Origin of the sequence: Halorhabdus amylolytica (assembly GCF_004944975.1) — an archaeon.
In the GTDB taxonomy this organism is placed as follows: domain Archaea; phylum Halobacteriota; class Halobacteria; order Halobacteriales; family Haloarculaceae; genus Halorhabdus; species Halorhabdus amylolytica.
Window position 1 is genome coordinate 33,157 of the sequence record NZ_SPQG01000001.1, and the last position, 56,606, is coordinate 89,762.

Consider the following 56,606-nt stretch of genomic DNA (forward strand, 5'->3'; position numbering starts at 1 on the left):
GAAGCGCCGCACGCCCGGAACATCTCCATTCGGTTCAAATCCCTTCCGGCCTCTTTCGTCATCCGGTTCCTCCCGAGGCAACGGCCGTCTACAGTCACGGATCAGACGACCTCGACGTCAGTGAACTCGAAGCGGGCGCCGCCGGCTTCACTTTCGGAGACAGTGATATCCCAGCCGTGGGACTCGGCGATCTCGGCGACGATGGCAAGTCCGTAGCCGGTGCCGTCCTCGGTCGTCGTGTACCCCGATTCAAGCACATCATCGCGTTCCTCAGGAGGAATCCCGGAGCCGTCGTCCGCGACGTAGAAACCGTCTTCGAGGTCGCCAACAGTTACTGTTACAGCTGTATCTGCGTGTTCGAAAGCGTTCCTGACGAGATTCTCGAGAAGTTCCCTGAGCTGGCCGGGATCGGCACGGACGGTCCGATCGGTCTCGACCGAGAGCGTCGCGTCCCCCGTCTCGACGGTGTCCCAACAATCCCTGGCGGCAGCCGAAAGCGCGATCGGTTGGGGATCGGTCGCGGATTCACCTTCGTGAGCGAGCGTCAGCAAGTCGTCGATGAGTGTCTCCATCCGTTCGTGGGCCCCCGCCACGTCTTCGATGTGCTCGCTGTCGCATTCCTCGGCGACGAGACCGAATCGGGCGACTGCGACGTTCAGCGGGTTCCGGAGGTCGTGGGAGACGATGCTCGCGAACTCTTCGAGGCGGTCGTTCGTCGACTCCAATTCCTCGCGGGCGCGCTTTCGTTCGAGTTCGTAGCTGGCCCACTTGTTCATCAACCGGACGAGCGTCCGTTCGGCGGCAGTGAACGGACGGGTGCGTGGCTCCGACGCGGCGAAACACAGCGTCCCGTAGAGCTCGCCGTCGACGACGACTTTGCCACCGATGTAACTGCCGAGTTCGAAGACGTCGTATGCGTCGTCGTCTTCCCAGCCCGCGGTGATGGCGTCCTGGATGGCGAGCAAGCCGTCGGTTTCGATCGTCCGCCGACAATAGGCTTCCGACAGCGGACAGGACTCCCCGGGTTGTAGTAACTCGTGGTCTCCAGAAGACTGGACGATCGTCTGTGTCCCGGGATCTGGGGGGTCACCGGACTCGATCCGTGAGAGGAAGCCGTAGGGTAGATCGAGTTTCTCACAGCCGAGTTCGAGGAGACGGTCGATCTTGGTCCCGAATCTGAGCTCCGGGTCGGTCGTCACGTCGTAGATCCCCTGTAAGAGATCGACTGTAGCTTCCCGGTCGCGGCTCCGTCGTCGGCGTTCCGTGATGTCCTCTTGAAACCCGACAAAGTGCGTGACCGCACCCTCGTCGTCGGTGACTGGCGCTAACGTCACCCGATTCCAGAACGGCGAGCCGTCCTTTCGATAGTTGCGGAGTTCCACCGTCACGGGCTCCTCGTCGTCGACCGCCCGTTGCATCTCGTCGACAGCCGACGGATCGGTGTCCGGGCCCTGCAGGAATCGGCAGTTCCGGCCGAGCACGTCGGACTCGTCGTAGCCCGTCAACTCCTGGAAACGCTCGTTGGCATAGACGATCGGGTTGTCCGGCTGTCCGGGATCGGTGATGACGACGCCGACCGGCGCCGCGTCCATGGCTCGTGCGCGCGGACCGATCGGTCGCGTACGACTCCCCTCGTCCGTCACAGGCGCGAGACGGTGGCGATCCGACCTGTCAGAACGATCCACGCGATCCTCAACGGCAGCTTCGACGCGTTCGACGAGTCGCTCGACCCCGTCGCGCTTCGGGACGTACTCGGATACCCCTGCGGCGATGGCCCGGCTGGCGACCCGTTCGTCGCCCGCGACGCTGTACAGCACGATGGGGAGCTCCGGGCACGTCTCCCGAACCGTTTCGAGGAACTCGATGCCGTCTCCATCGGGCAGTTCGTCCGCTGTGACGATGGCGTCGATCGACTCCCTTCGGCATCGTTTTAGGGCCGTCTCGGGATCCGTGACGGAATCGACGTCGAGACTGTTGGCACTCGTCTCGAGCCCAGTCGCCACTGATCTGGGATTCGGACCGACGTAGAGAACTCGTCTCGTCCCTTCACTCATTGCTGATCGATTGTCGGAGGTTCGCCCCCCTCGATCATAAGGCCGTGGATGGTTCGGGTAGGGAAGACGAGTTCTTTCGTCCAGTCACGGGTTTGACGGACAGTCACGGCGACGAGCCGCTCAGTCCAGCCGGCGGACGCCGTGGCCGGGATAGTCACGTTCGAACCGGTCGGCGAGTTCGTCGTCGTCGACCTCGATGAGGACGGGGCGGCCGTGCGGACAGGCGTAGGGGTTCTCACACTCGTCGAGCCGTTCTAGCAGGTCGACGATTGAGCCCTCGGTCAGCGACGTATTGCCGGTGATCGAGGGGTAACACGCCAGGTCCGCCAGCAGGTCGTCTGCGGCGGCCTCGACGGTCGAACCCGGTTCAGTGTCCGTATCGACGAACGAGGCGAGGACGTCGCACAACAGTTCCGGATCAGCAGTGTCGGCCAGCAACGTAGGGACCGTCCGGACTGCGATCGTCCGATCGTCGACGCGTTCGGCCGCGAACCCGAGTCGCGAAAGCGCCGGTTGAAACGAATCGAACAGTTCGACTTCACGGGCGGTAAGCGTGAGTTCCACCGGCTCCGCGAGCGTCTGGGTCGTCGTCTGTCCATCGAATTCCGCCCGAAGCCGCTCGTAATTGATCCGTTCGTCGGCGGCGTGCTGGTCGATCACGATCAGTCCGGTGTCCGCTTCGGCGACGACGTACGTCTCCCGGAACTGTCCGAGGAGCCGCATCGCCGGGAGCGAGTCGAATTCCCGGTCCAGCGCCTCACCTTCCCCGAAAGTGACCTGCTGACCGCTGTCGACGACGCGACTGTCAGTCGGCGGCTTGCCGTCCGTCTCCCGATCCGTCACCGAGTCATCGGATCGATCGACCGATCCGGACTGCGTCTCTATGTCGTCACCGTCGTCTGGTGAGTCCTGAACGCTCGCGTCATCCGTCGTGCCACCTGGCCGTGTGTCGGCCGATGCACTGGCAGTTCGCTCGCCTGTAGTCTCCGGGTAAACTGTTTCGTCGTCGTTTGACGGGGCAGTATCGGACGGTCCGGACGAACCGCCAGTCCAGTCGGCCGACTCGGACGGGCGACCGTCTTCGGGAGAGGACTCAGGCGTCGTCGGACGGGCGTCTTCGCCAAAAGCGGTCTCTGTCGTCGTCGGACGGGTGTCTTCGTCGGGTTGACCGGACGGTTCGGACCCTTCGTCAGGGGCTTCCGATAAGTGAGGGTCGACGGTCGTCTGTTCGGGCGCGGACCGCCCGCGCGGCGCGCTCGACCGGAGCAACCCTTCCCGCAGGAGGGCGGACTCGACAGCAGTCTCGATCTGTTCGCGGAGCCCCGCCTCGTCGACGAATCGGACTTCCATCTTGCGGGGATGGACGTTCACGTCGACAGTGCCGGCAGGCAACGACAGGTTCAACACGGCGAACGGATAGCGATCGGCGGCAAGTTGCTTTCCGTACGCGGAGACGACGGCGTTACGGGCCGCCTTCGACCGGACGTAACGGCCGTTGACGAACATCGAGAGGTACTCTCGGCCGGCGCGGTTGGTCTCGGGATGGCTCACCAGTCCAGAGACGTCGGTCAGCGGGCCATCGGGGAGATCCCCGGAACCGAGTTCGATCATCGATTCGGCGACCTCGCGGCCATAGACCGCCATGGTAGCCTCTCTGAGTGATCCGTGCCCGCTCGTGGCGAAAATCTCCCGACCATCGTGTTCGAGTGCAACGGCGACGTCCGGGTTAGCCAGCGCGTAGTTCGTGACGATCGTGTTGACGTGGTCGAACTCCGTCGCGTCCTGGCTGAGATACTTCCGGCGGGCAGGAACGTTGTAGAAGAGATCGTCGACTTCGACAGTGGTCCCTTCAGGACAGCCGGCGGACTCGACGGTTGTGACTTCGCCGCCCTCGACGTGCAGGCGCGTTCCGCGATCGCCACCGCGGGGACGCGTTGTTATCGTCAGCCGCGAGACGGCCCCGATCGCGTGCAGCGCTTCCCCGCGAAATCCCAGCGTTGGGACCCCCGATTCCAGGTCGTCGATGTCGCTGATCTTGCTCGTCGTGTGCTCCCGGACAGCCGTCCGGACCTGTGACTCGGTCATGCCGACGCCGTCGTCGCTGACGCGGATCCCGTCGGTCCCGCCAGCTTCGATCGCCACCCGGGCGCGTGAGGCGTCGGCGTCGAGACTGTTCTCTAGGAGTTCCTTGACGACCGACGCCGGACGCTCGACGACCTCCCCGGCGGCGATGCGCTCGACGGTCGCCCCGTCGAGTTCCTTGATCTCCGTCACTTCTGTCATACGGGTGTCGATGCCCGATTGTGACGGCAGCGACTTGAGTCCCCCGCTCACCACGTGATACGGAACGTCCTATCATCTCGTCATAATGCTCTCTCCCATCAAAACGTCCCCAATCACGCCAAACAGTTACGGTACGTGCCCTCTTACCGTGACACATGGACCTCTCGGACGTCTTCGAGAACCTCCCCGATCCAGGGTCGTACTCGTTCCCCGACTACACCATCCCACAGGGTGAACCCGTCATGCCGATCGCGGTGACGGACGAGGAACTCGACGCCATGCTCAACCTCTACGAGACGTTCGCGGCGGTCGATCCGACGGGGATCGATTCGAACCCCTTTCTCGCGACCACCACGGAGTTCCTCCAGCAGACCTTCGGCGCGCCCGCGTATCGCCCGGACGAACAGCTCGACGACGACATCGCCGCGATGCTCAACGACTTCGCGGACGACCTCGGCGGTGCGGAGATGGGAGTCGTCGACGCCACGCCCAAACACCACCAGACGCTGTACTTCTTTTTGGTCAGTGCGAAGGGATACCACATGGCTCCCCACATTCGGTTCGATCCCGATCCCGACGCAGTCGAGACACTCTATCGTCTCTATCAGCGCGTCACCGAACAGGACTACTATCTCAAGCGTCCCTCGACAGTCTTGGAGTGACGGTAATCGCGCCCTCGGAACCACCAGCTTCCCGATGGCTGGACTTTTGGTGGCGGGGGACCAACCATTGTGGTATGCAGACTCGTACCCTGGGAGCCACTGGACAGCGGAGTACCGTCGTCGCGTTCGGAGCGATCGCGCTGAACTGGCTCGAACAGGAGGGCGCGAATCAGATGGTCGAACTCGTCCGTGAGCACGGCATCAATCACTTCGACGTCGCGCCGACTTACGGCGACGCCGAACTCAAACTCGGGCCGAAGCTCCGCCAGTACCGCGAGGACATCTTCCTGGGCTGTAAGACCCAGGAACGATCCTACGAGGCGGCCTGGAAGAAACTGGAGCGGTCGCTCGACAGACTGGGCGTCGACACGATCGACCTCTACCAGGTTCACGGCCTGGAGTACGAGGACGAACTGGAAACGATCACCGCCGAAGACGGCGCGTTGCGGGCGTTCCGAGAGGCACAGGAGCAGGGACTGATCGACCACATCGGGTTGACCAGCCACGGGAATCCGGACCTGATCCTGGACGCCATCGGGGAGATCGACGACATGGATTCGTTGATGTTCCCACTCAATCCCGTAGTGGATGCCAGGGACGACGCGGATCACGACTACGACGCGGTCCTGCAACGGGCCGATCAGGAGGACATCGGGACACTCGCGATCAAGACCTTCGCGAAGGGGCCCTGGCCGGACACCGACGAGTTGCCCGAACACGAGCGGCCCTACGCCAACTGGTACGAGCCGGTCGACGACCCGGAGACGATCCGCGAGCGGCTGAACTACACTCTTTCCCGTGGCGTGACGAGTGTCTTGACGCCGGGCGATCCCAAACTCGTGAAGATGGTGCTGGACGCCGGTGACCGCTTCGAGGAACTCGACGAGGCGGCACAGCGCGCCATCGTCGAGCAAGCCCGTCACGACGAGAGTCCGGTCCCGGAGCAACTCCACCACTGACATGGACGTCCCGGCGACGGTGAGGACGGCGCTCGCGGACCGTCCGGTCGAAGGGCGGCGCTGCCTGGAAGCCGGGGCGGGCGCGGGCAATGCCGCCGCCGGACTGCTCGACGCTGGAGCGGCGGACGTACTCGCGGTGACAAACGACCGTGAACACGCCAGAACCGTCCGGGAGCGTGTCGGGACGGATCACCCCGGCCGCGTGGGGGTCTTCGAGGCCGATCTCCGGTCGATTCCGCTTCCCGACGACTCCGTCGCGGTCGTCACCGCACACGCGCTGTTCAACGTCGTCCCGACGACGGACCTGGACGTGATCGCGAGTGAGATCACACGTGTCGCTGCACCGGGAGCACACCTGCTGGTCGACGATTACGCGCCGCTGCCGGACGGTGCGTCGATCCGCGACCTCTTCGCCCTGGAGAACGCAGCACGTGAACTCGCCGACGCCAGACCGGCACTGACGTTCTATCCCGGGGGCGTCCTCCGTGGCGTCTTCGAGACGCGGGGCTGGGAGTTCGACCGCCGGAAGACGCTGCTCGATCCCGTGCCCTGGACGGAAAGTCACGTCACCGCACACGCCGATACCGTCCGGGACGCGGCTGCCCGGATCGATGGCGACCTCCGTAATGTCTTGGTCAACCGGACGGACAGTCTCGTTACCGAGATCGGCTCGGAATCGGTCGGCGAGATGTACAGCCTGGCATTTCAGTTGCCGGAGTGATCTAGTGTCGATCAGCGTCCGTCCAATTCGTCCTGCAACTCCTGGACGCGGGCCATCAGTTCGACCGGCGGCGTCTCGTTGACGTCCAGCGACGACAGCTCCTCGAGGACATCCTCCGCACTATCGCCGAACCGGTCGGCGATTCGATCGCCGTCGCGACCACCCGAGTCAGCGTTCGCCGCCGGATCGCCGCCGTCCGCACTCCTGGCGCCGCTTGCAGTGAACGTCCCTGCAGAGAGGTCGAAAACGGCCTGTGTCGTTGCGCCGGATCCCCCTTTGGCTTCGATGGCCTTCTCCTCGCGCAGGCGATCGAGTACGTCCTGCGAGCGATCGACGACGGGATCGGGAACGCCCGCCAGATCGGCGACGTGGATGCCGTAGGAACGGTCGGTCGCGCCCTCACGGACGGTCCGGAGGAACGTTACCTCGCCGTCGTTTTCGTCTGTAGGGCGGGACGAACTCCCGCTCGAAGACGGCGATCGGGGTTCGCCGTCGACCGCGACGTGGACGTTCTCGACGCGGGGGAGATGCTCAGCCAGGCTCGTGAGTTCGTGGTAGTGAGTGGCAAAGAGGGTCTTCGCTCCCACCTCGTTGTGGAGGTACTCCGTCGCGGCCCACGCGATCGAGATGCCGTCGAACGTCGCGGTCCCTCGCCCCACCTCGTCGAGGATGACGAGGGATTCGTCGGTCGCCGAGTGGAGGATGTTCGAGAGTTCTTGCATCTCGACCATGAACGTCGAGCGGCCCTGTGCAAGTTCGTCTAAGGCACCGACACGGGTGTAGATACCGTCGACCAGGCCCACCCGGGCCGAGCGGGCTGGCACGAACGAACCGATCTGGGCCAGCAGGACGATCAGGGCGGCCTGGCGCATGTACGTCGATTTCCCGCTCATGTTCGGCCCCGTGACGACCAAGAATCGGCGGTCGTCGTCCATGTACAGGTCGTTCGGTACGAACTCTGTCGTCTTCTCGACGACCGGGTGGCGACCTGCCTCGATCTCTAAAGCGCCGGAGTCGTGCAGTTCGGGTCGCGTCCAGTCGTTGCGGACGGCGTGGGTCGCCAGTGCCGCGAGGACGTCCACTTCAGCCAGCGCGGCCCCCACGTCCTGAAGCAGTTCGGCTCGTGCTGCCACACGATCGCGCACCTCCTCGAACAGGCCCCGTTCAAGTTCGTGCCGTTGTTCCTCCAGTCGGAGGATTTCCCGCTCTCGCTCTTCGAGTTCGTCGGTCGTGTAGCGCTCGGCGTTTTTCAGCGTCTTGACGTTCTCGTAGCGGTCGGGAACCTTTTCGACCTCGCTCTTGCCGACCTGGATGTAGTAGCCGTCAGTCTTGTTGCGGTCGACAGAGAGGTGGGTGATGCCGTGTTCGCGGCTCTCACGGTCGGGCAACGTCTCGATCCATTCCAGAGCCGCTTCGTGCCGTTCGACGAGGTCGTCGAGTTCCTCGTCGTATCCCCGCCGAATGATCCCCCCTTCGGTGATCGTCCCCGGCGGGTCCTCGACGATCGCCGCGTCGAGTTCCCTGGCGAGGTCGTCGATCGCGGACCGATCGAGTTCGTCCAGGCGGTCGGCCAGCGGTGAATCGACGAGTTCGGGAGCGTCGGCGACGATTCCCCTGACAGACTCATAGAGCGTGAGCGTATCGGCGGCCGCACGCAAGTCGCGGGCGTCGGCGCTGCCGGAAGCGGCCTTGCTGGCCAGCCGCTGGAGGTCGTAGGCCTCACTCAGTTCCTCCCGGAGGCGCTCGCGGGCCATCGCGGCCGACGCGAGCACAGCGACGCCATCGTGCCGCCGCCGGAGATCCCCCTCGGATCGACGTGGGCGCTGGAGCCAGGCGCGCAGCGTCCGCGTACCAGCGCTCGTGACCGTGTGATCGATGGTGTCGAGCAACGATCCGGACTGGTCGCCCTGCATGGTCTCGGTGAGTTCGAGGTTGCGCTGGGTCGTCGCGTCGAGTTCGACGTGCTCACCGGCGCCGTATCGTTGCAGCCGCGTCATCGAGGCGAGGACACCCTGGCCGGTCTCTGCCACGTACGCGAGGACAGCACCCGCGGCGGCGATCGCGGCCTCGCTCTCGATCCCGACGCTTTCGATGGTCTCCGCGCCGAACTGTTCACGCAGGCGGTGACGCGCCCGGCCCGGGGCGAAGTCCTCTGTCGGATGAAGAGAGAGCGAAGCGTCGGTCCGCTCGCGGAGCCGATCGAGCGTCTCGTCGTCGGTCCTGACCGTGGGTCCGGGGAGGACCTCGGCGGGTTCGAAGCGGTATAGTTCGCTGAAGACAGCCTCCCTGTCGGGCGCGTTCGTGACGAAGAACTGCCCCGTCGTCACGTCGGCGAAGGCAACCCCCCATTCATCGTCGTCCTCCACGATAGCAGTGAGATAGCGGGCCTGTGCCTCGGTCGTCTCGAGGAGAGTCCCCGGCGTGACGACCCGGTCGATTGTGCGGGCGTGTCCGTCCTCGGTCTCGTGCTGGTCGGCGACAGCCACGCGAAAACCACGTTCGACGAGGCCCTTGAGGTACGGCGTGAGTTCGTCGACCGGCACACCGGCCATCGGATAGGAGGAACCGTGGCTGGACTTCTGTGAGACTTTCAGGTCGAGTTCGTCAGCGACGGTTTCGGCATCGTCGCCGAAGAACTCGTAGAAGTCACCCACCTGCATCGCCAGGAGGTCCGCGTCAGTCCCCTCCTTGAGGGAGAAAAACTCGCCGACGATTCCCGTCGCATCGCTCATGCCCGTACCTGTGATCGAAGTGGGTTAAAACGCTACGGGACCGTCCGGGCAGACGGCCACTGGACTGATATACGAGGATCGCAAACTCGGCACGATGACCGCCCGCTGGATCATCGCGGGACTGATCGCGCTCCTCCTGTCAGCACCGCTTGCCGGGGTCGCGGCCGCGACGGGGGACCGATCCCCGGCTTCGACCGGTATCGAGGTCCCGGCCGCCCAGACCGGCGGCGACGGGAACATCACCGTTACCCAGCACGTCCGCCTCACGCCCGGGCAACCGGGCGAAGTGGCGGTGACGATGGCGGTGTCGCTCCCCGACCGCGTCGAGAGTTTTGCCGTCGACATGGCGACTAGAGCGACGGTGACCGGAACGGACGGATTCGACCAGGACGGGGGCCAGTACCGCTGGACGGGAGCCACGGACCCGACGATTACCTACACTCTCCGGGCCAACGAGACGGTCACGGGCGAAGGGCCCGAACCCGTGAGCGGGACCTATCTCTTTGCGGACGCGGGGTCGTGGGCACTGGTCCGTCCACCACGCATGAGTACGAGTTGGAAGTGGTTCGGTGAACGCGTGGGCGTCGACTGGAACCTCGACGTTCCAGGTGAGGGAGCCACCGGCGGAACAATGGCCTTCCTCGGACCCCATCGCACGTACACCCAAAGCGCACACGGACAGACCTTCGCGGTCGTAGTGCCCCGGGCGGCGGAGATGGACGCCGATCCGCAGGGAGTTCTGGACGCGTTCGCGACGGCCTCGGAGGATCTGCGGATGGGCGACCGGGACGAGCGGGTGTTCACCGTGGTCGCGCCGACGAGCGTCGACTGGGCGGTGAGGGGACTTCAGACCGGCGACAGCGACATGTACGTCCTCGCGAACGAACGCCTGGACGCGCCGGACAACGCCTGGCTCCACGAGTACGTCCATACGCGACAGCGACTGGACAGGACCGCCTCGACGAAGTGGCTGACCGAGGCCAGTGCCTCCTATTACGCTTCTTTGCTCGCTATGGAGGGCGATCTGATCGGGTTCGATGCGTTCCGACACAAACTCGCCCGGGGGGCGGACGCGCGCTACGACGACGTGGTGCTCGCCGACGAGTCGACGTGGGTTCGCCGGGCGGAGTACGAGAAGGGCGCGCTGGTGGTCGGGGAGATCGATCGCCGGATCAGGCTGGCGACCGACGGGGCGAAGTCCTTCGAGACGGTCCTGGCCGCACTGAACCGAGCGGATCAGTTCGATCACCGTCGCCTGCTCGCGCTCGTCGAACGGGCGGGCAACAGGAGCGTTCGCGCGGCGACCGACCGCTACGTGCGGACCGATGCCGGCCCGGAGATGTGGTCCCGGGCCGACCATGCGGCGGCCTTCGACGGGTCGCCGGCACACATCACTACCCGGGTGGCCGAGGACGCGACCTACCGGATCGAGGGGTCCGACCGCAACGAGTCGGTGAAGACGATCCCGACGCTGACGGCCGGCGAGCGGTTGATCGTCCCCGTCAGGGTCACCAACGACGGCGGTGCCGACGGGGACTACGAAGTGGCGCTGACGGTTGATGGGACCGTCGTCGAGCGTGCGACGGGGACGCTCGGTGCGGGGGAAACGATCACGGTCGAACTGGGACACGGCTTCGGGGAGGCGGGGACTTACCGGCTCTCCGTCGCCGGAAAGACCGTCGACGTGACGGTGACAGCGGCGATTGAGTCGACTCGGACAGCGACGGAACAGGAGAGGACCGACGAACCGACGGACAGGGGGACCGAGACACCGGCTCCGTCGACCGAGACCGCGACGACGGGCACGTCTGGCCCGGGGTTCACCGCGCTGGTGGCGCTGTTCGCGATCGCGATCGTGGCGTGCCGGAAGCGGTAGTCACGCGACCGCGACGGGCGTCACGCGACCGCGACGAGGAGGTGTTCCGTCCGTTCGACGAGTTCTTTGGGGGAGGTCGCCAGACAGATCGTGACCGGCACTCGACCCTCACCGCCGGGATCGACGACAACGGCCGGATCCTCGACGCCCGCGAGCGCGGGTTCGATCCCGGATTCGAGCGTGAGCGGGCCATCGAGCGTGACCACGGTCCCGGGAAGGGTCGCCAGCGCGTCCCCGATCGCGTCGTCGTACCGCCAGTTCGCGGCGAAGCGATAGTCCGCATCGATCTCACGGGCGTCGAGCAAGTATCTGGCGGCGTGGGTGGAGGCGCCGAACCGAACGCCCCGACCGGTCGCGATCCCGTCACGAGTGCGCGTGAGCCGTCCGTCGACGGCGGCGATCTCTTCGATACGCTCGGCGAACGGCGTCGCGCCGACCACGTTCGTTCCGACTTCAGGGATCAACGAGCCGACGTCCCGCTCGACGAACGATTCGACGAGACGTCGGACGGCCTCGGCCGTCTCGGTCCGGGCAGCACGCTCGCGTATCTCGACGAGGTGGTGGACCCCGCCCGGTCCCTCGCCGACGTCGAGATTGTACCGGACGGCCCGTGCGAGCAAGTCGATCCCCCTGCTCACGCTGTCGGTCAGCGACTCGCCTTGGGCCAGGTGAGTCGCGATCGCTGCCGAGAGCGTACAGCCCGAGCCGTGAGTCGCGTCAGTCCGGATGCGTTCGTGACGGAATGTCCGGACATCCTCGTCGGTGACCAGCACGTCCATGACGTCCTCGCCGGCGATGTGACCACCTTTCACGAGAGCGGCCTCGGCCCCCATGTCGAGTATTTCCTCGCCGGCCTCGACTGCCGTCTGTTCATCGGTGGGCTCGATTCCCGTCAGGACGGCCGCCTCGTCGGCGTTGGGCGTCACGAGCGTCGCCTCGGCGATCAACTCCTCGTATGCTTCTTCGCCGTCCGGTTCGAGCAGTCGGTCGCCTGACGCGGCCACCATCACCGGATCGACCACGAGATCGGGTAGGTCAGCCGCGTATTCGACGACCGTCTCGATGACGTCACTAGTCGCGAGCATACCCGTCTTCGCGGCTTGTACGTCGAAGTCCCCGATGACGGCCTCGATCTGGGCCTCGATGTGCTCGATCGGCAGAAGCTGACTTCCTTGGACGCCGGTCGTGTTCTGGGCCGTCACGCTCGTGATCGCACTCGTCCCGAATCCGCCGACCGCCTCGATCGTCTTGATATCTGCCTGAATGCCCGCGCCGCCGCCGGAATCACTGCCCGCGATCGTCAGTACAGTCGGCGGCTCGTGGGGTGCCTCGTTGCGTGTCATGGGTGGACTTATTTGGCGGTTGTACAAATCCGTGATGCATCCGGGTCGCGCCGGAACAGGATATATCTGCCCGGCGACCGAATACTGTCTCGCGATGGCATATACCAAAGTCAACTACGAGGACGTCGAACCGGTCGCGGGATCGATGCACTTCCTGCGGGATGCCCTGGACTGTGAGACCGTCGGGGTGACGGTGCTGGACTGTGAGGCCGGCTGGTCGGGGAAGGCGCACGATCACGCCGAAGAAGACCACGAAGAGGTCTATCTGCTGGTGGACGGGGAAGCCACCGTGACGATCGACGACGAAGACGTCGAGATGGAGTCAGGCGACGCCGTGCGCGTCCCGCCAGAGGCGACCCGCGAGATTCACAACGGCGACGTCGACAGTACGTTCGTACTCGTGGGCGCACCCTGACGCGCCCTCGCTACTCGGGGATTGTCGGAGGCCTCGCTCATTCGAGGTGTTCTTCGACGACATCGGCGTGCTGGTCGACGACGAGGGTTAGCCGATCGCCGTCGTGTTCGATCGGGACGGCGACCCGGAGCGGATCCGTCGAACGGATCTCGGCGGATGGCTGGACAGCCCATTCGAACTCCCAGACGGGCGTGTCAGTGATGTCGACGCCTCGATCGTGGTAGAATGCGACGACGGCCGGATACCAGCACAGACAGGCGCCCACGTTCGCGTACTGGACCTCTCCGCACCGCTGGCAGGCGTAGCTGATGCCGGCCTCGAAGACGTCGTAAATCCCGTCCGGATCGATCTCGACCGTACTTTCGATCGGGCCGTGACAGACCGGACAGAAACCTCGATGGGCAGTCTCGAACTCCTGTCGGGTCCACTGTTCGGCCACCAGCGGCCACTCCTCGCGGGGATAGTGTTCGAAGGTTCCCGGCGGGACGGCCAGGCTTATGACGTCCCGATCACAGTTCCGACAGGCGACTCGAACGTGATCGTCGTCGAAGATCCCCGCGAGCGTTCCCTCGCAGTAGGGGCAGTCGGCGTCGACGGGGATGGCATCGGCCTCTACCGTCTTCGTGTACGGCCCGGCCAGCAGCGATCCCACGACGTCCATGCCTTCCGCGGTCAACTTGTACCCATCCGGCGTCTTCCTGATGAACACGCCTCTGAGTCGATCCAGATGGTAGTTGAACTGGCCGCTGTCGCCCGTCCCGACGGCGTCGTTGAGATCGGAGAACGATAACGGGTCCGTTGCATCGAACAGTGCCCGGAGTGCCGACAGCCGGGTTTCGTTGCTGAGTAGTTCGAACGCGGTGTCGGCCGATAACTGCTCGACGACCGCACCCGACTCGGCAGTCACGTTTTCGGCGTCCGAACCGCCGTCCGTCACACGGCAGGGCCGACTCCCGAGGGTCGCTCCACGGGCCGACTGTCCGGATCGACCTCCACCGTCGACATACCCCTCGTCAACGTGGTCCCGGTCGGTCATAGCATCCGGTCAGTCTCCCCGGAGTAAATAGGTCAGGGCCGAGGCACCCGCGGCTGGTTTCGTCCGTCGAGACGGACCGCCGAACTGATCGTTCCCGCCAGGAATCCAACAGGAGTGTGTTTCAGTAATGGTGCTTACAGAAATGTGTTTCAGATTATGTTTATAGTCTTTCGTTCCATTGGTTCATACGTACCGATGGACCGACCACATACCCCAACACAGGGACGGACGTTGTCGTCCACTCACAGTCTCGGCCGGGTCATGACGGTCACCTTCGTAGTGACGTTGGCCCTACCGGCGATCGTCGTCGCGCTTGCTGGCCCGCACCTGGCGCTCGCGTTCGTCGCCGGGCTTGCGACGGCAAGAGTCTACACTCGCCTTCCGGCGGCAACTCGGTTGGTGGGACGGTTCCGTTCCACCGACACGCCACCCGGGCGACCGGCTGGCCAGTAATATCCCGTCCCCGCGACTGACGTATCGGCTCTCCAATCGTTCCATTGTGGCCGTGCAGACAGACCAGAGGCCTACGACATCCACAGCCCAACGGTAGAGAGATCACGGCTTGACGGCGACTGTATCGAACCGAGACGTGACAGGCGCCTATTCGGACTGTGCCGCCTGTAACTTCCCCATGTACTTTTCGAAGGCCGCCCAGTAGGGGTCCTTCCCGGGGTGATCGACCTCCTCGTCGTCCACGGTCAGTCCCGAGCCGTCGGTAACCCGTCCGGCGTCTGCGGCCGGAATACCTTCGTCCTCAAGGGCGGCGAGCACGTCGTCGACGCCGTCGGGATCAACCGTCGCCAGCAGCGTCCCCTCGCTGATGGAGATCCACGGGTCGATGTCGAAGAACTCGCAGGCGGCCTCGACGCCCGGCTGAATCGGGATCCGGTCGCGCTCGATTTCGAAACCGACGTCCGCCGAGCGGGCCATCTCGAAGAGCCCACCGTAGACACCACCCTCCGTGGCGTCGTGCATCGCCGTGACCGGGCCGGCCGCGGAAGCGACCATCGCCTCCTCGATCGGGCTCATGTCGTAGAAGCGGTCCTTCGCGGCCTGGATCTGTTCGTCCGGCACGTCACCCTCCATCAGCGAATCGAAGTGAACTGACAGCAGGCCAGTGGCCTCGATGGCCGGCCCCTTCGTAACGATCACACGGTCGCCGGGTCGGGCGCCGTCGGGTGTCACCAGATCCTCGAAGTCACCCACTGCCAGAGAGGTGCCGCCACCGACCATCGGGTAGTTACACCCGGCGTAGCGGCCGGTGTGACCGGTGACGATCGAAACGCCCAGTTTCTCGGCCTCCTCGTGGAACGTCTGCCAGACGGTCTCGAACTGTTCGTCGGTGATCTCCGGCGGGAGATTGAAGTCGACGCTGAGATACGCGGGATCGAGTCCCGACACCGCCACGTCGCTGATGAGGATGTGGAAGGCGAACCAGGCCGCCCGTTCGAAGCCCGCAGCGGGCACGATGAACACGGGATCGGTCGCCATCGCCAGCGCCTGCCCGCCGACATCGGCCACGCCGAAGTCGACGCCGTGCTGGGGCTTCAGGCGGACGTCCTCGCGGTCGGCCCCCAGGCGCGGATAGATGTACTCGTCGAAGAATTCGCGATCGGCCTTGCCGAGTTCCGGGTCGCTCATACACTCCGTGGTAATCACGGGTGGTACTTAGGCTACCTGTCCTGGTCCGACCGATCCAGCGGGCGCGCGCATCGTCGGCGTGCACCGGGAACGACGAAGGACCGCTTCGAGAACAACGCTGAGGAGAGAACGCACGCAACGATCGGTCCCGATGGCCCGGTCGATCATCCCACGGCGATCAATGCGATCCCACAGATCGCGAGTCCGCCCGCGATCAATCTGACGCGGAAATGTTCCTCTCCGAGCAGGACCCCACCGGCGACCACCGCGACGATCGCCTGGGCGTTGATGATCGGCGAGGCGATGCTCGCCGGCAGGATCTGGAACGCGAGCAAGACGACGTGGTTGCCGACCGCAACGATCAATCCGGCGAGGGCGAACAGCCACGCGTCGTCCCGGAAGGTGTCGGGGATCGGTCGCCGTCGGGCGAACGGGACGACCATGGCTGTGGTGATGGCGAACATCACCGGCAAGTACGTCTGGGGTGGCAGGGCGAGTTCCTGCATCATGACCCGCTTGCCCACGTCGACGAAACCGAAGACCGCCGCACTGGCGAGTGCGAGCTGTGGCGCCCGCGTCCTCAGCGCCCGGCGGAACGGTTCGAGCAACTCGCCCGGCTCGTAGTTCGCCACGTAGATCGCAGCCGTCGCGACCAGCACGCCCGCGATCTGCACTGGAGTGAGTACCTCTGCGAGCAGGACGACCTCCAGCGGCAACACGAACAGCGGGACCAGTTTGCTGATCGGGGCGACGTAAGACACCTCCCCCTCGACGATCGCTCGAAACATGGTCAGGATCGCGATCCCTGTAAGCAGCGATACACCTACCATCAGCGCCACGCCCTGCATCGAGAAGTTGGGGAAAAGAGGTCCGTCGAGAGTCAGGAGGCCGATCGGCAGATACGTGAGAAATGCAAAACCGTTGACGCCGGCGAGATACACCGGGGCCGGGTACGCCGTGAATCGTTGTTTGATAAGGACCAGATAGCCACCGAACAGCAGGGCGGACGCGATCGCATAGCCGAGTCCGAGTTCGAACGACACGCGTTGATTTCGTCCGACCGCCTGAAGAGTATCCCGATTCGATCTCGACGTGACCGCCGAAACAGACGCTGTCTCCCGATTTGAAGCCGATACAGGCCCAGTTCAGGTCGGACGCGACGACCACCTCGTTGTCGATTCTACACTGATCAGTCTCGCCAGTGGTCCGATCGACTCTACAGGCCGGGGGACACAGCCACTGGCCCGGTATCGGTCACGAAGTGCGTCCGCACGCGATCGGAGAGTCTCCGTGGAGATTCTCTGATAGGCGGGTGTGGTCGACCTGACCCATCGAGAGAACTCGGAGGGCCATCGACAAAACGGCAGCGAGAGTTCCCGGGACGCTGGATCGACCGATCCTTCGCTCGGTCGCCGTGCAGTTCGCGGAGCAAGCTTTTGAGCGTCTGGACCCAACGATCAAACATGTCCACGTTCGGCGACGAAAGGGGTGTCCCGGCCGATCTGGTCGTCGAGACTGGCGACGGGTTGCAGTGTACCGCCTGTGCTCACAGGTGTACGCTTTCGCCCGGCCAACGCGGGATCTGTGACGTCCGCGAGAACGTCGACGGGGAGTTGCGACTGTTGACCTACGGGACGGTCCACGACCCGACCCCCGGTCCGCCCGGGACGGCCGATCCGATCGAGAAGAAGCCACTGTATCACTTTCACCCGACGACGCGCGTGTTGAGTTTCGGCGGGGCCTCGTGCAACTTTGCGTGTCAGTGCTGCCAGAACCACCATATCGCGTTCGCTGCACCCGAGGACGTCCCGCTCAGAAACGTCAGTCCGGAGGAGATTACGACGAGTGCCGACCGACAGGACTGTGCAGGCGTGGCCTGGACGTACAACGAGCCGACGATCTACGCTGAATACGTCCGGGACGGTGCCCGTAGAGCAAAGGAAGCGGGACGCTACACGGCAATCGTCACGAACGGCTACTTCACCGAGGAGTTCGTCACAGAGGTAGCTCCACATCTCGACGCCGCCAACGTCGACATCAAGGGTTTTCGCGAGCAACCCCACGTGAAGTACATGGGTGGACGCCTGGAGCCGACGCGACACGGAGCCGAACTCCTCCAGGAGACGGACACCCACCTCGAAATCACCTACCTCACGATCCCCGACCTCAACGACGACCCCGAGGAGATTCGGGAGTTCGCCGAGTGGGTCTCCGGGGATCTTGACCCCTCGGTACCAGTGCACTTCACCCGATTCCATCCCGATCACAAGATGCGCGACCGTCCGGCGACGCCCGTCGAGACGCTCGAACGGGCCGCCGAGATCGCCCGCGACGTGGGTCTCGAGTTCGTCTATGTCGGTAACGTCCCCGGTCACGCCGACAACGACACGCGGTGTCCGGACTGCGGGAGAACGTGGATCAGGCGCGACGGGTTCCGGGCGAGCGTCGAAGTGGATCTCGAGGGGACGTGTGACTGCGGGCGCGAGATCGACATCGTTGTCTGAGAGAGGTTTGTGTTCCGCTGGTCGCTGTTCGCTCACAGCGTTCCCGGACTGGCCGCGATCATCACGCCTCTTTGGCTGTCCTGCTGTCGTCTCTTCCGCCGCTAGAAAGATCGACCCGGACCTCGAGTAGCCGGTTGTTCGCCATCGTCTCGGCTGTGAGGTCGATACCATCGTACGTCGCACGGTCGCCTTCGTCGACCAGGCGGCCGGTCTGATCCATGATCAACCCGGCAATGGTCTCGAACGTGCCGTCTTCGGGAAAGTTCGTACCGAGCGCCTCGTTTGCCTCGTGAACGTTGAGTTCACCTCGGACGATCGCAGTGTCGTCGTCGAGCCAGCGGATCGGCGGGGCTTCCCGCTCTGCGAGGACTTCTCCGATGATCTCCTCGACGATGTCTTCGATGGTCACAATCCCGGACGTCGTCCCGTACTCGTCGACGACGACTGCCATTCGACGGCGCTGCTCGCGCAACTCGGTCAGCAGCTCGTCTACATCCTTTGTCTCCGGAACGACGTATGGATCTCTAGTCACAGACCGAAGTGACGGATCGTCCCCCCGGAATCGCGCCTCGGTCAGATCGCGAACGTGAACCGTCCCGACAACCGTATCGAGGACGCCCTCGTACACTGGAAGTTCGTTGCGTTCGTTCTCCAGACACGTTTCGATGGCCGTCTCGATGTCAGTATCCACCTCGACAGCGACAACGTCCGGGCGCCGAACCATCGTTTCCCTGACGATCCGGTTGTGAAATCGGAGCAAGCGCTGGAGCATTCGGTGTTCGGCCTCGGTGAACACGCCCGCCCGCTGGCCGGCTGTGATCACCTCCCGGACCTCCGAGCGCGTGACGTACGCCCGCTCTAAGTCCCTCTCGTTCCCCATGAGTCCGTTGATGGCGTCGGTGAGTACGTCGAAGACCGCAACCAGCGGGTACATGAGTTGTTGGGTATATCGTAGCGGGCGGGCGATCCGGAGTGCCCAGGACTCGCTGTGTTCGACGCCGTAGGACTTGGGTGCGCTCTCGCCGAACAACAATACGATTGACGTGACACCAAACGTGGCGATCAACACCGACTGGCCGGGATCGAAATATAGTCCCAACAGTCCGGTCGTGATCGCCGACATACCGATATTCGCAACGTTGTTCCCGACGAGAATCGTCACCAGCAGTCGACGCGGGTCGGATTTGAGCGTGGACAACGTCTTTGCGCCGGCAACCCCGTCCTCGACGAGCGTCGCGATACGATGATCGGCCAGCGAGAAGATGGCGATCTCCGAGGACGCAAAAAAGGCCGAGAACAGCACGAGGATCACGACCGCGAGAATCCCGATCCCCGTGATCGTCCCCCGAGACATATCGAGAGCCGCCACGAACCCTCCGTCAGGTATCAAAGATACGACTGGCGTATGCATACGGACAGATGGGACAACAGCCCTGAAAAGGTCGGGGGCCGCTCGACAATCAGATATCCAGCTTCGCGATCTCCTCTTTGAGTAGTTCGCCGGATTCGACGAACTGCTCGCGTTCGCGATCGTCGAGATCCAGATCGACAACCCGTCGGATCCCGCCGCGGTTGACGACGGCGGGAAGGCTCAGATAGACATCCTCGAGGCCGTACTGGCCGTCTAGAAGCGTCGAGACGGTCAGGATCGAGTTCTCGTCGCGAATGATGCTCTCGACAATCTCTGTCGTCGCAAGCCCGATCGCGTAGTAGGTCGCGCCCTTGCGCTCGATGATCTCGTAGGCGGCACCGCGGACTTCCTCGGCGATCAGTTCCCGGTTTTGCAGATCACAATCCAGATCACAGACCGGACAGTAATCGTCGAACGGGACGCCGGCCATGTGGGTCGCACTCCAGACGAGGACCTCACTGTCGCCGTGTTCGCCGATGACGTACGCGTGGATGTTTCGCGCGTCGATGCCACAGTTCTTGCTGAGAACGTTGCGGAACCGGGAGGTGTCCAGAACCGTACCCGTCCCGATCACTCGATGCCAGGGGAGATCCGAGACCTTCCAGGTGACATAGGACAATACGTCGACAGGATTCGCGACGACGAGGACGACAGCGTCGTCGGCGAGTCCTTCCGTAACTTGTGGAATCATGTCGTGGAAAATGTCGACATTGCGTTCGAGCAGTTCGAGACGGGTCTCGCCAGGCTTCTGACTCGCGCCTGCCGCGATGATGACGACATCAGCGTCGTGAGCGTCTTCGTAATCGCCGGCATAGATGTTGACCGGCTTGACGAATGCGGCACCATGACGCAGGTCCATCGCTTCCCCTTCCGCCTTTTGGTGGTCGATGTCGACGAGAGCGATCTCCGAGACCGAGCCGCTCATCATCAGCGCGTACGCCGTGGTGGCACCGACGTCACCTGCTCCGATGATCGCGACCTTCCCCTTGATTGGTGTTTCTGGCATGGGTTATGCTCCGGTTTTACTGACAGGCAGGGATAAAGATTCGGAGGGAGGCCAACGGCCCGGGGCGGACCGTGGAATACAGATCGCTCCGGCGACAGAGAAGTCATGAAGTGTCTGGCGGACGCAGTCACTGACGAGTGACGTCCCGTGACGCGAACGACCTACACCTGTGACGGCTGCGGGGCACGATTGGACAATGAGAAGGATCTCACGAAGGAAGACGGGAGGGTCCGGCCGTCCTGGAAGTGCCGGCGCTGTCAGACGAGTGTTCCCCCGGTCGTCGCCGAACGACTCACCCACCAGAAGCAACACGGCCGGGAATGACCGGTGGGCGCCGGGCGACTTATGTCCTGTCAGCTCCGAACTGTCATATGCGCGTACTGGTCACCGGAGCGACCGGATTCGTCGGCAGCTATCTCGTCCCCGCGCTCCGGGACGCGGGTCACGATGTCGTCGCGATGACGCGCGACGCGGGCACGTACGATCCGCCAGCGGGCGTCGAAGTCGTCGAAGGGGACCTGCTCGAAGCGGACTCGCTTTCGTTCTCCGACGGTATCGACGCAGCCTACTATCTCGTCCACTCCTTAGAGACCGGCGGGTCGTTCGCCGATCGCGACCACCGAGCTGCGGAGAACTTCGTCGACGCCGCCGACGCGGCGGGAATCGATCGCGTCGTCTATCTCGGCGGCCTCGGCGAAGCCGGCGATGACCTCTCGGAACACCTCCGCTCGCGCCAGGAGGTCGAGGCCGTCCTGGCGAGCGGGGAAGCCGATCTCACGACCCTTCGGGCAGCGATCATCGTCGGCGAGGGCAGCGCAAGCTTCCGGATGGTACGCCAACTCGTCGCCCGACTTCCCGTGATGATCGCCCCGCGATGGCTGCATACGGAATGCCAGCCGATCGCCATCGGAGACGTGATAACGTACCTCGTCGGCGTTCTCGATCACCCGGAGACGGCAGGGGAGACCTACGAGATCGGCGGTCCCGAAATCCTGACCTACCGGGACATGCTCGAACGCACGGCGGCTATCCTCGGCAAGCGACGGTACATCGTTCCGGTACCTGTCCTGACGCCGCGGCTCTCCTCGTACTGGGTGGAGTTCGTCACTGACGTCCCGCGGGCGATCTCCCGACCGCTGATCCTCGGACTGAAGAACCCGGTCGTCGTCACTGACGACAGCATCGGCGACGTGATCGATATCGAGAAGACGCCCTTTGACGACGCCGTCGCGCGGGCGTTCGCTGACAAGTCCGGCGAATGACGGCCCGTCGATCGGACAGCCCGGACGTGACAGGTTCACGGAGCAACCAGCGATGGGTGTATGAGAGTATCGCCGGTGCCCTGCCCGGGATCGAGCTGTCGCGACCGGCGGCACTCCTCGTGCAACTCCTGGCCTTCGGCACGGGTGTAGTCGTACTCGCGGTCGGGTACGATCGCTGGGGCAGTCTGCCAGCGGGTCTGGCCGCAGTCGCCGTCGCGTCGGCCGGCAGCGCGTTCCTGTTGACACTGGGCCGACGCATCCGGGATCTGGATGTCCCCGAGAGTTACACCCAGGCGCTGTTCGGGACGAAAATCGAGATCGTCCTCGGGCTGATGTCGTTCGTCGCGCTGGTGACCTACCTGTTCGTGATCGACCAGCGGAACGGCGGCGAAACGTTGCTGGTCGGAGTACTCGGCGACCCGCTCCCCGCGCCGGGCGTATTCCTCACGTTGCTGGTGTTGTGGGACGTCTGCTACCGCATCGGAACAGGGTGGTGGGCGAGCCTGATCGGTCTGTGGCGGAGCCTATCCCTGGCAGAGGCGATCGACACAGGGACGCGTCGGGAACTGCAACACCTCGATGTGGTGACGATCGGCTTCGCCTGGACGCAACTCGCCCTGGTACCGTTCGTCCGCGGGCACCCGTTGCTCGTGGTCGCGCTGGTGGGACACGTCGTCGCGGTGTCAGCCGTCTCCAGCGCGTCGATCATCGTCCTGCGCCGGGCAACGTGAACGCTCCGGTAATGACGGTTTCATCTTGATCGATCGTTTAGGTAACGAGTGTCTATCCCTGGGATACCGTGGCTGGAGCTCACATGGTCGCACGGGCCGGCGGTACAGTGACCGATCTCTCCGGCGATCGCTGGACGCCGAGGGCAATGGGATCGTCGCCTCGAACGGCGAGGTTCACGACGAACTGCTCGACGCACTCATGCAGGACGATCTCGATAGCTGAGGGGAGACGCCCCGAGATATACCGACTGCGTCACCGATTTCTGTCGATCAGCGCGATCACGTCCTCGGCGGACTGGAACCCGTCGGCGAGGCGTTCGACGGGGTCGCTGTCACGGAACACGACCAACAACGGGACGCTACGCACGTCGAAACGATCGACCAGCGGCGGGTCGTCACGTGGGTTGACCGTCGCGATCACGGCATCGCTCTCCCGGGCGACGACCCCGAGGACAGGTTCCATCGACGCACAGACGCTACACCCCTCTGTATAGAACTCGACGAGGACAGTATCGTAGGTCTCGACAAGCGCGTCAAGGTCCTCGGCGTCGTCGAGAGAAACCGGGCGTTCGGGCGGGTCTGAAGTGTCGAAGCGTGTGGCGACTGTCATTGATAGCTGTTGGTACTGGAAGGGGAAAGACCACTCGATATTGTTCGACAGATGCAAGTCCGGCTGTTATGACCGGCCACCGAGCCGGCGACCAACGGGTATTTGTCCGCCGGGCCGCACTCGTTCGGGCATGGACGCGGCGCTGGGACCGCCGGCGAAGATGGCCGAGCGGCGCGAGGATCTCACCCCGATGTTGAGCCAGTACGTCGAGTTGACCGAGCGCTACGACGACGCACTCGTTCTGTTCCAGTCCGGTGACTTCTACAAGGCGTTCTGTGAAGCAGCCGACGTTCTCGCCAGGATCTGTGAGGTGACGCTGACCGAACGCGAGGACTCGACCGGCACGTATGCGATGACCGGCGTTCCGATCGACAACGCCGAATCCTACGTCGAAAAGTTGCTAGACGCGGGTTATCGAGTGGCGATCGCCGATCAGATCGAGGATCCCGACGAAGTCAGCGGCGTTGTCGAGCGAGCGGTCACGCGGATCATCACACCGGGGACACTTACTGAGGACGAACTGCTCGGCGGGGCCGAGAACAACTACGTCGCCGCGCTCGCCGCCGAAGACGGGCGCCTCGGCCTCGCCGTCCTCGACATCTCGACCGGCGATTTCTACGCGACCAGCACCGATGATCGGGAGACAGTCCGGGACGAACTCGGCCGCTTCGCCCCTGCAGAGGGGATCGTCGGTCCGGACGCGCCGGATCTGTTCGGGGCCGACTGTACGGTCAGTCCCGTCGATCCGGGATACTTCCATCACGGGCAGGCACGCCAGCGAGTCAGCGAGTACTTCAGCGTCCCTGACCGGCTGCTTGGGACCGCCGCCGAGATCCGAGCCTGTGGCGCCTTGCTGTCCTACGCCGAGTACGCCCGCGGCGGGGAGGATGGGCGACTGAACTACCTCAATCACCTCACGCGATATGATCCCCGGGAGTACATGGTTCTCGACGCGGTCGCCATAGAGAGCCTGGAGATCTTCGAGCGCCGGAGCGTCACCGGCGGCGCGGACCTGACGCTCCTGGACGTGATCGACGAGACGGCGTGTGCCCTCGGTCGCAGACGGTTGACCGAGTGGCTCCGCCGGCCGCTGATCGATCGAGATCGGATCGAAGCACGACACGCGGCCGTCGGGGAACTCGTCTCGGATCTGCAAACCCGCGAGCGACTCCACGCGCTGCTGGCGGACGTCTATGATCTGGAACGACTCATCTCCCGTGTCTCCCGATCTCGGGCGGACGCACGGGATCTCCGCTCCCTGAAAGACACCCTCGACGTGATCCCGGAGATCAAGGCGGAACTGGCTGGGGCGGACACCGCGTTGCTCGCCGATCTCCACGATCGTCTCGACGAGATGGACGACGTCCGTGGGCTGATTGACGATGCGATCGCGGTCGATCCGCCGACTGAGATCACCGAGGGCGGGATCGTCAGGGAGGGATACGACGACCGACTGGACGAATTGCGCGCGACCGAACGGGAGGGCAAAGAGTGGATCGCCGATCTGGAGGAGAGCGAGCGCGAACGGACCGGTATCGACTCGCTGAAAGTCGGACACAACGCCGTCCACGGCTACTACATCGAAGTGACCGACGCGAATCTCGACCGGGTACCCCAGGACTATCAGCGCAGACAGACGTTGAAGAACGCAGAGCGGTACTACACGCCGGAGCTCAAGGATCGCGAGGACGAGATTCTCCGCGCGGAGGGACGGGCTGACGATCTGGAGTACGACCTGTTCGTCGAGGTACGCGATCAGGTCGCCGCCGAATCCGAGCACGTCCAGGCAGTCGCCGACGCCGTGGCGACGCTGGACGTCCTGGTTGGGTTTGGGACAGTCGCGGCCGAACGGGACTACTGCCGCCCTACCTTCGACGACGGGATCCACGTCGAGGGCGGTCGTCATCCGGTCGTCGAGCGGACTGAAAACGCGTTCGTCCCCAACGACACACACCTCGACGAGGAAGCCTTCCTCGCGGTGATCACGGGGCCGAACATGAGCGGGAAGTCGACGTACATGCGCCAGGTCGCCCTGATCGCAATCCTTGCCCAGGCCGGGAGTTTCGTGCCTGGGGAATCTGCCGATCTGGAGATTGTCGACCGCGTGTTCACCCGCGTCGGGGCCAGCGACGACATCGCCGGCGGGCGTTCGACGTTCCTGGTGGAAATGAGCGAACTCGCGACGATCTTAGAGAGCGCGACCGACGAGTCGCTCGTGTTGCTCGACGAGGTCGGCCGCGGGACGAGCACGACCGACGGCCTGGCGATCGCCCGTGCCGTCACGGAGTTCGTTCACGACGAGATCGGCGCGACGACGCTGTTTGCCACTCATCATCACGAACTGACCGACGAGGCGGCGGGGCTGGAGAACGCGGTGAACCGCCACTTCCGGACCGAACGCGAGGGCGGTGACGTCTCGTTCCCCTACGAGATCGCGCCCGGCGCGGCCGCCGCGTCCTACGGCGTCGAGGTGGCCGGGGTCGCCGGCGTACCCGAGCCGGTGGTCGAACGCTCGCGGGAATTGCTCGACGATCGTGACGAAAGCCGTCCAGAGACAACGTCGTCGGGGTCCGGGGGCGAACGTGGTGACGGCCCGGACGAGGAACTCGCCGAGGAACTCCGTTCGCTCAACGTCGCCGAAATGACACCGATCGAGGCGTTGAACGCGCTGGCGGCGTTACAGCGCCGTGTAGAGTAGAGTTGCGAGTCGGGTAATTGCTGTCGTGAGGATCAGTATCGTGGGCGAGATCAAAAGATACGCGACCCCGGAGTGCCGAATCCGCATATGGACGATACCGGAGACGACGAAGCACTCAGCGATCGACGGCGCGAGGAGTTACTTGAGCGCGTCCAGCGCAAGAGCGCCACGGTCGGCCAACGCCTCCCGGAGTCCGTCGAGATCCAGGGGACGGAGATGAACTTGAAGGAGTTCGTCTGGGAGACCAAGCGTCAGGGGAGTGTGCCGCCGGAGTTGCGTGACCGGGTCCGGGAGGTGCGGGCGAAACTCACCACCGAGCGGAAAGAACGGAAACAGTGCCTGGAGTCGGCCGAATTGACCGAGACGCACGCCGAGGAACTCGCACAGTCCATCGTCGGCATCGACCGTGCGCTCTCGGCGCTACAAAACCTCCACGAGCCCGATCTCGCAGATAGCGCCCGTCAGCAGGAAGTCGAAAGCAACCGGCGGTGGGTATCGTTCCTCGACAACATTCTGGATTGAAAGAGCGACTGGACGGGCTTACAGTTCCAGCCACTCGCTGGGTTCGGACGTGAGTCCGCGGACGCGTGCTTCCCTGACCCCCTCGCGTTCGCGGATCTCGATCATGCCGTCGAAGGCCTGTTTGATCACCTGCAGCGTCTGCTCGTCGTGTGCGCTGGCGTCGATCGTGAACAGGCCGAGGTAGTCGGCGGCGTCCAGCCGCGAGGACAGGACGTGACAGAGCTTGAAAACCGTCTTGCGGTCAGTGTAAGTCAGCATCGTCGACAGCGACGACAGTGAGAGGCGACCCCGTTGGACGCCCCTGTCGTGGAGGGTTTCGAGAGCTTCCGTGATGCCGATGCCGATGCCAGTCAGATCACCGGGAGAGGACGCGTGATAGACGAAGACGTCGCTGTCTTCTGGATCACTCGCCGTGGCGTCCCCGGCACAGTCGATGACCGCGAGCGGGAACGAATCGGTGGCGACGTGTTCGTCGAACTCCTCGACGATAGTGCCGGCCCGATCTCCGGTCGAAAGAATAACCGTCCCCTCGCCGGCGGCGACGCCGTCTGCAAGTATGTCGTAGACTAGACCCTGCTTACCGGTCATGGCCGGCCCGGAGATCAGGATGCTCGTTCCCGGTCGGACGGATTCGAGGGCGTCGACGTCGAGTACTGATGAGAGATCGTACATGGTCCCGGATCGGTCAGTGTTCGTCGCCATTGCTCAACTCCCGCAACGTGGCGATGAAGTCCTCGTCGTTCTCGACGCCACCGAGCGTCCCCGAGAGTTCCCCTTTGAGTTCCTCGACGCGCTCGGTGAGTCGTTCGTACTCGTCGCTCTCTGCGAGTTCGGCGCTGTTCTTCGTGGCCTCCAGCGTCGCCTGTTTCTCCACCAACGAGTAATACTGCTGGAGAAGGTCGTCGTAAGTCGAACGTTCGAGCAAGTTCGAAACCGTTTCGTGGAGTTCCTGACTTCGGATGGGCTTGGTGAGATACGAGTCGAAACCCATCTCAAGGATGTCGAAGTCCGGTTCGACGGCCGTAACCATCGCGACCCGGCAGTCGCTATCGCTTTTCCGGATCCGCTCGAGTACCTCGTCGCCCGAGAGCCCGGGCATCATCCGATCGAGCAACACGACATCGACGTCGTCGTCCAGCAGGTCAAGCGCTTCGCTCCCGTTCCCGGCCATGCGAACCTCGTACTCGTCCTGAAGCCAGAGATTGTACGTCTCGGCGACATCCGGTTCGTCTTCGACGATGAGGACGACTGGGGGGTCGGAATCTGACATCGCCTATCTACCTGACGATAATTACCTCCTGGTACATATCCCTGTGGGTCCGGGGAAGACGCGACGGGTCGACCGTCCGCGTGGCTACCCTTGGCCCGACACGACAACACGAAAAGGCAGCCACTCCAAGGACCCAACATGATCGAAAATATCGCGGCTGAGACGGGTGGGTTCACGTCCAACGTGTTCCTCGTCACGGGGGAGCGAACCGTCCTCGTCGACGCCGGCAACGGGTTCGACGTCGTCGGAAAGGTTCGAGATCGCGTCGATCACCTCGACGCCGTGGTTCTCACGCACACCCACCCGGATCACGTGGGGAATCTCGAAGCCCTGACCGATGCCTTCGAAGTCGATGTCTGGGGCTTCGATCCGGACACAACGGGTGTCGACCACGAACTGACAGACGAGGCTACGATCACGCTGGGCGATGACGCCTACACCGTGTTGCACACGCCCGGACATAAGGACGACCACGTCTGTCTGTACGCCGCGGAGCCAGGAATCCTGTTCGCCGGTGACCTAATCTTCGAGAATGGCGGGTTCGGACGGACCGACCTCGAGGAAGGCGACCGCCAGGTGCTCGTAGAAAGCATCGACAGACTGCTCCGCACCGTCGAAGAGGACCTCTCGGAACTACACGCCGGCCACGGCAAGAGTGTGACCGTCGACCCGTACGGGACGATCGAACTCGCCTCCCGGGCGGCCCGCATGGGGTAGCCAGTGAGCGGGGTCACGCCGTCACGAGTGCGACGACCGAACACCGACAACACTGTTACTCGAACGCAGTCGCTAACAGCGCGTCATAAGCCGGTTCGTACGCGTCCGCCACGGCTCCCGGGTCGCGTCGAACGTCCGCACTAAGCGCCGGCAACTCGACGGACGCCGTTGGTTCCAGCAACTCGACGACCGGAGGTACCCGTTCCTCAAGGCGGCCCTCAGCTGCCGACCCCGCGGCAACGGTACAGGCTTTCGCGTAGCGGTCACCCGGATAGATCCGCGCCCGTCGCGGTTCGACGATGGCGACCACATCGGGCTCGAATCCCGTCAGCGGGCGGGCGATGTCCCCGTACGACTCGACGACCGCCCGATCGGTCGCGTCGATCTCCTCGGCGATCGATCCGAGCGCGGGCACGTGCAGTCGCTCCATGGCCGCATCGAGTTCGGCGGTCGACTCGACGACGGTGGCGTCTCCGAGCGCAAGCCCTTCACGGAGGGTGCCCGGCAGTTCGACCGTCCCGTTGACTAAGTACTCCCCGCCGACGCGGTCGAGAAGGAATTCCCGATCAGTCTTCCCGAGCAGACCGGGTCCACCGCCGGGACTCGGTCGCCAGAGACGATGGATCGGGTTCAACGACTCCGGCCGGCGATCGCCGGGACTGGCCGCGGCCAGACGCTTGGCGTCCTTTCCGTAGAGCAGTCCCTCCTCGATCGCCCGCCGGTAATCGTCGTGATCGAACCAGTAGTCGTTGCCGGCACGCGGTTTGAATCCGACCGATCCGGTGTGTTCGAGCAAGCCCACGGAAAAGGTGGTCTTCCCGGCGTCGACACGGTCGGCACCGGCCACGAGCAGATTCATGCGTCGGGTGCGAGACCGTAATACCCGGGTTCATCGTCGCCGTCCGGTTCGGCGAAGACGAACGATCCCGCGAACTTGAGCATCCACGGGATCGCCCAGTCGAGCAGGACGTTCTCGGTTTCGACGTCGAGTTCGGCGTCAGGGTCGACGCCCTGTAGCAGGCGGGCGAGCTCGTAAATCGTGTACATCTGATCGGCATCCAGAACCTCCGTGGGTTCGCGGAACTCGAGCGGTCGCAGGTCGTCGAAGTCGGCTTTCGGGCGCGGCATACATCTCAGTAGGTCGATCGACGGCCTAAAGGTCACGTTCCAGTCACGGCCGAATCCTCGCCATCGAGTGCGTCCGAACGCCTGCCGGGAAACACGGCTGGCCGACGTGAACAAAACGGCGTGAGATAGTGTAGGGTAGGGTAGGGTTCGGCGGCGTTACTCGAAGTGATCGAGACACTTCTGGTACTCTTCGTCGACTGTCTCCCAGTTGACGACCTCGAAGAAAGCGTCGATAAAGCTGCCGCGGTCCGGCCCGTAGTCGTAGTAGTAGGAGTGTTCCCAGACGTCTAGGGCCATGATCGGGTGAGAGCCCCACAGCGCACCGTTGTCGTGCTTGTCGACAGCGACGTTCCGAAGCTGCTTTGCGACGGGGTCATAGACCAACAGTGCCCAGCCGCCGGCAGCACCCGCGGCGGCTTCGAACTCGGCCTTCCAGGCGTCGTAGGTCCCGAAGTCCTCCTCGATCCGCTCGCGAAGCTCACCCTCGGGCTCGCCGCCGCCGTTCGGGGACATGTTCTCCCAGAACAGCGTGTGCAGGTAGTGACCGGAGCCGTTGTGGGTGACGTTGCCCAGCGCGCCGCCAGTGGTGCTGTGATCGCCCGATGCGCGGTTCTCGGCGAGCGTTTCCTCGGCCGCATCGAGGCCGTTCACGTAGCCCTGATGGTGGGTGTCGTGGTGCCACTCGAGAACCTGCTCCGAGATGTGTGGTTCGAGGGCATCGTAATCGTACGGCAAGGGCGGCAGTTCGGGGTCGGATCGCTCTGACATGTGAAATTCCTCCAGCTTTTCTGATGTTCGGACTCCTGTTAAAGCTTTAGATGGGGGATGTTAACGAATGACTGCGACCGACAGAGAGAACTCCGTTGTCCGGCGAAACGGACCTCTCAGCGATCTGACCGCGAACTGTCTAGAAGTGTATCCATTCGCAGGAAAGTTCGGGACACTGCAACGATTGTCGATCCACATCGAGTCGTCGCCACGGAATCAGCTACTCCTCACCGCGCGCTCGTTCGAAGGTGGCAAGCGCCTGCTCGCGTCGATCACCGTGATCGACGATCGGTGCCGGGTAGTCGGGCGCGTGCATCTCGCGGGCGTCGGGGTCGAGTTCGTGCCAGGAGTGGACGATATCAGCCGGGACGCCCGCGAGTTCGGGGACGTATTCGCGGATGTACTCGGCGTCAGGGTCGTACCGCTCGCCCTGGGTCATCGGGTTGAAGATCCGGAAATAGGGCTGGGCGTCGGTCCCGGTCGAGGCCGCCCACTGCCAGCCGCCGTTGTCGTTTGCGGTGTCGTGATCGACGAGTTTCTCTCGGAACCAGTCGTACCCCTCACGCCAGTCGATCAGCAGATCCTTCGTCAGGAACGAAGCGACGATCATCCGGACGCGATTGTGCATGTACGCCTCCTCACGGAGCTGGCGCATGCCGGCATCGACGATCGGATACCCCGTCATCCCGTCTTTCCAGGCTTGCAGTGTTTGGGGGTTCTCCTGCCACTCGATGGCGTTCTCGTAGGTCTTGTAGTTCTCCGAGACGACTTCGGGGTTGAACCAAAGCACCTGCGCGTAGAACTCCCGCCAGGCCAGTTGTGACTGGAACTCTTCGACGGACTCGCGGGCCTCTTCGTTCGGGGCTGTTTCCTGAGCCGCCTCGGTGGCGTCGTAGACCTCCCGGACGCCGATAGTCCCGAACTTCAGGTGGGGCGACAGCCGGGACGTACAGCCATCAGCTGGAAAGTCACGACGCTCCTCGTAGCTGTAGATGTCCTCCGCACAGAAGTCGTCGAGCAGGTTCCGAGCGACGGCAGGGCGCGCCTCGGGAATCGTCGCTTCGGGCTCCGGAACGTCGAGGTCAGCAAGCGCCGGGATCTCGATGTCGTCTTCGATCGACGCCAGGTCGTTCTCCGTGGGAGCGTCGACCGACACAGCCTTCTCCCGGTCCTTCCACTTTCGCCAGAAATAGGTGAATACCTGGTAGGGATCGCCGTCGTTGGTGCGGATCGTACCAGGCTCGTGGAGAACGCTGTCGTGGACGGCTTCGCGCCCGATATCCGCAGCGTCGAGTGCTTGCCGAACGGCCGTGTCACGTTCCCGGGAGAGTCCAGAGTAATCACGGTTCCACGTGACTACGTCGGCATCGTGGCGCTTCGCGATAGTCACCAACACGTCGGTCGGATCGCCACGCCGGACGAGGAGATCGCTCCCACGATCGCGGTAGGCCTCCCGAAGCGATGCGAGTGCGTCGAGGGCGAACGCGATCCGCGGAGGACTGGCGTGTTCGAGAATAGCCGGGTCGAAGACGAACACCGGGACGACTGGTCCGGACACGTCGATTCCGTCACCGACGAGGGCCCGATTGTCCGCGAGTCGGAGATCACGCCGGTGCCAGTGAATGCGCATGGGGACTCCTCGGGCGCGATTCACGTCAATGCTCGGCTCGAATCACGCCAGACGGTGACAGCCAACCCGTTCGATACCGCAAGCCTGCTCCAGATACAGTAGGCCGCCATCGAGACCGGTGACCCCGGAGCGTTCCCCACCTCAAGCCTTATGCGCGTACCGCGTTCGAGAGGTGACATGGCCGAACCGGTCCACTACCGGGTCGCCGACGGGATCGCAACAGTGAGCATCGTCAACCCGAACCGACGGAACACGTTGACACCGGCGGTCGTCGACGGACTGGACGAGGCGCTCACGGCCGCCACGGACGCCCGCTGTCTCCTCCTGCGGGGAGAGGGCGATACGTTCTGTACCGGTGGTGACCTGGTCGGGATCGTCGAACACACTCACGGCGAACTCACACGGGAGGCGTTGCTGGATCGCCTTGCCGGGATCGACGACCTGATCGAGCGGCTCTATCGGTTCCCGATTCCCACAGTTGCGGCAGTCGACGGTCCGGCTTTCGGCATCGGCGGGACGCTGGTGCTGGCCTGTGACCTCGCGGTGGCCGCCGAGACAGCCAAAATCGGCTTCGGGTTCGGCCGGATCGGCATGCCACCAGGGGGCGGGACGTCGGCTCTCCTCCCGCGCGCCGTCGGCCCCTCGGCCGCCAGAGAACTGTTGTTCACCGGCGAACTCCTCGAAGCCGGCCGCGCGGCGAAATTGGGGCTCTTCGATCGCACCTATCCCGCATCCGAGTTCACGGCGGGCGTGGCGTCGCTTGTCGACGCGATCGTCACTGACGGGATCGCCCTCCACAACGAGACGAAGCAGCTCTTGATCGAGAACGACGGACTCTCGCTGTCGGCGACGATGGCTGCCGAACGGGCGGCAACGCGGCGGCTACTCGGGACAGAACAACAGCTCGAACGCATCCGGTCGTTTCTCGAAGCCGGCGGATCGAAACACGGGCGTGATCCCACTACTGTCGACAAAGAGTGAGTTCGAAAGGAGGGCGATCAAAGCTTGCTCTCTGCATCCTCGGCGAGTTCCTTCATGCGCTTGCCAACGCGGCCGGCGTCGGAGAACTCGTCCTCGCTCATGGCGTTGGCCAGCGCGTTGCCCAGGACGAAAACGGCATGTTTGTGCTCGCTCTTGGACATGTGAACGTCCGCAGGCGTAACGTCCAGCTCCTCGTATGGATCGAACAGCGTCTCGTCGACGCTGTCCTGTTCGCGGAAGTAGTCTTTTATCTGGACCATGTGCTCGTGTAACTCCAGAAGTTCGTCTTTGTGCATTCCTACCCCTGAATTGTGGAGAGTACGGCTTAAGTATTGTCCGTGGACGGCTACCAGACTTCCTCCACTGGCCGTTATCGCCCTCAACGATCGATGCCGGTGTGAGTATCTAGATCCACGACAGTCCGAGCGTGAATCGACCGTAGCCCATGCCGGCGGCTGCTCGACACGCGACGCCGAACAACCAGAGGGACGGCATCAGAACACGTACTCGTCCTCGTGGCCCATCATGCCGTCGTCCTCGAAGCCTGGCTCCTCCTCGTCGTCGATCGGGCCACTCGTCTTGTAGGCCTTCAATCCCGTCGAGAGGAGGTCTTCGATCGCATCCTCGCGGTTCAGGAACTCGCCTTCCTCGACCAGTTGCGCGATCTGCATCTCGAGATGTTCCGGGACCGTGATCTCTACTTTCGCCATCGGGTCGTTCGAGGGGTTATCGGGAGGGGTATTTAAGCTTGACGGGGAAAATACCAGACGTGATACGAATACTTCCCGTTACGTCAACTTTCTTTCGGTATTTCACTCCAGTTCCTTCATCTTTTGGGATCTTTCGGCATGTTTTGCACTCTCTGGAGATATCTAAACCCGAAAAGTCGGGCTATCGTCAGCCCTTAATGGATCGTGGCCCAAGTGCAGCGAGATGGAGTCAGCGCGCGCCGACCTGGTCGAGTCGGATGACGACGGTGGGTCACTCGTCGTTCGCGGGGTGCCCGTCGCCGACGGATCGTCGCTCCCCGTCCTCGCCGGAAAGGGGGCCGAGCGACCGTCGATCGTCTGGCAGGGACCACAGGAGCGTCTCGAGGCGCTGGGCGCCGCGGGAACGATCACTGCCGACGGACGCGGTCGGTTCGAAGCGGTCCGTCGTCGCGCGGCGGCGCTGTTCGCCGACCGCGAGGTACCCGCCGAGTTGCCGGCTTTCGCACGGCCACGACTGTTCGGCGGGTTCGCCTTCCACGGGGGGACGACCGACCGACACGAGGAGCCAGACTGGACCGGGTTCCCGGACGCGTGGTTTGTCCTGCCGGCAGTGAGTCTGATCGAACGCGACGGGGAGCGGTGGCTCACCGCGAGTGCCGTTGGACCGAACGCCGAGAGCGAGGCCGAACGGATGCTCGAACGGTGGCAACCCAGGCTGGACGACGGGACCGATACCGAGAGGGTCCCGCCGGGGATCGACGGTCGCCGTCAACTCCCCGAACGCGACGCCTGGACCGCACAGGTCGAGGCGGCGATCGATCGCGTCGAAGAGGGCGAGTTGCGAAAGGTCGTACTCGCGGGCGCGCAGTCTGTGGACCTACAGGAGAGCCTGTCGTTACCGGCCGTGATCGATCGCCTCGGCGCGACCTATCCCGACTGCGTCCGGTTCGCCTTCCAGCCCGAGAAACCGGGCGCCGGAGTGTTCTTCGGGGCGACGCCCGAACGACTCGTCACGCGTCGTGGACCGACCGTCGAAACCACGGCACTCGCGGGGTCGACGGGTCGTGGCGAGACGGAAGCCGAAGATGCGTGGCTCGCCGAGCAGCTGCGCTCGAGCAAGAAGGATCGCCACGAACACGCCCTCGTGGTCGAGGCGATCCGCGACCAGCTCGAAACCGTCGCTGAGACGGTCGAGACCGGCGATCGAGCGATCAGGAAGCTCGCGACCGTCCAGCACCTGCAGACGCCACTCCGAGCGACGCTCGCGGAGGGCGTTCACGTCCTGTCGCTGGTCGCTGCGTTACATCCGACGCCGGCGGTCGGTGGCTTGCCGCCGGACGCGGCGCTGTCAGCGATCCGTGAGGCCGAGGCGTTCGACCGCGGCTGGTACGCCGCGCCGATCGGCTGGTTCGACCCGGCAGGTGACGGGAGTTTCGCCGTAGGCATCCGGTCGGCGCTGGCCCGAGATCGCACGGCGACGTTGTTCGCCGGCGCCGGTATCGTCGCCGACAGCGACCCCGACGCTGAGTGGGACGAGATACAGTTGAAGTACCGACCGATCCTCGACGCCCTACGATGACAGCACCCAACCGGAACACACTCTGGGCGGAAACACTGGTCGACGAACTGGCCGCCGCCGGCGTCCGGACTGTGGTTCTGGCACCGGGCAGTCGCTCGACGCCGCTGACGGTCGCTTTCGCCGACCACGAGGACGTCGAGGCGCTGTCACTGTTGGACGAACGCTCCGCCGGATTCTTCGCGCTAGGTCGAAGCAAGCGGACGGGTGAACCAACGGCCGTCGTCACGACATCCGGAACCGCGACGGCGAACCTCCACCCGGCTATCCTCGAAGCCGACGCCGCGCGCGTCCCGCTGATCGTCCTCACCGCCGACCGACCGCCGGAACTCCACGATAGCGGCGCAAACCAGACAATGGGCCAGGAGGATCTCTACGGCGATGCGGTCCGTCGCTACCGGACGCTCCCGGAGCCAGCACCGCGACCGCGGGCGCTACGTTCGCTCCGCGTGACTGCCTCGCGTGCCGTTGGGACTACCAGGGGCACGCCGCCGGGACCGGTCCACCTCAACGTTCCGTTCAGGAAACCCCTGGAACCGACGCCGGTCGAGGGCGACGTGCCGACGGACCTTGCTGAACGGGCACCCCTGGCCGTGAACGGTCGCGACGGACCGTTCGTCCGAGTCGATCAGGGGCGTCCGGAGTTATCGGGGGACGAGCTATCACGCGTTGCCTCGACACTCGATGACGCCGAGCGGGGATTGATCGTCACCGGTCCGGCGAACCATCCAACGCCCGCTCGGGACGCCCTGGCGGCGCTGGCGCGGGCGACTGGGTTCCCGGTCCTGGCCGATCCACTCTCGGGACATCGATTCGGACACGACCCGGGCGAAGTGGTGGTCTGTGGCGGATACGACTCGTATCTCGACGCAGCCGACGCGTGGAGGTGGCCCGATCCCGACGTCGTCCTCCGGTTCGGTGCATCGCCGACTTCGAAGGTCACGCGACACTATCTTCGGGACGCCGACGCGAGGCAGTTCGTCGTCGATCCGGCGGGAGAGTGGAGAGAGGCTGAGTTCACCGCGAGTGATCTCCTCGTGGCCCACCCGACCCGACTCGCCCGTCGACTGTCTGACCTGGTGGATCACGACGGGAACGACGCGTGGCGCGAGCGGTTCGAAGACGCCGAGTCGGCCTACTGGTCGCTGATCGAACGCGAGTTCGAATCCCATCCCGAAGATTTCGAAGGGACGATCCTCTCGACGGTCGCCGCGGAGATGCCGCCAGCGGGGACTCTCGTCGTCTCGAACAGCATGCCCGTCCGCGATCTGGACCGGTTCGGGCGTCCCCGATCGAGTGACCTTCAAGTACTCGGCAACCGGGGCGTCAGTGGTATCGACGGCGTCATCAGTACTGCTCTGGGGGCTGTCGGGGACGGGCCGCTGGTCCTCGCGATCGGCGACCTGGCGTTCTACCACGACATGAACGGACTGCTCGCGCTGGATCGCTGTGACGTCGACGCGACGATCGTCCTGCTCAACAACGACGGCGGCGGAATCTTCCACAAACTGCCGATCGAGGACTTCGACCCGCCGTTCACGGGCTACTTCGAGACGCCCCACGGGCTGGATTTCTCCTCCGTTGGGGACCTCTATGGGGCCGAGTTCGTCCGTATACAATCTCCCGACGTGTTCCGGTCACTGTACGCCGAGTCACTCGAAAGCGACGGCACTCAGATTCTCGAGGTCCGAACGGACGCGACCGAGAGCCATCGCCGTCGCGAGGGACTCCACGAACGCGTTCGCGAGTACGGTCCCCGGTGATCGGGCGAGAGGTCAGAGTCTGCGAGACGAGAACAGAGCGAGCGAGAGGGGACCCGCGGTCGCGACGATCGCCCCGAAACTCTCGATTGACAGGAGAGGGACGTTCCCGAGACCGATGAGAATGGCTGTTATCAACGTCCAGAAACCGAATACGGGGATACTGATCGACGGAACCGCCACGAGATAGATCACCAGCGCGATCGCACAGGCTCCGATGACAACCCTGAACCCCAGCGGGAACTGCGGGACGAGACTCGAAACTGCGAGGATGGGGTAGGCCACCAGCGTGGACAGAAGCAGGATCGAACGTTCGCTCCGCGGACCTGCGTACCCGGTTGCCGAGTTCGATTCGTAGGATGGGGTCCCGCTACGGGTCGCCCAGGGGACACCCTCTGGGTTGACGTTTGCGGTCGCGCTGTTCGTCACACCTGTCCGCCGTCGGTATCCTGCGTTGTGACTTCCGGTCGAAAACTCGTGGTCGTCCACACTAGCCCGCCGTCGATGCCCGGGTTTGTCACGCCCGGGCGGATACTCGTGATCTTCCGTGCTTGCGGATGTCCGGGCCCGGTCTTGCTCGGTCGAACGCGACCGTTTCGACGGCTCCCCGTTCGGATCGTGTGTGTCCGTGACGGTCACGTAAGCCTCGTGACCGAGGCGATCGTAGCGCAATCGCTCTTCTTCGTCGGTGAGGACGTCACCCGCCTCGATCACGGCTTTGACCGCGTCAGTCGACGATCCTTCCTCGCCCAGGTCCGGATGGGTGTCCTTGAGCCGTTCGCGGTAGGCGGCTTCGACATCCTCGGCCGTGGCGGAGGGCGAAACCCCGAGCACGTCGTAGAACGTCCGGACCATCGACATCAGGTAGTACGACTGTCAGGTACAAACGAGCTTCGGTCGACGGGACCCGAACGTCGTCGCGATCAGCCTCGCTCGCCGGCAGAGGTAATCTCGGACTCGTACTTCTGGCGGAACTCGCCGATGAGCTGGCCCATTTTGGCGTACCAGTCGTTGAGCGTCCGCTGCATCTCGTCGGCGATCTCCTCGGGATCGGTCGGATGGTAAACGTGGTAGTATCCACCCTGCTCGTAGTTGACCTGTTCCTTCTGGATGAACCCTGACTGCAGGAGTCGCTGGACTGACCGATAAGCCGTCGAACGCTCGCGATCGACGGACTCTGCGATCTCGTCGATCGTCAGCGGCTCCTCGGTCGCGGTCAGGGTCCTGAAGACCTCCTTGTCGAGTTCCTTGAGCCCGTGGATGCACTCCAGCAACCCCTCACATTCCATGTCCTGTTTGAGATACTCGGCCATCGACGCTGACATTACTGGAACGTAGTTGGGGAGTGCCGTTCAAAAGTGTTGTGTGAAAAGTGCATCACTGTGGATCTGAATGTCGGTTCTCGGTCACTACGGACTCGACCAAGGGGCCGAATCAGTCCGACTGACAGATCACAAAGCCGATCTCAGTGCCGGCAGATCGACCAACAGTATTGTACAGTATTTCAAAATCCTTAAGCCGCTCTGGGGTGTATGATCAGTCGAGATGACCGACGCGGAGGACATCGAAGCGATCAAACATCGCAAGAAGGAGCAACTCATGCAACAGGAAGACTCAGAGACGAGCCAGCAGGACGCACCGAACGATCCGATCCACGTCGAGAGTTCAGACGAGTTCAATTCGATCGTCGAGGACTACGACGTGGTCTTCGTCGACTTCTACGCGGACTGGTGTGGTCCGTGCAAGATGCTCGAACCGATCGTCGAAGATCTGGCCGAAGAGACCGACGCCGCGGTCGCCAAAGTCGACGTCGATGCTCACCAGCAACTCGCCAGCCAGTTCCAGGTCCGGGGCGTCCCGACGACCGTGCTGTTCGCCGGCGGTGAGGTCGCCGAACAGGTCGTCGGCGTCCGGGACAAGAGCCACTACGCGTCGTTGATCGAGCGACACGCCGTCTGAGGTCACTCTGACGTCCGTCTTTTCCGCCCCTCTCCCGCCGTACCGATTCGCCGACATGGACGAAAAAGAGGCCTGGAGCCGACAGGACCCGGAACGTTTCGGTGGTGGAGTGATCGCGCGGCCCTCTCGAAACCCGACTGGGCTGAACTCCCGAGTGTGACGGAGTCGGTCCAACCCGGATGGCGACAAAGCTTATCATGATTCGTCCGTCAGTGTGAGGCACAGATGGAGGAAGCGTTCGTTCGCCTGTTATGTCCAGAGTGTACCAAAGAGTGGCAATCGACGCCCCGCGACCTCCCGGCCCCGCAAAACACGTTCAGTTGTCCGGAGTGTGGCGAACGGCGGCGACTCTCGGAGTTCATGCGCACCGAACACGACCTCGAGACGTTGCGCGATCTACAGTGAGTCTCACCCGCTCGTCGACGAGCGGGCACCACACGCCTCACAGCGAAGCAAGACTGCGCCCTGTTCGCGGACCAGCTGAGTATCCGGCAGTCCACACTCCGAGCAGATGACGAACTCCTCGGTGTATGCCTCGATCGCGTCTGCGAGACGACGCTTCCGGAACTCGCCGGTCAGGCGCGCCCGGCCGCTCTCGTCGATGTGGCCGCTCGTCCCCAGCTCGTCCTGCAGGAACTTCATGACGTGATCGTCCTCGCGGTCGAGTCGTCGAGTCGTCGCCTGAAAGTTCTCGTAGACCGTGACGTTGCCCTCCTGTCGGACGTCCGGGTCCGGCACGTCGAACCGATCCGATCCCGACTCGATGTCCGGCGTCCCCTCGATCGCGCGATCGAGCATATCGTCGTATTCCATGCCCGCAGGTTGCTCATCGTCCAGTAAAAACCTTTCAACCCTCTTCGAACGATCCGTCTGCCCCCCGCGCCGGCACAAGCGATCGCGGACTTCGGGACTGTCGGCGCCGGGACGATCGACCTCCGTATCGCCCGCGCCGGCACAAGCCCATCGCGGACTTCTAGTCTCACCTGTCACTTCGACAGCCGACCCCGAATCGAGATAAATCAACCGTTAGGAACCGCCTGCTTGCCGGAGACGTATGGTAACAGTTCTCAGAGTAGTACTATAACCCTCCAGTCGTTACGGGCAAGTGACCATGAAAAAGCAGGAGCTCATCCATCTCCATGGGCTGCTTGCACAGGTACGTGATCACTACGAAGAAACTGTCGGCGAGGAAGTCGACCACGAGCGATACACGGAACTCGGCGTCAAGCCCACATCGATCCATAAGTCCAAGACAGACCACAAAGCAGCCGTCTTTGCGCTTGCTGACGGTATTACTAGCGAATTCGGCGAGGAAGAAGTCGAAACCGTCTCCGCAGCGGCCGACTGACCGGTTCTGGGGAAACGTCGCTGCTTGCGTGGGGTACTCCATCGACGAAGGAGGGCTCCAGTCCTGAACCGAGCCACTCTGTAGCGACTGCTGGGCCACCTGGTAGTCCGGGACGGGCGTATTTTTGGGTCGAAAACGTGGTCCCAGTCTCTCGGGCTACTCGTCGATCAGTTCCTCGAACTCGGGTAAGACGTCGTCCTCGCGGGAGGACTCGGTCGGTGAGGCGTCCCCGTCAGCTTCGGTTCGCTCTTCTCCCGAATCGGTCGTCTCCACATCGTCGTCACCGTCAGCGTCAGCATCGTCCTCAGCGTCGGCATCGTCATCTTCCGTTTCGAGCTCCTCGATCTCGAGAACGTCAAGTGGGATGTTCTCCAGGCGCTGTCCGATCTCCTTGCGGGCGATCCGTGCCGCATGCTCGTCGCGTTCGACGTTGAACACCGTCATCTCCAATTCGAGAGCGACCAGACTCTCGTCGGCGGCGATGAACGCCGGGTCCAGTTCCTCGTTACAGTGTGGACACTGGCGCTCGCCCATGTTGATCTCGACGTAGTTGAGATCGGGGTTGAGCATCTCCCCGGTCTTCGAGATCGCGATGCGGACTGCCTCGTCTGCAGTCTCCACGTCGTACACTGGGACGGCAGCTTCGACGACAACGCGACAGTTCATACACTTGAGTTCGATCGCCTCCGATATGAAGGTTAGCCCGCCCATCGACTCGAAACCGACAAAGGGACGGGTTCCCCACGCCGATACGGATGGATTCAGGGACGCTATCGACGGACGAAGTCGGGGCTTTCGATCTGCAGTCCACTCTCGAAAGCGGTCAGACGTACCTCTGGGGGCGCGAGGACGGGTCGATGTACGACCGCGGAGACGCGTACGGCGGTGACGCCAAGTACACGACGGTCGTGCGACCGGAGAACGCCCCGCCGGGGGATCCCCTTGGCACGAAAGTGGGCCCACAAGTGGTCCGCGTCAGGCAGATCGACGATTGTCTCGAATGGGAGGCGACGTTCGACGCCGAGACGACCCTCCGCCGCCGGCTCCGTCTCGACGACGACCTTGCGGCGATCAGGGCGGCCACGTCTGACGATTCGATCTTGCAGGCGGCGTTCGACCGCTACTGGGGGATGCGCGTGGTACGGGACCCCCCTTTCGAGACGTTGATCTCGTTCATCTGTTCGGCCCAGATGCGCGTCTCCAGGATCTACGACATGCAACGCTCGCTCGCCGACGAGTTCGGCGAGTCCGTCACCGTCGACGATCACACGTACCATGCCTTTCCGACGCCGGACGCACTCGCGTCAGCGACCGAATCGCAGTTGCGGGACCTCGGACTGGGCTATCGGGCTCCATACGTACAGCGGAGTGCGGAGATGGTCGCAAGCGGAGAGGGCCATCCGGCGGAGGCAGCCGGCATGGCTTACGAGGACGCCCGCGAGTCACTCACGCAGTTCGTCGGCGTCGGCGAGAAGGTCGCCGACTGCGTCGCACTGTTCTCGCTTGGCTTCCTGCAAGCGGTGCCCCTCGATACCTGGATCCGGACGACCATCGCCGAGTACTTCCCAGAGTGTGATCGCGGGAACTACGCCGAGACCTCGCGGGCGATCCGCGAGCGCCTCGGCGGGGAGTATGCGGGCTACGCTCAGACGTACGTCTTCCATCATCTCCGGAACGACGGCACCGAGAGATCGGACTGAGACGGACGGGCTGACACGGAAACTGGAGCGATCGGGAACAGTGGGGAGTAGCGTTTTTGGGCCCGCACTCGGAAACATGGGTATGAGCGAACGCACGCGTGCACACGTTTTCGTCTCGGGGCGGGTCCAGGGCGTGTTCTTCCGGGCAACGACGCGCGAACGGGCGGCCGAGCACGGCGTCGACGGCTGGGTGAAGAACCTCGACGACGGCCGCGTCGAGGCGGTTTTCGAGGGGCCCGAGGAAGCGGTCGAGGCGATGATCGCGTTCTGTCAGGAGGGAAGTCCACAGGCCAGTGTCGAGGACGTCGAGACAGAGTACGAGGAGCCGACGGGACTGGACGGCTTCGAGATCAGGTACTGAGACTCAGATCTCCGACAGGGAGTCGTACTCCGCCCAGCACTCGCAGTCGAGGTCGTCGATCGACGTCACCTCGTCGGGCAGGTCCGAGAGCGGCATCCAGCCACTCTCCTGTTGTTCACAGTCGTCGTCGTGAATGGAGAAGTCGTCGTCAGACATCAACGGCATCGTGGGGCGATTCGGTTTGGATCCGGAAAAACGCCCGGACCCGCTTCGATCGCTGAAAATGCTGAACAGTTAACCCGCCGGCAGGCCAATCCCCTCCCATGACTTTCGGGAGCGTCATCACCGGCGCCGAGATGGCCGTCGTCGACGCGAACGCCGCCGCGCTCGGGGTTCCGCCGAAGCAACTCATGGAGTCCGCCGGCAACGCGATCGGTCGAACCGTTCGTGAGCTTGCCGATCCTGACGATCGCGTCGAGATCGTCGCCGGCACGGGCAACAACGGGGGCGACGCGTTCGTCGCGGCCCGGTTTTTAGAGGCGTACGACCTCCGAATCACGCTGCTCGGGAGTCCGGACTCGATCACGACCACGATCGCGCGGGAGAACTGGGACGCCCTCGAACGGACGAGGATCGAGACCCGTACCGTCAGTGATTCGACGGCGTTCGATCTCGACGATCCGGACGTGATCGTCGATGCGATGCTCGGGACGGGAATCTCGGGGGGCCTGCGCGAACCAGTCGCGAGCGCCGCAGCGGCGATCAACGACGCCGACGCGACGGTCGTGAGCGTCGATGTCCCCTCGGGGCTGGACGCTGCGACGGGCGCTATCGCGCCGGGAACTGTCGAAGCGGATCGTGTGATAACTTTTCACAAGCCAAAACCCGGCCTGGCGGATCTGGATGTTCCAGTCGACGTCGCCGATATCGGCATCCCGGACGCGGCCGAACGGATCGTCGAACGGGGCGACCTCCTGGGACTCTCCCGCCCAGCGGACAGCCACAAGGGTGACTTCGGCGAAGTGCTGGTCGTCGGCGGCGGACCCTACACCGGCGCACCGGCGCTGGCCGCCCAGTCGGCCCTGCGGGCGGGCGCTGACCTCGTCCGCGTCGCCTGTCCGGAATCGATCGCCGACACGGTCGGGAGCTACAGCGAGAACCTGATCGTCCGCCCGTTCGCCGGAGATCAGTTCGATCCGGACGCCGTCGATCACGTCCGCGAACTGGCGGCGGCCCACGACACGGTCGTCTTGGGTCCGGGGCTCGGACGCGCAGAACCGACACTCGATGCGGCGCGAGAGTTCCTGGTCGGCTTCGACGGCACGGCAGTCGTCGACGCCGATCCGCTCGCCGTTGTCCCCGACGTGGACAGCGACGCGACGCTGATCTGTACCCCTCACCGCGGGGAGTTCGAACGCATGGGCGGGCAGGCATCCGCGGACGTGGACGACCGTGCCGACGCCGTCGCGGAACTGGCTGCAGATCTCGACGTGACGCTGCTCGTGAAGGGGCCGACGGACGTGATCTCTAACGGCGAGCGAACGCGACTTAACCGGACCGGCAATCCGGGGATGACCGTCGGTGGAACCGGCGATGTGCTCGCGGGCGTGACGGGCGCGCTGGCCGCCACGCTCGACCCCCATCCCGCTGGCTCACTCGGCGCGTACGTGACCGGCCGGGCCGGGGATCTCGCTGTCGACGAACGGGGGTACGGCCTCGTCGCGACGGATCTGCCCGATCGCGTCCCGACGGCGATGTGGGACGAACGTGACGGGTGAGCGCCGAGATCACCTCCGAAGGCGCGCCCGCACGAGACCATCGACGTTTTATCGATTCTCGCTCGTCTCGACGCCGGTGATCTCGAAGCGTGCGCCACCGGCCGCACTCTCCGTTACTCGTATCTCCCACCCGTGAGCGTCCACGATCTCCTTGACGATCGAGAGGCCAAAGCCGGTTCCGTCGGCTCCAGTCGAAAATCCCGGATCGAAAACTTCGTCGCGGTCGTCCTCCTGGATACCGACACCGTCGTCCGCGACGTAGAAGCCATCGTCGAGGTCGTCCACTGTCACAGTCACGTCCTCACCGCCGTGTTCGACTGCGTTCGTGAACAGGTTCTCGAACAGTTGTTTCAACCGGCCAGGGTCAGTGTCGATCGTCTGTTCGGCTTCGACTCTGAGTGTCGCATCCTGCGTCAGTACTGTCTCCCAACAGCGCGAGGCCGTCGTTCCGAGATCGGTCGGTTCGAGATCGCTGGCCTGCTCGCCCTCTCGGGCAAGCGCGAGTAGATCGTCGATCAACGCGAGGCTGCGCTCGATCGCGTCCGCTGCATCGTCGAGCGAATCGCTGTCGGCTGTCTCCCGTGCCAGTTCGATACGGCCGCTCGCGACGTGCAATGGGTTTCGGAGATCGTGGCTAATCACACTGATGAATCGATTGAGACGATCGTTGTGCTGTTGTAGTTCTCGTTCCCGTCGCTTCTGGTCGGTGATATCGACGTGTATCCCGACGGCACGGATCGGCTCACCCTCGGACGTTCGTTCGACCACCTTTCCGATATCCCGGATCCACTTCCAGTCCCCCTCGGCCGTGCGCATCCGATGTTCGGTATCGTAGTAATCCGTCTCACCCTCGATGTGGGCGTCCAGTACTGCTTGCACGGCTTCTTTGTCGTCCGGATGGACGCGACTCTCCCACGCATCGAGATGGGGTTCGATGTCGTCGAGCGTGTACCCGAGCATCTCCGCCCACTGTGCGTTGTACTCGACAGCGTCGGTCAGCATGTTCCAGTCCCAGACTCCCAGACCCGTCCCCTCGACGACCAGGTCCAGGCGCTCTTTGGTCTTCCGGAATTCACGTTCGGCTCGCTTGCGCTCGGTGATGTCCCGGACGATCGACAGGATAGACGATTCGCCGTGGAACGTGACCGTCGTCGCATTGATTTCGACAGGGATCGTCTCTCCGGACCGCGTTCGGTGTTCAGTTTCGAACACCGACCGGCCGGCCGCCATGACTTCCTGGACGCGCTCGGCGACCGTCGCTGGCTCGACATCGACGTTGAGGTCCGCCGGTGTCATCGTGAGAAGTTCTTCCTCCGAGAAACCGTACCGTTCGACGGCTGCCTGATTAACGAACGTGAACGACCCCTCTTCGGGATGAACGAATATCGCATCGTCCATTTCGTCCAGTACGGACTCGAGCGTCTCTCGACGTTTCGTCTGGGCTGTGACGTCGCGGTAGACCCAGAGATGACCGTCGCCACTCGGTAACTCGATCGGCTTGTACGTTCGTTCGAACGTTCGGCCGTCCGCACGTGACAGTTCTTCAGTGACTGGCGACGTCTCCTCGGCAACGAGCTCGTCGATCCGCCCGACGAAGCGTTCCGGATCGAGGAACTGTTCGCTGACCGTCCGGGCCATCTCTTCACAATCCGCACCGACGACTTCCGCCGGTGTGCCGGGCAGGTCGAACAGTTCGAACAACCGCTCGTTGGTCGCCAGGACGTTCCGTGCTCCGTCTTCGGCGAGAACGCCGACGGGGAGCGTTTCGATCAGCGTCGAGAGGATCGCCGTCGTCCGTTCGAGTTCCTGCTCGCGTTCCTTTCGGTCGGTGATGTCGCGGTTGTTCGTAACGATCCCGTTGATTGGATCCGTATCAAGATGGTTCGAACCGTTGACTTCCAGCCAGCGCCACTCGCCGTCAGCCGTTCGAAACCGACACTCGACGGAGACAGTCTCCGCCGGTTCTTCGAGGAGGTTGTCGAACGCAGCCTCGATCGCAGCGACGTCCTCGGGGTGGATGTATTCGAATCCGTTCCGTCCGAGCAATTCTCCCGGCCCATATCCCAGAATACGCGTGACTGCGGGACTCTGGTACTTGATCGTCCCGTCCGCATCGAGAACAGTGACGATATCGGTCGATTGTTCAAGATACGCTTCGTAGCGTTCCAGTTCGTGTTCCCGCCGCTTGCGCTCGGTGATGTCCGTGATAAATCCTTCCAGGATTTCAGTATTCTCCACGGTGGCGTCGACCAACCGTCCGCGTTCCCACATCCATCTGATGTCGCCGTCCTTCGTTCGAATACGATACGTGACTTCGAACGGCCGCTCCGCGTCGACGGCGTTCTGGACACGTTCCCACATCCGATCTGCATCATCCGGATGCAGGACGTCCTCGCTCCAATCGACGTCTCCACTCTCGATGGCTTCGGCAGTGTATCCCGTGAGCGTTTCACATTCTCCCCGAACGAACTCCATGGGCCAGCCAAGTTCGTTCCGGCACCGATAGACGATCCCGGGCAGGTTGCTGATCAGTGTTTCCAGCCGTCGGCGCTGCTCTCGTCGGTCGGTGATGTCGCGGGTGAAGCCGACAACCCGGACGACAGTCCCGTTATCGTCGAAGACGGGCTCGCCTTTGACCCAGACTGCGCCCTGTTGGGCATCGCCACGCAGGATTCTGTATTCGATATCGATCTTTTCGCCGTTCGAGAGGCGTTCCATGGCGTCTCTGACCATGTCGCGATCGTCCGGATGGACTCCGTTCAGGAAGTCCCGCGGATCGTCCCTGATCGCGGATTCGGACCGATTCCAGACGTCTTCGTATCCTGAAATAAAGATGAGTTTCTCCCAGTCACGATCGAACATCCAAAGACAGTCAGTCGTGCTTTCTGAGAGTTCTGTCAGTCGCTTTCGCGTCCGTTCGGCTTCCTGCCGGGCGCGATACTGGTCGACACTGTTCGCGATGCGATTTGCCAGGACCGCATACTGGTCAGTGCCTCCCTCCTTTTGCATATACTCGGTCACGCCCACAGAGATGGCCTCACTGGCGACTTCTTCGGACCCTCTGCCGGTATAGAGAATAAAGGGGAGGTCCGGGTGGGTCTCACGGACAGTTTCGAGAAATTCGATCCCGTTCCGGCCAGGCATCTCGTAGTCGGAGACGATACAATCGACCTCGACACTGTCTAAGACCTCCAGTCCGTGTTCAGCGTTCGTCGCCGTTTCGACCGTGAAGCGGTCGTCCTCACGTTCGAGAAACGTCGCGGCTAGATCGGTGAAGTCCGGCTCGTCGTCGACGTGGAGAACTCTGATCGTCTCGGGCCTATCCACCATGCATTTGTGCTCGTTACGGGGATAACAACGGGAACGAACTTAAGCGATTGTTCCGGGGGAGGAGCCGCCTAGACTGTCATCGCCGTCCTGGATTGGGGGTACGGGGGGCGTTCAGAGGGATCTTCGACAGAATCACGAGGCGTCCGACCGTCGCCTGGGACATGCCGACGATCAGCGACACGTACCTGAAGAATCGCTGGCGGGTCCAGCCCAACCACGCCAACAATTACGGCACCGTCCACGGCGGTAACGTCATGAAGTGGATGGACGAACTCGGTGCGATGTCGGCCATGCGCGCGGCGAGCGAACCCTGCGTCACGGCTTCTATCGATCAGATGAACTTCCACCGGCCGGTACCGACCGGCGAGACAGTGATCATCGAGTCCTACGCGTACGAAACCGGACGGACCAGCATCAAAGTGGCACTCGAGGCCGCTCGCGAGAACCCACGGACAGGCGAGCAGGAACTGACTACCAAGTCGCGATTCGTCTTCGTCGCCATCGACGAGGACGGCGCCCCCGTGGAGGTACCGGATCTCACCGTGGGTAGTGACCGCTGTCGGACGCGACAGGAGAAAGCCTTCGAACGCGAGCGGAATGGAGAGTGACGCCGCCGGTTCAGGCCGACGCTTCGGGAAGGTTCCCGGCCTTCGCCCGAGACTGTTCGACGACCGCCGGCCGACCCTCGAATTCGAGGACGATCTGCTCGCCGTACTCGACATCCTCGACGTGGGCGTGGTCGTGGATCCAGGAGACGACGCTCATCGCGTCGTCGGTCATCGGCAAGACGAGTCGTTCGCGCCTTAGATCAGGCAGTTCCTCGTCGATCCGTTCACGCAGGCGATCGACGTTATCACCGGTCTTGGCGCTAACGGCCACCGGGTTCGGTGCGAGCGCCGAGAGTGCCTCACGCTTGCGTTGTAACTCCTCGTCGTCGACTCTGTCGACCTTGTTCAGGACAGTCAGGATCGGTGCTTCGTTGCGCTCATAGAGCGTGTCGTGGGACGTTACCAGTTTCTCCCGGATCTCTTCGACTGACTCGCTGACGTCGACCACGAGCAAGACCAGATCCGCCCGATAGACCGAGTCCAGCGTCGACTTGAACGACTCGACCAGCCAGTGTGGCAGATCGGAGATAAATCCGACCGTGTCGGTCACGAGGGCGTCCCGCCGTTGTAGGTCTACGCGTCGTGTGGTCGTTCCGAGCGTCGTGAACAACCGATCCTCGGATTCCGCGGTTTCGTCCAGATCGGGATGGATATCGCGGTTCTCGTCGATATCGAGATCGCTTGCCAGGCGTCGCAACAGCGTCGATTTCCCGGCGTTGGTGTAGCCGGCCAGCGCCACGAGGTCGAACCCCGACTCGCGGCGTTGTTCGCGGCGCTGTTGATCCGTCTGCTCGATCCGGTCGAGTTCGTCCCGGATGCGGGAGATCTGGGCTTTGATGTCCTCCTCGCGACTCTCGTCGTACTCGCCAAGCCCCATGAACCCGGGGCGCTCGTCGCGTTTGGCCAGACTGGCCTTGGCCTCCGCGCGCGGGAGTTCGTATCTGAGTTCGGCCAGTTCGACCTGTAGCTGGGCCTTGCGGGTCCGTGCACGCTGGCCGAAGATTTCGAGGATGAGCCGAAACCGGTCCAGCAGCCGGACCCCCTCGGGTAACTCGTTGCCGAGGTTGAACGTCTGATAGGGTCCGAGCTGGTTGTCGAAGACGACGGTTGTCGCGTCAGTATCGACGACGCGTTCGGCGACCTCGGCGGCCTTCCCTTCGCCGACGTGATAGGCGGGGTCTTCAGTCCGCGTCTGGGTGAGCGTCCCGACGACGCGATACCCCGCGGCCCCAGCCAGGTTCTCGATCTCCGTGGTGTCTCCACTCCCTTCGTCGACGCGCTTGACTACGATGGCCCGTTCGGTGTCTCCAGTGTCTCCCGTCACTCGTCGTGGGCTACGTGACGCGAAGTATTGAAATCTGGGTCCGGTTGCCGGCGTCGCCACTGGTCGGTCGGACACCAAAGGGGAACGTGGGGGCTGAACCCCCAGCGTGTGACACTACGGAGCCGTTTGGCTCCGGTAAGGCCTATGGGCCAGAGGATCATAAGTCCTGAGACGGTTATCAGGCGCTGAAAAGCAGCCAACGCCGGGGTCGGCGTTACTCTTCGTGGCTCGCGACGCCGATGTGCGGACCGACGTCTGCGTGATCGTCCAGCAGTTCCTGCATCCGTTCGACGGTCGCCACGCTACGAGTCGGGCCGGTCTTGAGGAAGTCCTCGGTTCGGTCGATGACCATGCGCGTGTCCGATTGCAGGAGGAGGATCGGCACGCCTTCCTCCTCGGCGCGGCCGACGATGGCGTTCGACGGACGGAATCCGCCACCGAGGATGATACACTTGATCCCCGAGGCTTCCAGGGCAGCCGTGATGATCTCCGGACGGTCGCCGCTGGTAATCATCACCGCGTTCTGCATCCGGCGGAACTGCGTCAGCGCGGACTCGCCTGACATTGCACCGACGGTGAAGCGCTCGACGAAAAGATCTGTCCCGGCGTCGGAGGTCAACACTTCGGCCCCGAGCCGTTCGGCCAGGTCGTCAACGGTCAACCCAGCAAGTTCCTGGACGCGCGGGACGACGCCAAGCACGGGGATGTCACGGTTCTCGAGGAACGGCACGACGTCGGTGGTCAGCTGGTCGAACACCGAGTCCGGAACGGCGTTGAACAGAACACCGGCCAGCGAGTCGCCGAGCGTCTCCGCCGCGGCGAGGATGTCGTCGACGTCCTCCGGTTCGTCGTAGCGCGAAAGCAGGACGACCTGGGCGTCGAGCATCTCGGCGATGTCGGCGTCCGTGAGGTCGACGATACCGCCGGTAGTGAGCCGGTCGGTCCCTTCGATGACCATCATGTCCCGTTCGCCGGCCATCTTCTCGTAGTTCTCCAGGACGCGATCACGGAGTTCTTCCGGTCGTTCACGACCCTGGATGGCCTCCTGAACGAACGTCGGGGTGTAGACGATCGGTTCGAGTTCGTGCATTTCCGAGTCCAGTCCCAGCAGCTGTCGGGCGAGCATCGGGTCTTCGTCACGGGTCTTGCCCGTCGCGCTCTGGAGGCGCGTGCCCTTGGGTTTCATGTACCCGACGCTGTGGCCGGCCGCGTCGGCCAGCTTCGCGATCGCGAGTGAGACTGCGGTCTTGCCGGTCGCTTCTTCGGTCGAGGTGACGAGTATGGGATCCATATGTTAGTCCTCCGGTGGGAGTGGGTTTAAAGTTCCTCCTGATCGACGGTCAGGCGGATGTCGACCGCCGAGACGCCATCTGGCGTCGCGACGAGTGGGTTGATGTCCAGTTCTAGTATCGCGGGGAAGTCGGTGACGAGTTGGGAGATGCGCTGAATCGTCTCGACGACGGCATCCTCGTCAACGGGCTCGCGGCCACGAGCACCGCGTAACAGCGGCGCGGAGTCGATCTCGTCGATCATCTCCTCGGCTTCGGGCTCGCTGACTGGCGCGACCCGGAAGGTGGCGTCCTCCAGCACTTCCACGAAGATCCCGCCGAGCCCGAACATCACCAGCGGGCCGAACTGCGGGTCGCGGTTGATCCCGACGATGGTCTCGGTCCCGGCGTCGAGATTCGCCATCTCCTGAAGCTGGACACCCAGGATCGTCGCGTCGGGCTGGTAGTTGCGCGCGCGAGCGATGAGGTCGTCGTAGGTTTCGGCGACCTCGTCGTCGGGGACGCCGACTTCGACGCCACCGATGTCGGATTTATGCAGGATGTCCGGACTGACGATCTTCATCACGACGTCGCCGTCGATATCGCCGGCCGCCTGTACGGCCTCGGTCTTGTTCGTCGCGATGGCGCTATCGGGCATCGGGATACCGTAGGCATCCAGCAGTTCCATCGCCTCGACGCCGAGCTTGTTTGTGTCCCGATCCTTCGTTCGTTCGAGGATCTCACGGGCACGCTCGCGATCCACGTCAAAGTCGGTCGGGTCGACGTACTCGTGTTTCTGAATCTCGGCGTACTCCCGGAGTGCGTCGAGGCTTTCGACGCCGCGGGCGGGATCGAAGTACGACGGGATCCCGGCTTCGCCGAGGATCTCGTTGGGTTTCTCGGCCGTGTCGCCGCCCATGAGGCTGGCTGCCATCGGGACACCTGACTCCTCGTGTTTCTCGACCATGACGTCCGCCAGCGTCTCGAAGTCGATAGACTGAGGCGAGGAGACGACGATGACCGACCCGACGTTCGGGTCCTCAAGGACGATGTCCAGCGCCTCTTCGTACCGGTCCGCGGGGGCGTCCCCCAGAACGTCCACGGGATTGAAGATGTTGGCCTCCGCCGGCATGGCTTCCTCGAGATCCTCGAGGGTTTCGTCGGTGAACGAGGCCATTTCGAGGTCCGAATCGCCGATCGCGTCGGTCGCCATCACGCCGGGACCGCCGGCGTTGGTGACGATGGCGATATTGTCGCTTTCGGGCAGCGGCTGGTCGCCGAGGATAGTCGCGTAGTCGAACAGTTCCTGGACGCTGTTGGCCCGGATGACGCCGGCCTGTTCGAGCCCTGCCTCGTAGGCGCGCTCGCTGCCGGCGATGGCCCCGGTGTGGGAGGCCGCGGCCGAGGCCCCGGCTTCCGTCCGCCCGGACTTTACGGCGACGATCGGCGTGTCTTTCGTCACGTCTCGGGCAGTATCGATGAACTCCCGGCCGTTCTCGATGTCCTCGAGATACCCGAGGATGACGTCCGTGTCAGGGTCGTCGCCCCAGTAGTCGATAAACGACCCCTCGTCGAGGACGGCTTTGTTGCCAAGCGAGACGATATCGTTGAACCCGACGTTGTGGTCGCCGGCCCAGTCGAGGACAGCCGAGATGAACGCCCCGGACTGGCTCATAAAGGAGATGTTGCCCGCGATGGCCGACTTCTCGGTGAACGTGGCGTTCATCCCGACCGACGTCGAGATCACACCCAGACAGTTCGGCCCGACGAGGTTGAGATCGTATTCGTCGGCGATCTCTTTCATCTCCCGTTCGCGCTCTACGCCCTCGCTCCCGGACTCGCCGAACCCGGCCGTGATCACGGCGACGTCACGGATGCCGGCCTCGCCGGCCTGGCGGAGGACGTCGTTGACGATCTGTGGCGGGACGACGACGATCGCCAGGTCGATGTCCTCAGTCCCCGTGAGGTCGTCGTAACACTCGAGTCCGAACACCTCCTCGGAACTCGGGTTGACAGGTACGACGTCACCGACGTAGCCGTCGAGAAGATTCTCCATGATTGCACGCCCGACGGCCCCGTCGCTTTCGGTAGCACCGACGACAGCGACCCGTTCGGGCGCGAACAACGTATCTAATTGGCCCATCGTATCTCCTATAAGTTGGGTATCACGGGGGAAATATTTACCTGAATCGTCTCCGTCTGGGTACGAGTGTCGTGCAGATTCATGGAAGATAGACGGCCGGTACCGTCCGATCTTTCGTTCGCCCCGTGATACCGAATGACGATACTATCGTTGACATGTAATAAATTTTTTCATTTGTGGCGCGGGTCTGGTCGGGGTGTCCGATCAATCCGGGCAGGACTTGATCGTACCTTTATGCGTCTTCCCCCGAAGGGGTATGACATGAGCAGCGATTCGGTTCGGCCCACGCCGGCCGAGATCGTCGGCGAACTCACGCGAACGTTGCGAGCACTCCGGCGGGAGTTACGTGAGGCGAACGGTCGGGGAGGACGGAGACTCGATCGTCTCGTCCAGTTCACCAGCGAGGTGACCATCCCGGCGACGATCCTGGTACTCGAAACGAACATTCGGGCCCTGGGTCTCCTGCAGCGGACGCTCAGACTGGCCCGCGACGCCGAGGCCGAGGAGGGGTCACAATCGGCGGAGCTGTCGTCGGTTGGACACTCGGTTGTCGACCGCATCGACGAGGCCCTGCGCGAGGCCCAGTCGACTGTCGAGAAGACGTCCACCGACGAGAAAGCACGGGAACTCCTCGACGAAGCACGGGAACTCAACCGCCAGTTGGCGGCCCGGCTCGATGCTGACGACGCGGGGAATCGGCTCGATGCTGACGATGCCGGGGCGACCGCATCAGTCGACGTCGAGTCCGAACTCGCCTCGCTCAAGGACCAGTACGACGACACGGGCGATAGCGAGGCCGACGCGGACGACGGACCTGACGGGGATTGATCAGTCCTGGGTTACAGGGAGGTCGGGTTCGCCGGGCAACAGGGACTCGAAGTGGTCGCTCGGGAACGGCGAATGGAACAGGGGTCTTTTTTACCGTCCGGGTGCCAACGAACTGGCAATGAAGTCAGTAGACGACCTTATTGACAGCGCGGAGGAGTTGACCGGTCTGGGGCTGTCGAAAGGCGAAATCGCCGACGAATTGAACGTCTCCAGGGAGACCGCGAACTGGCTCGTCGAACAGACTGAGGCCAGCGAAACCGTGTCGACGAATACCGATGCGCCCCACGATATCCACGTCGACTGGAGCGCGATCGGCCGTGACAGTCAACGGCTCTCCTACGTGGGACGGGCGATAGCCGATCTGCTCTCGAAGGAGGGCGAGGAAGTGGACCTCACTATCGGGATCGGCAAGTCCGGCGGCCCGCTGGCGACGACCGTCGCACGCGAACTGGAGTCCGATCTCAGCGTCTACACGCCGAGCAAGCACCGCTGGAACGATACGGAGAGCGAGACGACAGGGTCGTTCTCACGGAACTTCGCATCGATCCGCGGGCGGGACTGTTACATCGTCGACGACAACATCGACACCGGCAAGACGATGACTGAGACGATCGAGATCGTCCGCGAGAAGGGGGGTAACCCGGTCGCCGGAGCCGTACTCACAGACAAACACGGCGAGGAAACCGTCGAGGGGGTCCCGATCCACTCGCTGATCCAGATCGTTTCGATGAACGAATAGAGGTTTCGCCCCGTCCGACCATCCGACGGGCGTCGACCGACCGAAAGTCCGAAAGCCTTCTGCGGGGTATGCGGGGACATGCTCTCGCTGGCGCTCGCCGGGAAGCCCAACGCCGGGAAGTCGACGTTTTACACGGCGGCGACGATGGCCGACGTCGACGTCGCCAACTATCCCTTCACGACGATCGACGCCAACCGCGGAGTGACCCACGTCCGGACGGACTGCCCCTGTCTCGATCGTGACGGGCGATGTGACAGCGAGCACTGTCACGACGGCAAGCGCTACGTCCCGGTCGAGTTGCTCGATGTCGCCGGCCTCGTCCCCGGCGCCCACGAGGGCCGGGGGCTGGGCAATCAGTTCCTCGACGAACTCACGGACGCAGACGCGATCCTCCACGTGGTCGACGCCGCGGGTGCCACCGACGCGGAAGGCGAACCGATCGGCGTCGGCGAACACGATCCCGTCGAGGACCTGGATTTCATCGAACGGGAGATGGACCTCTGGCTGGCGAGCGTCGTCGAACGCAACTGGGAGACCGTCGAACGCCAGTCCCGATCGCCCGAGTTCGATCTCGACGAGGCACTCACTGAGTTTCTCACTGGCGTGGGCGCGACGGAACTCGACGTCGCACGGACACTCAGGAACGTCGAATATCCCGAGGATCCGCTCGCGTGGACGAACGAGCACCGCGAGGCCCTGGCCCGGGAGATCCGCGAGCGGACCAAGCCGATCGTCGTCGTCGCGAACAAGGCCGACGCCGCCAGCGCGGAGAACGTCCAACGGCTCAAAGAACGCAACGAGGCGACGATCCCGGCGACCGCCGACGGCGAACTCGCGCTCCGCCGTGCGGCCGAGGCCGGCGCGGTCGCCTACGATCCCGGCGATCCCGACTTCGAGATTCGCGGTGACGTCAGCGACGACCAGCGTCAGGGACTCGAACAGATTCGCGAGGTGATTGCCGAACACGGCGGAACGGGCGTTCAGGCGGCACTGGACGAGGCAGTCTACGACGTGCTCGATCACATCACGGTCTACCCGGTCCAGGACGAGACCCACTGGACCGACGGCCAGGGGAACATGTTGCCCGACGCATTCCTCCTGCCGAGCGGTTCGACGCCGAAAGATCTGGCCTACGCTGTCCACAGTGACATCGGCGACGGCTATCTCCACGCCGTCGACGCGCGTGAGGGGATGCGGATCGGCGACGACACGGAACTCGAAGAGGGCGACGTGATCAAGATCGTCTCGACGGCGAACTGAGGGGGATAGAGATGATCGACGATGCCGTTCCGGTAGCCGAACTCCGTCCGAGTCAGTGTTACCTCAATGCCCCGAAAGTCGCCGCCGTCGTCGACCGAATCGAGGGGGCCGTTTTCGATCCGGGACCGCTCCCTGTCTACGAGTTTGACGGCCAGCGGTACCTGACAGATGGACACACGCGAGCGTTCGTCGCCTATCTCACCGGCTGCGATCGAATCGCTGTCTACGAGGACGAGCAGGTAGCGGCGGAGTACGATCTGTCCGTCTATCGTGCGTGTATCCAGTGGTGTGAGCGCGAGGGGATCGAAGGAGTCCCGGATCTGGCCGGTCGCGTCGTCGGGCCGGCGACGTTTCAGACCGAATGGATCGATCGATGTCGGGAACTCGCTGACGACAGCGACAGCGATCCGGCCGGTGGAGGGTAGTTACGCCACGGATTCCGTCGCCGAACGCATGATTTCGAGGGCCTCTTTCAGCTGTTCGAGATCGGTCGCGTAGGAGATCCGGGCATAACCTTCTCCACCGTCACCGAAGGCCTCACCCGGCACGACCACGACGCCGCGGTCGATCACCGCCTCGACCCACCCCTCGGGTACCTTCGGCATCGCATAGAACGCACCCCGCGGTTTGGGCGTTTCGAGGCCGATGTCCTCTAGGCCGTCGAGAAGGACATCCCGACGTTCCTCGAAGGCGTCGACCATCTCCTCGACCCGGTCCTGTGGCCCCGACAGGGCGGCCTCGGCGGCGTATTGCGCGGGCGCGCTCGCACACGCTTGACTGTACTGATGGACGCGCAACATTCGCTCGATGCGATCTTCGCTGCCGGTGACCCAGCCCAGCCGCCAGCCCGTCATCGAGTAGGTCTTCGAGCAAGCGTTGATCACGACGACGTTGTCACGCTCGGCGAATTCGGCCGGCGAGCGGTGGTCACCCTCGAAGACGATGTGTTCGTAGACCTCGTCGGAAATACACAGCACGTCGTGCTCGTCGGCGATACGGGCGAATTCCCGCATG

The 56,606-nt window shown here is 63.6% G+C and carries 56 protein-coding genes (1 of these 56 running past the window's edge); 28 read left to right on the top strand and 28 right to left on the bottom strand.

Annotated features, from left to right (window positions below):
* Positions 1–101: 101 nt before the first annotated feature.
* Entirely contained in the window at positions 102–2,003 is a 1,902-nt protein-coding gene (locus E3374_RS00165) for a PAS domain-containing protein (RefSeq protein ID WP_169051740.1), read from the bottom strand.
* Positions 2,004–2,174: 171 nt separating this feature from the next.
* Positions 2,175–4,328 carry a DNA mismatch repair endonuclease MutL gene (gene mutL / locus E3374_RS00170; RefSeq protein WP_136687398.1) on the bottom strand — a complete coding sequence of 718 codons (2,154 nt, stop codon included), beginning with the start codon at positions 4,326–4,328 and terminating at the stop codon, positions 2,175–2,177.
* Between the two features lie 164 nt (positions 4,329–4,492).
* Here mutL and E3374_RS00175 point away from each other — a divergent pair, with 164 nt between their 5' ends.
* The 3 genes from E3374_RS00175 to E3374_RS00185 all read left to right on the top strand — a co-directional run bounded on the left by E3374_RS00175 (position 4,493) and on the right by E3374_RS00185 (position 6,679).
* Positions 4,493–4,999, top strand: coding sequence for a hypothetical protein (locus E3374_RS00175; protein ID WP_136686552.1), 507 nt, complete (start codon positions 4,493–4,495; stop codon positions 4,997–4,999).
* A gap of 74 nt (positions 5,000–5,073) precedes the next feature.
* A complete protein-coding gene (locus tag E3374_RS00180; protein ID WP_136686553.1) occupies positions 5,074–5,958 on the top strand; it encodes an aldo/keto reductase in 885 nt (294 codons plus the stop codon).
* Position 5,959: 1 nt separating this feature from the next.
* Positions 5,960–6,679 (top strand): class I SAM-dependent methyltransferase, encoded by a 720-nt coding sequence (locus E3374_RS00185; protein ID WP_136686554.1) that lies wholly within the window; start codon positions 5,960–5,962, stop codon positions 6,677–6,679.
* A gap of 11 nt (positions 6,680–6,690) precedes the next feature.
* On the opposite strand, the gene mutS (E3374_RS00190) is transcribed toward E3374_RS00185, so the two are convergent.
* Positions 6,691–9,411 carry a DNA mismatch repair protein MutS gene (mutS, locus tag E3374_RS00190; protein ID WP_136686555.1) on the bottom strand — a complete coding sequence of 907 codons (2,721 nt, stop codon included), beginning with the start codon at positions 9,409–9,411 and terminating at the stop codon, positions 6,691–6,693.
* Positions 9,412–9,505: 94 nt separating this feature from the next.
* Here mutS (E3374_RS00190) and E3374_RS00195 point away from each other — a divergent pair, with 94 nt between their 5' ends.
* Positions 9,506–11,287 (top strand): glycyl aminopeptidase, encoded by a 1,782-nt coding sequence (locus tag E3374_RS00195; protein WP_136686556.1) that lies wholly within the window; start codon positions 9,506–9,508, stop codon positions 11,285–11,287.
* A 20-nt stretch (positions 11,288–11,307) separates the two neighbouring features.
* Here E3374_RS00195 and thiD read toward each other — a convergent pair whose 3' ends face one another.
* Positions 11,308–12,630: a bifunctional hydroxymethylpyrimidine kinase/phosphomethylpyrimidine kinase gene (gene thiD / locus E3374_RS00200; protein WP_136686557.1), complete on the bottom strand. Its 1,323-nt coding sequence runs from the start codon at positions 12,628–12,630 to the stop codon at positions 11,308–11,310.
* A gap of 94 nt (positions 12,631–12,724) precedes the next feature.
* On the opposite strand from thiD, the gene E3374_RS00205 reads away from it, so the two are divergent.
* The gene (locus E3374_RS00205; protein WP_136686558.1) at positions 12,725–13,045 is read left to right on the top strand and encodes a cupin domain-containing protein; all 321 of its coding nucleotides are present in this window, start codon (positions 12,725–12,727) and stop codon (positions 13,043–13,045) included.
* Between the two features lie 37 nt (positions 13,046–13,082).
* On the opposite strand, the gene E3374_RS00210 is transcribed toward E3374_RS00205, so the two are convergent.
* Positions 13,083–14,081 (bottom strand): winged helix-turn-helix domain-containing protein, encoded by a 999-nt coding sequence (locus E3374_RS00210; RefSeq protein ID WP_136686559.1) that lies wholly within the window; start codon positions 14,079–14,081, stop codon positions 13,083–13,085.
* A gap of 261 nt (positions 14,082–14,342) precedes the next feature.
* Between E3374_RS00210 and E3374_RS00215 the strand changes: the two genes are divergently transcribed.
* Positions 14,343–14,534 carry a hypothetical protein gene (locus E3374_RS00215; protein ID WP_136686560.1) on the top strand — a complete coding sequence of 64 codons (192 nt, stop codon included), beginning with the start codon at positions 14,343–14,345 and terminating at the stop codon, positions 14,532–14,534.
* 147 nt (positions 14,535–14,681) lie between these two features.
* On the opposite strand, the gene E3374_RS00220 is transcribed toward E3374_RS00215, so the two are convergent.
* Complete coding sequence (locus tag E3374_RS00220; protein WP_136686561.1) at positions 14,682–15,722, bottom strand: AIR synthase family protein; 1,041 nt, start codon at positions 15,720–15,722, stop codon at positions 14,682–14,684.
* 164 nt (positions 15,723–15,886) lie between these two features.
* The gene (locus E3374_RS00225; RefSeq protein ID WP_136686562.1) at positions 15,887–16,765 is read right to left on the bottom strand and encodes a DMT family transporter; all 879 of its coding nucleotides are present in this window, start codon (positions 16,763–16,765) and stop codon (positions 15,887–15,889) included.
* Between the two features lie 420 nt (positions 16,766–17,185).
* Between E3374_RS00225 and amrS the strand changes: the two genes are divergently transcribed.
* Positions 17,186–18,226 carry an AmmeMemoRadiSam system radical SAM enzyme gene (gene amrS / locus E3374_RS00230; RefSeq protein WP_136686563.1) on the top strand — a complete coding sequence of 347 codons (1,041 nt, stop codon included), beginning with the start codon at positions 17,186–17,188 and terminating at the stop codon, positions 18,224–18,226.
* Positions 18,227–18,287: 61 nt separating this feature from the next.
* Here amrS and E3374_RS00235 read toward each other — a convergent pair whose 3' ends face one another.
* Positions 18,288–19,595, bottom strand: a complete 1,308-nt coding sequence (locus E3374_RS00235; protein ID WP_248299351.1) for a hemolysin family protein — start codon at positions 19,593–19,595, stop codon at positions 18,288–18,290.
* Positions 19,596–19,686: 91 nt separating this feature from the next.
* Positions 19,687–20,643 carry an L-lactate dehydrogenase gene (locus tag E3374_RS00240; RefSeq protein ID WP_136686565.1) on the bottom strand — a complete coding sequence of 319 codons (957 nt, stop codon included), beginning with the start codon at positions 20,641–20,643 and terminating at the stop codon, positions 19,687–19,689.
* A 147-nt stretch (positions 20,644–20,790) separates the two neighbouring features.
* Here E3374_RS00240 and E3374_RS16965 point away from each other — a divergent pair, with 147 nt between their 5' ends.
* Genes E3374_RS16965 through E3374_RS00255 form a run of 4 tightly spaced genes read left to right on the top strand, consistent with a single transcriptional unit; the run spans position 20,791 to position 22,859 of the window.
* Positions 20,791–20,967: a hypothetical protein gene (locus E3374_RS16965; RefSeq protein ID WP_169051741.1), complete on the top strand. Its 177-nt coding sequence runs from the start codon at positions 20,791–20,793 to the stop codon at positions 20,965–20,967.
* Positions 20,968–21,014: 47 nt separating this feature from the next.
* Positions 21,015–21,905 (top strand): NAD(P)H-binding protein, encoded by an 891-nt coding sequence (locus E3374_RS00245; protein WP_136686566.1) that lies wholly within the window; start codon positions 21,015–21,017, stop codon positions 21,903–21,905.
* Between the two features lie 26 nt (positions 21,906–21,931).
* A complete protein-coding gene (locus E3374_RS00250; protein ID WP_345890569.1) occupies positions 21,932–22,636 on the top strand; it encodes a DUF7530 family protein in 705 nt (234 codons plus the stop codon).
* A 25-nt stretch (positions 22,637–22,661) separates the two neighbouring features.
* On the top strand, positions 22,662–22,859 hold the full coding sequence (locus E3374_RS00255) for a hypothetical protein (RefSeq protein WP_136686568.1): 198 nt from the start codon (positions 22,662–22,664) through the stop codon (positions 22,857–22,859).
* Between the two features lie 30 nt (positions 22,860–22,889).
* Here the strand turns inward: E3374_RS00255 and E3374_RS00260 are convergent, their stop codons facing one another.
* Positions 22,890–23,246: a thioredoxin family protein gene (locus E3374_RS00260; RefSeq protein WP_136686569.1), complete on the bottom strand. Its 357-nt coding sequence runs from the start codon at positions 23,244–23,246 to the stop codon at positions 22,890–22,892.
* A gap of 130 nt (positions 23,247–23,376) precedes the next feature.
* On the opposite strand from E3374_RS00260, the gene mutS (E3374_RS00265) reads away from it, so the two are divergent.
* Entirely contained in the window at positions 23,377–25,944 is a 2,568-nt protein-coding gene (gene mutS / locus E3374_RS00265; RefSeq protein ID WP_136686570.1) for a DNA mismatch repair protein MutS, read from the top strand.
* Positions 25,945–26,031: 87 nt separating this feature from the next.
* Positions 26,032–26,466 carry a DUF5788 family protein gene (locus E3374_RS00270; RefSeq protein WP_136686571.1) on the top strand — a complete coding sequence of 145 codons (435 nt, stop codon included), beginning with the start codon at positions 26,032–26,034 and terminating at the stop codon, positions 26,464–26,466.
* A gap of 18 nt (positions 26,467–26,484) precedes the next feature.
* On the opposite strand, the gene E3374_RS00275 is transcribed toward E3374_RS00270, so the two are convergent.
* Positions 26,485–27,168 (bottom strand): DUF7504 family protein, encoded by a 684-nt coding sequence (locus tag E3374_RS00275; protein ID WP_449405152.1) that lies wholly within the window; start codon positions 27,166–27,168, stop codon positions 26,485–26,487.
* The gene (locus tag E3374_RS00280; protein WP_136686572.1) at positions 27,152–27,736 is read right to left on the bottom strand and encodes a response regulator; all 585 of its coding nucleotides are present in this window, start codon (positions 27,734–27,736) and stop codon (positions 27,152–27,154) included. Before E3374_RS00280 ends, E3374_RS00275 begins: the two co-directional genes overlap by 17 nt.
* Positions 27,737–27,874: 138 nt before the next feature.
* On the opposite strand from E3374_RS00280, the gene E3374_RS00285 reads away from it, so the two are divergent.
* Positions 27,875–28,453 carry an MBL fold metallo-hydrolase gene (locus E3374_RS00285; RefSeq protein WP_136686573.1) on the top strand — a complete coding sequence of 193 codons (579 nt, stop codon included), beginning with the start codon at positions 27,875–27,877 and terminating at the stop codon, positions 28,451–28,453.
* A 55-nt stretch (positions 28,454–28,508) separates the two neighbouring features.
* Here E3374_RS00285 and E3374_RS00290 read toward each other — a convergent pair whose 3' ends face one another.
* The 4 genes from E3374_RS00290 to E3374_RS00305 form a co-directional block, all read right to left on the bottom strand.
* The gene (locus tag E3374_RS00290) at positions 28,509–29,312 is read right to left on the bottom strand and encodes an ATPase (protein WP_136686574.1); all 804 of its coding nucleotides are present in this window, start codon (positions 29,310–29,312) and stop codon (positions 28,509–28,511) included.
* Positions 29,309–29,581 (bottom strand): DUF5827 family protein, encoded by a 273-nt coding sequence (locus E3374_RS00295; RefSeq protein ID WP_136686575.1) that lies wholly within the window; start codon positions 29,579–29,581, stop codon positions 29,309–29,311. The genes E3374_RS00290 and E3374_RS00295 overlap by 4 nt, the downstream gene beginning before the upstream one ends.
* Before the next feature lie 156 nt (positions 29,582–29,737).
* Positions 29,738–30,349, bottom strand: coding sequence for a superoxide dismutase (gene sod, locus E3374_RS00300; RefSeq protein WP_136686576.1), 612 nt, complete (start codon positions 30,347–30,349; stop codon positions 29,738–29,740).
* A gap of 220 nt (positions 30,350–30,569) precedes the next feature.
* The gene (locus E3374_RS00305) at positions 30,570–31,979 is read right to left on the bottom strand and encodes a cryptochrome/photolyase family protein (protein ID WP_136686577.1); all 1,410 of its coding nucleotides are present in this window, start codon (positions 31,977–31,979) and stop codon (positions 30,570–30,572) included.
* A gap of 177 nt (positions 31,980–32,156) precedes the next feature.
* Between E3374_RS00305 and E3374_RS00310 the strand changes: the two genes are divergently transcribed.
* Positions 32,157–32,960, top strand: a complete 804-nt coding sequence (locus tag E3374_RS00310) for an enoyl-CoA hydratase/isomerase family protein (protein WP_136686578.1) — start codon at positions 32,157–32,159, stop codon at positions 32,958–32,960.
* Between the two features lie 17 nt (positions 32,961–32,977).
* On the opposite strand, the gene E3374_RS00315 is transcribed toward E3374_RS00310, so the two are convergent.
* Both E3374_RS00315 and E3374_RS00320 read right to left on the bottom strand, forming a co-directional pair.
* Positions 32,978–33,256 (bottom strand): UPF0058 family protein, encoded by a 279-nt coding sequence (locus tag E3374_RS00315; RefSeq protein ID WP_136686579.1) that lies wholly within the window; start codon positions 33,254–33,256, stop codon positions 32,978–32,980.
* A gap of 198 nt (positions 33,257–33,454) precedes the next feature.
* Positions 33,455–33,670: a DUF7120 family protein gene (locus E3374_RS00320; protein ID WP_136686580.1), complete on the bottom strand. Its 216-nt coding sequence runs from the start codon at positions 33,668–33,670 to the stop codon at positions 33,455–33,457.
* 223 nt (positions 33,671–33,893) lie between these two features.
* On the opposite strand from E3374_RS00320, the gene E3374_RS00325 reads away from it, so the two are divergent.
* Positions 33,894–35,249 (top strand): isochorismate synthase, encoded by a 1,356-nt coding sequence (locus tag E3374_RS00325; RefSeq protein ID WP_136686581.1) that lies wholly within the window; start codon positions 33,894–33,896, stop codon positions 35,247–35,249.
* Positions 35,246–37,009, top strand: a complete 1,764-nt coding sequence (menD, locus tag E3374_RS00330) for a 2-succinyl-5-enolpyruvyl-6-hydroxy-3-cyclohexene-1-carboxylic-acid synthase (RefSeq protein ID WP_136686582.1) — start codon at positions 35,246–35,248, stop codon at positions 37,007–37,009. The genes E3374_RS00325 and menD overlap by 4 nt, the downstream gene beginning before the upstream one ends.
* Positions 37,010–37,021: 12 nt before the next feature.
* On the opposite strand, the gene E3374_RS00335 is transcribed toward menD, so the two are convergent.
* Both E3374_RS00335 and E3374_RS00340 read right to left on the bottom strand, forming a co-directional pair.
* On the bottom strand, positions 37,022–37,861 hold the full coding sequence (locus E3374_RS00335; RefSeq protein ID WP_169051742.1) for a J domain-containing protein: 840 nt from the start codon (positions 37,859–37,861) through the stop codon (positions 37,022–37,024).
* Positions 37,862–37,929: 68 nt separating this feature from the next.
* A complete protein-coding gene (locus E3374_RS00340) occupies positions 37,930–38,331 on the bottom strand; it encodes a helix-turn-helix domain-containing protein (RefSeq protein WP_136686584.1) in 402 nt (133 codons plus the stop codon).
* A gap of 220 nt (positions 38,332–38,551) precedes the next feature.
* Between E3374_RS00340 and trxA the strand changes: the two genes are divergently transcribed.
* Positions 38,552–38,965, top strand: coding sequence for a thioredoxin (gene trxA, locus E3374_RS00345; RefSeq protein WP_136686585.1), 414 nt, complete (start codon positions 38,552–38,554; stop codon positions 38,963–38,965).
* A gap of 225 nt (positions 38,966–39,190) precedes the next feature.
* Complete coding sequence (locus E3374_RS00350; RefSeq protein WP_136686586.1) at positions 39,191–39,370, top strand: DUF7836 family putative zinc-binding protein; 180 nt, start codon at positions 39,191–39,193, stop codon at positions 39,368–39,370.
* A gap of 3 nt (positions 39,371–39,373) precedes the next feature.
* Here the strand turns inward: E3374_RS00350 and E3374_RS00355 are convergent, their stop codons facing one another.
* Positions 39,374–39,778: a translation initiation factor IF-2 subunit beta gene (locus tag E3374_RS00355; protein ID WP_136686587.1), complete on the bottom strand. Its 405-nt coding sequence runs from the start codon at positions 39,776–39,778 to the stop codon at positions 39,374–39,376.
* 298 nt (positions 39,779–40,076) lie between these two features.
* Here E3374_RS00355 and E3374_RS00360 point away from each other — a divergent pair, with 298 nt between their 5' ends.
* Positions 40,077–40,313 (top strand): UPF0058 family protein, encoded by a 237-nt coding sequence (locus E3374_RS00360; protein ID WP_136686588.1) that lies wholly within the window; start codon positions 40,077–40,079, stop codon positions 40,311–40,313.
* A 156-nt stretch (positions 40,314–40,469) separates the two neighbouring features.
* Here E3374_RS00360 and E3374_RS00365 read toward each other — a convergent pair whose 3' ends face one another.
* Entirely contained in the window at positions 40,470–40,979 is a 510-nt protein-coding gene (locus tag E3374_RS00365) for a DUF555 domain-containing protein (protein WP_136686589.1), read from the bottom strand.
* 89 nt (positions 40,980–41,068) lie between these two features.
* On the opposite strand from E3374_RS00365, the gene E3374_RS00370 reads away from it, so the two are divergent.
* Entirely contained in the window at positions 41,069–42,013 is a 945-nt protein-coding gene (locus tag E3374_RS00370; protein ID WP_136686590.1) for a DNA-3-methyladenine glycosylase family protein, read from the top strand.
* An 82-nt stretch (positions 42,014–42,095) separates the two neighbouring features.
* Positions 42,096–42,374: an acylphosphatase gene (locus tag E3374_RS00375; protein ID WP_136686591.1), complete on the top strand. Its 279-nt coding sequence runs from the start codon at positions 42,096–42,098 to the stop codon at positions 42,372–42,374.
* Positions 42,375–42,377: 3 nt separating this feature from the next.
* On the opposite strand, the gene E3374_RS16970 is transcribed toward E3374_RS00375, so the two are convergent.
* Entirely contained in the window at positions 42,378–42,530 is a 153-nt protein-coding gene (locus E3374_RS16970) for a hypothetical protein (RefSeq protein ID WP_169051734.1), read from the bottom strand.
* A gap of 107 nt (positions 42,531–42,637) precedes the next feature.
* Between E3374_RS16970 and E3374_RS00380 the strand changes: the two genes are divergently transcribed.
* Positions 42,638–44,092, top strand: coding sequence for an NAD(P)H-hydrate dehydratase (locus E3374_RS00380; RefSeq protein WP_136686592.1), 1,455 nt, complete (start codon positions 42,638–42,640; stop codon positions 44,090–44,092).
* A 48-nt stretch (positions 44,093–44,140) separates the two neighbouring features.
* On the opposite strand, the gene E3374_RS00385 is transcribed toward E3374_RS00380, so the two are convergent.
* A complete protein-coding gene (locus tag E3374_RS00385; protein WP_136686593.1) occupies positions 44,141–47,422 on the bottom strand; it encodes a PAS domain-containing protein in 3,282 nt (1,093 codons plus the stop codon).
* A 161-nt stretch (positions 47,423–47,583) separates the two neighbouring features.
* On the opposite strand from E3374_RS00385, the gene E3374_RS00390 reads away from it, so the two are divergent.
* Positions 47,584–48,030: an acyl-CoA thioesterase gene (locus E3374_RS00390; RefSeq protein WP_136686594.1), complete on the top strand. Its 447-nt coding sequence runs from the start codon at positions 47,584–47,586 to the stop codon at positions 48,028–48,030.
* A 10-nt stretch (positions 48,031–48,040) separates the two neighbouring features.
* Here the strand turns inward: E3374_RS00390 and hflX are convergent, their stop codons facing one another.
* The 3 genes from hflX to E3374_RS00405 all read right to left on the bottom strand — a co-directional run bounded on the left by hflX (position 48,041) and on the right by E3374_RS00405 (position 52,765).
* Complete coding sequence (gene hflX, locus E3374_RS00395) at positions 48,041–49,354, bottom strand: GTPase HflX (protein ID WP_136686595.1); 1,314 nt, start codon at positions 49,352–49,354, stop codon at positions 48,041–48,043.
* A 214-nt stretch (positions 49,355–49,568) separates the two neighbouring features.
* Positions 49,569–50,645, bottom strand: a complete 1,077-nt coding sequence (locus E3374_RS00400) for a phosphotransacetylase family protein (RefSeq protein ID WP_136686596.1) — start codon at positions 50,643–50,645, stop codon at positions 49,569–49,571.
* 26 nt (positions 50,646–50,671) lie between these two features.
* Positions 50,672–52,765 carry an acetate--CoA ligase family protein gene (locus E3374_RS00405; protein WP_136686597.1) on the bottom strand — a complete coding sequence of 698 codons (2,094 nt, stop codon included), beginning with the start codon at positions 52,763–52,765 and terminating at the stop codon, positions 50,672–50,674.
* A 261-nt stretch (positions 52,766–53,026) separates the two neighbouring features.
* Here E3374_RS00405 and E3374_RS00410 point away from each other — a divergent pair, with 261 nt between their 5' ends.
* From E3374_RS00410 to E3374_RS00425, 4 genes are all read left to right on the top strand, one after another.
* Complete coding sequence (locus E3374_RS00410; RefSeq protein WP_248299352.1) at positions 53,027–53,593, top strand: DUF7547 family protein; 567 nt, start codon at positions 53,027–53,029, stop codon at positions 53,591–53,593.
* A 118-nt stretch (positions 53,594–53,711) separates the two neighbouring features.
* Complete coding sequence (gfcR, locus tag E3374_RS00415) at positions 53,712–54,332, top strand: transcriptional regulator GfcR (protein ID WP_136686599.1); 621 nt, start codon at positions 53,712–53,714, stop codon at positions 54,330–54,332.
* A gap of 78 nt (positions 54,333–54,410) precedes the next feature.
* On the top strand, positions 54,411–55,592 hold the full coding sequence (locus E3374_RS00420) for a redox-regulated ATPase YchF (protein WP_136686600.1): 1,182 nt from the start codon (positions 54,411–54,413) through the stop codon (positions 55,590–55,592).
* Between the two features lie 11 nt (positions 55,593–55,603).
* Positions 55,604–56,017, top strand: a complete 414-nt coding sequence (locus tag E3374_RS00425) for a histone acetyltransferase (RefSeq protein ID WP_136686601.1) — start codon at positions 55,604–55,606, stop codon at positions 56,015–56,017.
* On the opposite strand, the gene E3374_RS00430 is transcribed toward E3374_RS00425, so the two are convergent.
* Positions 56,018–56,606: the 3' portion of a pyridoxal phosphate-dependent aminotransferase gene (locus E3374_RS00430; RefSeq protein WP_136686602.1), read on the bottom strand. The gene runs 533 nt beyond the window's last position; only the last 589 of its 1,122 coding nucleotides appear in the window; its start codon lies beyond the right edge, outside the window; it ends in the stop codon at positions 56,018–56,020.

Coding starts and splice junctions, on each gene's coding strand:
- E3374_RS00175 (WP_136686552.1), top strand. CDS start 4,493: ATGGACCTCTCGGACGTCTTCGAGAACCTCCCCGATCCAGGGTCGTAC.
- E3374_RS00180 (WP_136686553.1), top strand. CDS start 5,074: ATGCAGACTCGTACCCTGGGAGCCACTGGACAGCGGAGTACCGTCGTC.
- E3374_RS00185 (WP_136686554.1), top strand. CDS start 5,960: ATGGACGTCCCGGCGACGGTGAGGACGGCGCTCGCGGACCGTCCGGTC.
- mutS (WP_136686555.1), bottom strand. CDS start 9,411: ATGAGCGATGCGACGGGAATCGTCGGCGAGTTTTTCTCCCTCAAGGAG.
- E3374_RS00195 (WP_136686556.1), top strand. CDS start 9,506: ATGACCGCCCGCTGGATCATCGCGGGACTGATCGCGCTCCTCCTGTCA.
- thiD (WP_136686557.1), bottom strand. CDS start 12,630: ATGACACGCAACGAGGCACCCCACGAGCCGCCGACTGTACTGACGATC.
- E3374_RS00205 (WP_136686558.1), top strand. CDS start 12,725: ATGGCATATACCAAAGTCAACTACGAGGACGTCGAACCGGTCGCGGGA.
- E3374_RS00210 (WP_136686559.1), bottom strand. CDS start 14,081: ATGACCGACCGGGACCACGTTGACGAGGGGTATGTCGACGGTGGAGGT.
- E3374_RS00215 (WP_136686560.1), top strand. CDS start 14,343: ATGACGGTCACCTTCGTAGTGACGTTGGCCCTACCGGCGATCGTCGTC.
- E3374_RS00220 (WP_136686561.1), bottom strand. CDS start 15,722: ATGAGCGACCCGGAACTCGGCAAGGCCGATCGCGAATTCTTCGACGAG.
- amrS (WP_136686563.1), top strand. CDS start 17,186: ATGTCCACGTTCGGCGACGAAAGGGGTGTCCCGGCCGATCTGGTCGTC.
- E3374_RS00240 (WP_136686565.1), bottom strand. CDS start 20,643: ATGCCAGAAACACCAATCAAGGGGAAGGTCGCGATCATCGGAGCAGGT.
- E3374_RS00245 (WP_136686566.1), top strand. CDS start 21,015: ATGCGCGTACTGGTCACCGGAGCGACCGGATTCGTCGGCAGCTATCTC.
- E3374_RS00260 (WP_136686569.1), bottom strand. CDS start 23,246: ATGACAGTCGCCACACGCTTCGACACTTCAGACCCGCCCGAACGCCCG.
- mutS (WP_136686570.1), top strand. CDS start 23,377: ATGGACGCGGCGCTGGGACCGCCGGCGAAGATGGCCGAGCGGCGCGAG.
- E3374_RS00270 (WP_136686571.1), top strand. CDS start 26,032: ATGGACGATACCGGAGACGACGAAGCACTCAGCGATCGACGGCGCGAG.
- E3374_RS00275 (WP_449405152.1), bottom strand. CDS start 27,168: ATGGCGACGAACACTGACCGATCCGGGACCATGTACGATCTCTCATCA.
- E3374_RS00280 (WP_136686572.1), bottom strand. CDS start 27,736: ATGTCAGATTCCGACCCCCCAGTCGTCCTCATCGTCGAAGACGAACCG.
- E3374_RS00285 (WP_136686573.1), top strand. CDS start 27,875: ATGATCGAAAATATCGCGGCTGAGACGGGTGGGTTCACGTCCAACGTG.
- E3374_RS00290 (WP_136686574.1), bottom strand. CDS start 29,312: ATGAATCTGCTCGTGGCCGGTGCCGACCGTGTCGACGCCGGGAAGACC.
- E3374_RS00295 (WP_136686575.1), bottom strand. CDS start 29,581: ATGCCGCGCCCGAAAGCCGACTTCGACGACCTGCGACCGCTCGAGTTC.
- sod (WP_136686576.1), bottom strand. CDS start 30,349: ATGTCAGAGCGATCCGACCCCGAACTGCCGCCCTTGCCGTACGATTAC.
- E3374_RS00305 (WP_136686577.1), bottom strand. CDS start 31,979: ATGCGCATTCACTGGCACCGGCGTGATCTCCGACTCGCGGACAATCGG.
- E3374_RS00310 (WP_136686578.1), top strand. CDS start 32,157: ATGGCCGAACCGGTCCACTACCGGGTCGCCGACGGGATCGCAACAGTG.
- E3374_RS00315 (WP_136686579.1), bottom strand. CDS start 33,256: ATGCACAAAGACGAACTTCTGGAGTTACACGAGCACATGGTCCAGATA.
- E3374_RS00320 (WP_136686580.1), bottom strand. CDS start 33,670: ATGGCGAAAGTAGAGATCACGGTCCCGGAACATCTCGAGATGCAGATC.
- E3374_RS00325 (WP_136686581.1), top strand. CDS start 33,894: ATGGAGTCAGCGCGCGCCGACCTGGTCGAGTCGGATGACGACGGTGGG.
- menD (WP_136686582.1), top strand. CDS start 35,246: ATGACAGCACCCAACCGGAACACACTCTGGGCGGAAACACTGGTCGAC.
- E3374_RS00335 (WP_169051742.1), bottom strand. CDS start 37,861: ATGGTCCGGACGTTCTACGACGTGCTCGGGGTTTCGCCCTCCGCCACG.
- E3374_RS00340 (WP_136686584.1), bottom strand. CDS start 38,331: ATGTCAGCGTCGATGGCCGAGTATCTCAAACAGGACATGGAATGTGAG.
- trxA (WP_136686585.1), top strand. CDS start 38,552: ATGACCGACGCGGAGGACATCGAAGCGATCAAACATCGCAAGAAGGAG.
- E3374_RS00350 (WP_136686586.1), top strand. CDS start 39,191: ATGGAGGAAGCGTTCGTTCGCCTGTTATGTCCAGAGTGTACCAAAGAG.
- E3374_RS00355 (WP_136686587.1), bottom strand. CDS start 39,778: ATGGAATACGACGATATGCTCGATCGCGCGATCGAGGGGACGCCGGAC.
- E3374_RS00360 (WP_136686588.1), top strand. CDS start 40,077: ATGAAAAAGCAGGAGCTCATCCATCTCCATGGGCTGCTTGCACAGGTA.
- E3374_RS00365 (WP_136686589.1), bottom strand. CDS start 40,979: ATGAACTGTCGCGTTGTCGTCGAAGCTGCCGTCCCAGTGTACGACGTG.
- E3374_RS00370 (WP_136686590.1), top strand. CDS start 41,069: ATGGATTCAGGGACGCTATCGACGGACGAAGTCGGGGCTTTCGATCTG.
- E3374_RS00375 (WP_136686591.1), top strand. CDS start 42,096: ATGAGCGAACGCACGCGTGCACACGTTTTCGTCTCGGGGCGGGTCCAG.
- E3374_RS16970 (WP_169051734.1), bottom strand. CDS start 42,530: ATGTCTGACGACGACTTCTCCATTCACGACGACGACTGTGAACAACAG.
- E3374_RS00380 (WP_136686592.1), top strand. CDS start 42,638: ATGACTTTCGGGAGCGTCATCACCGGCGCCGAGATGGCCGTCGTCGAC.
- E3374_RS00385 (WP_136686593.1), bottom strand. CDS start 47,422: ATGGTGGATAGGCCCGAGACGATCAGAGTTCTCCACGTCGACGACGAG.
- E3374_RS00390 (WP_136686594.1), top strand. CDS start 47,584: ATGCCGACGATCAGCGACACGTACCTGAAGAATCGCTGGCGGGTCCAG.
- E3374_RS00400 (WP_136686596.1), bottom strand. CDS start 50,645: ATGGATCCCATACTCGTCACCTCGACCGAAGAAGCGACCGGCAAGACC.
- E3374_RS00405 (WP_136686597.1), bottom strand. CDS start 52,765: ATGGGCCAATTAGATACGTTGTTCGCGCCCGAACGGGTCGCTGTCGTC.
- E3374_RS00410 (WP_248299352.1), top strand. CDS start 53,027: ATGAGCAGCGATTCGGTTCGGCCCACGCCGGCCGAGATCGTCGGCGAA.
- gfcR (WP_136686599.1), top strand. CDS start 53,712: ATGAAGTCAGTAGACGACCTTATTGACAGCGCGGAGGAGTTGACCGGT.
- E3374_RS00420 (WP_136686600.1), top strand. CDS start 54,411: ATGCTCTCGCTGGCGCTCGCCGGGAAGCCCAACGCCGGGAAGTCGACG.
- E3374_RS00425 (WP_136686601.1), top strand. CDS start 55,604: ATGATCGACGATGCCGTTCCGGTAGCCGAACTCCGTCCGAGTCAGTGT.